40 protein-coding genes and 1 tRNA gene (1 of these 41 cut by a window edge) are annotated in these 57,671 nt (G+C 38.8%); 21 read left to right on the top strand and 20 right to left on the bottom strand.

The features are described 5' to 3' along the window. A protein-coding gene (locus ACW6NC_RS05915) for a sulfatase family protein (protein ID WP_457864339.1) crosses the window boundary here: on the bottom strand, positions 1-226 show its 5' portion. The gene continues 1,463 nt to the left of window position 1, outside the view; the window shows 226 of its 1,689 coding nt (coding positions 1-226); the start codon lies at positions 224-226; the stop codon falls past the left edge of the window. 113 nt (positions 227-339) lie between these two features. Here ACW6NC_RS05915 and ACW6NC_RS05910 point away from each other — a divergent pair, with 113 nt between their 5' ends. The 10 genes from ACW6NC_RS05910 to ACW6NC_RS05865 all read left to right on the top strand — a co-directional run bounded on the left by ACW6NC_RS05910 (position 340) and on the right by ACW6NC_RS05865 (position 20,184). Continuing rightward, the gene (locus ACW6NC_RS05910; RefSeq protein WP_457864337.1) at positions 340-3,078 is read left to right on the top strand and encodes a LuxR C-terminal-related transcriptional regulator; all 2,739 of its coding nucleotides are present in this window, start codon (positions 340-342) and stop codon (positions 3,076-3,078) included. A gap of 203 nt (positions 3,079-3,281) precedes the next feature. Further along, complete coding sequence (locus tag ACW6NC_RS05905) at positions 3,282-6,284, top strand: SusC/RagA family TonB-linked outer membrane protein (RefSeq protein WP_457864335.1); 3,003 nt, start codon at positions 3,282-3,284, stop codon at positions 6,282-6,284. A gap of 10 nt (positions 6,285-6,294) precedes the next feature. Beyond that, complete coding sequence (locus ACW6NC_RS05900) at positions 6,295-7,860, top strand: RagB/SusD family nutrient uptake outer membrane protein (RefSeq protein ID WP_457864333.1); 1,566 nt, start codon at positions 6,295-6,297, stop codon at positions 7,858-7,860. A 2-nt stretch (positions 7,861-7,862) separates the two neighbouring features. Then, entirely contained in the window at positions 7,863-9,584 is a 1,722-nt protein-coding gene (locus ACW6NC_RS05895) for a LamG-like jellyroll fold domain-containing protein (RefSeq protein WP_457864332.1), read from the top strand. 172 nt (positions 9,585-9,756) lie between these two features. Next, positions 9,757-11,094, top strand: coding sequence for a glucoamylase family protein (locus tag ACW6NC_RS05890; RefSeq protein WP_457864331.1), 1,338 nt, complete (start codon positions 9,757-9,759; stop codon positions 11,092-11,094). A 22-nt stretch (positions 11,095-11,116) separates the two neighbouring features. Beyond that, the gene (locus ACW6NC_RS05885) at positions 11,117-12,490 is read left to right on the top strand and encodes a glucoamylase family protein (protein ID WP_457864329.1); all 1,374 of its coding nucleotides are present in this window, start codon (positions 11,117-11,119) and stop codon (positions 12,488-12,490) included. Then, a complete protein-coding gene (locus ACW6NC_RS05880) occupies positions 12,483-14,222 on the top strand; it encodes a metallophosphoesterase (RefSeq protein ID WP_457864327.1) in 1,740 nt (579 codons plus the stop codon). Before ACW6NC_RS05885 ends, ACW6NC_RS05880 begins: the two co-directional genes overlap by 8 nt. A 21-nt stretch (positions 14,223-14,243) precedes the next feature. Then, entirely contained in the window at positions 14,244-16,049 is a 1,806-nt protein-coding gene (locus ACW6NC_RS05875) for a family 43 glycosylhydrolase (RefSeq protein WP_457864325.1), read from the top strand. A gap of 31 nt (positions 16,050-16,080) precedes the next feature. Further along, entirely contained in the window at positions 16,081-18,351 is a 2,271-nt protein-coding gene (gene bglX / locus ACW6NC_RS05870; RefSeq protein WP_457864323.1) for a beta-glucosidase BglX, read from the top strand. A gap of 198 nt (positions 18,352-18,549) precedes the next feature. Further along, complete coding sequence (locus ACW6NC_RS05865; RefSeq protein WP_457864322.1) at positions 18,550-20,184, top strand: sulfatase-like hydrolase/transferase; 1,635 nt, start codon at positions 18,550-18,552, stop codon at positions 20,182-20,184. A 109-nt stretch (positions 20,185-20,293) separates the two neighbouring features. Here ACW6NC_RS05865 and ACW6NC_RS05860 read toward each other — a convergent pair whose 3' ends face one another. Together ACW6NC_RS05860 and ACW6NC_RS05855 are read right to left on the bottom strand one after the other, a co-directional pair. Beyond that, the gene (locus ACW6NC_RS05860) at positions 20,294-22,885 is read right to left on the bottom strand and encodes a glycoside hydrolase family 2 TIM barrel-domain containing protein (protein WP_457864320.1); all 2,592 of its coding nucleotides are present in this window, start codon (positions 22,883-22,885) and stop codon (positions 20,294-20,296) included. A 55-nt stretch (positions 22,886-22,940) separates the two neighbouring features. After that, positions 22,941-23,840 (bottom strand): alpha/beta hydrolase, encoded by a 900-nt coding sequence (locus ACW6NC_RS05855; protein WP_457864318.1) that lies wholly within the window; start codon positions 23,838-23,840, stop codon positions 22,941-22,943. A 132-nt stretch (positions 23,841-23,972) separates the two neighbouring features. Here ACW6NC_RS05855 and ACW6NC_RS05850 point away from each other — a divergent pair, with 132 nt between their 5' ends. The 5 genes from ACW6NC_RS05850 to ACW6NC_RS05830 all read left to right on the top strand — a co-directional run bounded on the left by ACW6NC_RS05850 (position 23,973) and on the right by ACW6NC_RS05830 (position 29,904). Beyond that, a complete protein-coding gene (locus tag ACW6NC_RS05850; RefSeq protein ID WP_457864316.1) occupies positions 23,973-24,425 on the top strand; it encodes a GatB/YqeY domain-containing protein in 453 nt (150 codons plus the stop codon). A gap of 59 nt (positions 24,426-24,484) precedes the next feature. Beyond that, positions 24,485-24,558, top strand: a tRNA-Arg gene (locus tag ACW6NC_RS05845). A 678-nt stretch (positions 24,559-25,236) separates the two neighbouring features. Next, positions 25,237-26,190, top strand: a complete 954-nt coding sequence (locus ACW6NC_RS05840) for an alpha/beta fold hydrolase (protein WP_457864315.1) — start codon at positions 25,237-25,239, stop codon at positions 26,188-26,190. Positions 26,191-26,656: 466 nt separating this feature from the next. After that, positions 26,657-28,549, top strand: coding sequence for an NADP-dependent phosphogluconate dehydrogenase (gndA, locus tag ACW6NC_RS05835; protein WP_457864314.1), 1,893 nt, complete (start codon positions 26,657-26,659; stop codon positions 28,547-28,549). An 11-nt stretch (positions 28,550-28,560) separates the two neighbouring features. Then, on the top strand, positions 28,561-29,904 hold the full coding sequence (locus tag ACW6NC_RS05830) for a GntP family permease (protein WP_457864312.1): 1,344 nt from the start codon (positions 28,561-28,563) through the stop codon (positions 29,902-29,904). A gap of 91 nt (positions 29,905-29,995) precedes the next feature. Here ACW6NC_RS05830 and arsB read toward each other — a convergent pair whose 3' ends face one another. Genes arsB through ACW6NC_RS05810 form a run of 4 tightly spaced genes read right to left on the bottom strand, consistent with a single transcriptional unit; the run spans position 29,996 to position 32,471 of the window. Beyond that, positions 29,996-31,027, bottom strand: coding sequence for an ACR3 family arsenite efflux transporter (gene arsB / locus ACW6NC_RS05825; protein ID WP_457864311.1), 1,032 nt, complete (start codon positions 31,025-31,027; stop codon positions 29,996-29,998). Further along, positions 31,014-31,640 carry an arsenate-mycothiol transferase ArsC gene (locus ACW6NC_RS05820; protein ID WP_457864310.1) on the bottom strand — a complete coding sequence of 209 codons (627 nt, stop codon included), beginning with the start codon at positions 31,638-31,640 and terminating at the stop codon, positions 31,014-31,016. Before ACW6NC_RS05820 ends, arsB begins: the two co-directional genes overlap by 14 nt. Positions 31,641-31,649: 9 nt before the next feature. Beyond that, positions 31,650-31,985: an ArsR/SmtB family transcription factor gene (locus ACW6NC_RS05815; RefSeq protein WP_457864309.1), complete on the bottom strand. Its 336-nt coding sequence runs from the start codon at positions 31,983-31,985 to the stop codon at positions 31,650-31,652. Positions 31,986-32,003: 18 nt separating this feature from the next. Then, positions 32,004-32,471 carry a DUF6428 family protein gene (locus ACW6NC_RS05810; RefSeq protein ID WP_457864307.1) on the bottom strand — a complete coding sequence of 156 codons (468 nt, stop codon included), beginning with the start codon at positions 32,469-32,471 and terminating at the stop codon, positions 32,004-32,006. Positions 32,472-32,820: 349 nt separating this feature from the next. On the opposite strand from ACW6NC_RS05810, the gene ACW6NC_RS05805 reads away from it, so the two are divergent. Together ACW6NC_RS05805 and ACW6NC_RS05800 are read left to right on the top strand one after the other, a co-directional pair. Next, positions 32,821-33,186: a hypothetical protein gene (locus ACW6NC_RS05805; protein WP_457864306.1), complete on the top strand. Its 366-nt coding sequence runs from the start codon at positions 32,821-32,823 to the stop codon at positions 33,184-33,186. A 68-nt stretch (positions 33,187-33,254) separates the two neighbouring features. Beyond that, positions 33,255-33,605, top strand: coding sequence for a DUF488 domain-containing protein (locus ACW6NC_RS05800; protein ID WP_457864304.1), 351 nt, complete (start codon positions 33,255-33,257; stop codon positions 33,603-33,605). A gap of 1 nt (position 33,606) precedes the next feature. Here the strand turns inward: ACW6NC_RS05800 and ACW6NC_RS05795 are convergent, their stop codons facing one another. From ACW6NC_RS05795 to tamL, 8 genes are all read right to left on the bottom strand, one after another. Continuing rightward, positions 33,607-34,593, bottom strand: a complete 987-nt coding sequence (locus ACW6NC_RS05795; protein WP_457864303.1) for a YpdA family putative bacillithiol disulfide reductase — start codon at positions 34,591-34,593, stop codon at positions 33,607-33,609. Continuing rightward, entirely contained in the window at positions 34,580-35,242 is a 663-nt protein-coding gene (gene rpe, locus ACW6NC_RS05790) for a ribulose-phosphate 3-epimerase (protein WP_457864302.1), read from the bottom strand. Before rpe ends, ACW6NC_RS05795 begins: the two co-directional genes overlap by 14 nt. A gap of 284 nt (positions 35,243-35,526) precedes the next feature. Further along, entirely contained in the window at positions 35,527-36,390 is an 864-nt protein-coding gene (locus ACW6NC_RS05785; protein ID WP_011708302.1) for a sigma-70 family RNA polymerase sigma factor, read from the bottom strand. A gap of 249 nt (positions 36,391-36,639) precedes the next feature. Beyond that, positions 36,640-38,889: a polyribonucleotide nucleotidyltransferase gene (locus tag ACW6NC_RS05780; RefSeq protein ID WP_457864300.1), complete on the bottom strand. Its 2,250-nt coding sequence runs from the start codon at positions 38,887-38,889 to the stop codon at positions 36,640-36,642. A gap of 217 nt (positions 38,890-39,106) precedes the next feature. Next, positions 39,107-39,376 (bottom strand): 30S ribosomal protein S15, encoded by a 270-nt coding sequence (gene rpsO / locus ACW6NC_RS05775; RefSeq protein WP_093406577.1) that lies wholly within the window; start codon positions 39,374-39,376, stop codon positions 39,107-39,109. 97 nt (positions 39,377-39,473) lie between these two features. After that, positions 39,474-40,331 (bottom strand): acetyl-CoA carboxylase, carboxyltransferase subunit beta, encoded by an 858-nt coding sequence (gene accD, locus ACW6NC_RS05770; protein WP_457864298.1) that lies wholly within the window; start codon positions 40,329-40,331, stop codon positions 39,474-39,476. A 112-nt stretch (positions 40,332-40,443) separates the two neighbouring features. Continuing rightward, positions 40,444-41,511 (bottom strand): class II fructose-bisphosphate aldolase, encoded by a 1,068-nt coding sequence (gene fbaA / locus ACW6NC_RS05765; protein WP_457864296.1) that lies wholly within the window; start codon positions 41,509-41,511, stop codon positions 40,444-40,446. A 44-nt stretch (positions 41,512-41,555) separates the two neighbouring features. Continuing rightward, a complete protein-coding gene (tamL, locus tag ACW6NC_RS05760; RefSeq protein ID WP_457864295.1) occupies positions 41,556-44,126 on the bottom strand; it encodes a translocation and assembly module lipoprotein TamL in 2,571 nt (856 codons plus the stop codon). A 37-nt stretch (positions 44,127-44,163) separates the two neighbouring features. Between tamL and ACW6NC_RS05755 the strand changes: the two genes are divergently transcribed. Next, entirely contained in the window at positions 44,164-44,904 is a 741-nt protein-coding gene (locus ACW6NC_RS05755) for a TrmH family RNA methyltransferase (protein ID WP_457864294.1), read from the top strand. Here the strand turns inward: ACW6NC_RS05755 and porT are convergent. Next, positions 44,891-45,598 carry a type IX secretion/gliding motility protein PorT/SprT gene (gene porT, locus ACW6NC_RS05750; RefSeq protein ID WP_457864292.1) on the bottom strand — a complete coding sequence of 236 codons (708 nt, stop codon included), beginning with the start codon at positions 45,596-45,598 and terminating at the stop codon, positions 44,891-44,893. The two genes, ACW6NC_RS05755 and porT, sit on opposite strands and share 14 nt — an antisense overlap. A gap of 4 nt (positions 45,599-45,602) precedes the next feature. Then, complete coding sequence (ubiE, locus tag ACW6NC_RS05745; RefSeq protein WP_457864291.1) at positions 45,603-46,331, bottom strand: bifunctional demethylmenaquinone methyltransferase/2-methoxy-6-polyprenyl-1,4-benzoquinol methylase UbiE; 729 nt, start codon at positions 46,329-46,331, stop codon at positions 45,603-45,605. A gap of 136 nt (positions 46,332-46,467) precedes the next feature. Between ubiE and trkA the strand changes: the two genes are divergently transcribed. Then, positions 46,468-47,817 (top strand): Trk system potassium transporter TrkA, encoded by a 1,350-nt coding sequence (trkA, locus tag ACW6NC_RS05740; protein WP_457864289.1) that lies wholly within the window; start codon positions 46,468-46,470, stop codon positions 47,815-47,817. Continuing rightward, on the top strand, positions 47,817-49,313 hold the full coding sequence (locus tag ACW6NC_RS05735; RefSeq protein WP_457864288.1) for a TrkH family potassium uptake protein: 1,497 nt from the start codon (positions 47,817-47,819) through the stop codon (positions 49,311-49,313). The genes trkA and ACW6NC_RS05735 overlap by 1 nt, the downstream gene beginning before the upstream one ends. Positions 49,314-49,371: 58 nt before the next feature. On the opposite strand, the gene ACW6NC_RS05730 is transcribed toward ACW6NC_RS05735, so the two are convergent. Then, positions 49,372-50,565, bottom strand: coding sequence for a pyridoxal phosphate-dependent aminotransferase (locus ACW6NC_RS05730; protein ID WP_457864287.1), 1,194 nt, complete (start codon positions 50,563-50,565; stop codon positions 49,372-49,374). Between the two features lie 19 nt (positions 50,566-50,584). Continuing rightward, positions 50,585-51,691: a fatty acid desaturase family protein gene (locus ACW6NC_RS05725; RefSeq protein ID WP_457864285.1), complete on the bottom strand. Its 1,107-nt coding sequence runs from the start codon at positions 51,689-51,691 to the stop codon at positions 50,585-50,587. Between the two features lie 121 nt (positions 51,692-51,812). Between ACW6NC_RS05725 and rsmG the strand changes: the two genes are divergently transcribed. Further along, positions 51,813-52,442, top strand: coding sequence for a 16S rRNA (guanine(527)-N(7))-methyltransferase RsmG (gene rsmG / locus ACW6NC_RS05720; RefSeq protein ID WP_457864283.1), 630 nt, complete (start codon positions 51,813-51,815; stop codon positions 52,440-52,442). Positions 52,443-52,446: 4 nt separating this feature from the next. Here the strand turns inward: rsmG and ACW6NC_RS05715 are convergent. Continuing rightward, positions 52,447-57,671 (bottom strand): LamG-like jellyroll fold domain-containing protein (locus tag ACW6NC_RS05715; RefSeq protein WP_457864282.1); only part of this gene is annotated, 5,225 nt, incomplete at its 5' end.

Here is a 57,671-nt window from a genome sequence, read left to right as displayed (position 1 = left end):
CGTTTTGTGCAATGCGGTCAATATTTGGAGTAGGGGCAAGTTTACTTATTGGATGGCCGTATGCACTTATGGCCTGGGCTGCATGATCATCAGTCATGATAAAGACAATATTGGGCCTTGCAGGATTTTCCTCTTTCGATTGATTTACCTTTTGTTTGCAAGAGGAAAAAAAACAACCCACCATGAGAAGACTCAGCGATTGAAATATTAATTTTTTGGTTAGCATTCCGAGAATTTTAGTCGTTTATTTAAGGGTGAATTTTGATCAAAAATACAAAAAGCTTGTATTTTTGATCAAATAATGACTACAACAAAAACTGCACAAAAAGTTTTACATCAATGAAATTTAAGTTAGTAAATAGTTTATTAATGGTGCTTTTAATGGTTTCTTTGGGATTCTCACAAGGACTCACCCCACCTATACAAAACTATTCTTCGCGCGATTATGAAGCTGCAAGCCAGAATTGGGACCTGGATATAGATGAACAAGGAATTATTTATGTGGCTAATAACCAGGGATTATTAAGTTATGACGGGCAACGCTGGAAACTTCATAGCCTTAAGTCAGGTTCCATTGTGCGATCGGTATACACGCATAACAACCGAATTTATACGGGGTCATATAAGGAATTTGGATACTGGTCCAGAGATAGCACGGGGAGTTTAGAATATCATTCATTAATGCATTTGATGGATGAAGAGCAGTTGCATAGTGACGAATTCTGGGAAATTCTCTCTTACCAGAATGCAATTTACTTTCGGTCTTTTGGCGCTATTTATAAATATGAAAATAATGACATTTCCCTGGTAAAAAACGAGGTCACTAATAAAATGACCGTTTTTAAAGATCGCCTCCTGGTCGCTGTTGTTAATTCCGGCCTTTATTTTTTAAAAAAGAATGGGGAACTGGAAGCTTTGCCTAATCAGGATATTTTAGAGGGGGAAACCATTATTGATGTAGAAGTAAATGGAGAAAGCTTGCTAATAGGCACAAGGGATGCTCTTTATGAGTTCAAAAACGGCAAAGTCAACCTGTTTAAAGACAGTGAATTAAATGCCGAATTACGAAGCTCCGAATTAAACCATATTCTCACTGTTAATAAAGGAGAAATTGTTCTGGGAACTGTAAAGAATGGAATTATTCATTACGATTTGGCTCATGGGGAATATAGTATATACAACAGGCATAATGGTTTGCAAAACAACACTGTTTTGCGCATGGTGGAAAAAAATGGGAATATCTGGTTGAGCCTCGATAACGGGGTAGATATGGTTAAACTTCATTCACCGGTAGAGTATTATACGGATGATTCTGGTGAACTGGGCGCAGTTTACGACCTTACTTTTTTCAATAATAATCTATACCTTGGGAGTAATACTGGGGTCTATCGTTTTGTGGATAATCAGCAAGAACTCGTTGAGGGTTCAGAGGGGCATACCTGGAATCTTGAAATACTTAATAATGAACTATATGCAAATCATAATACGGGGACCTTTAAAATAAAAGGAAATAAATTTCTACCACTAGAAGAGCGCACTGGAAGTTTTCGTATCCTCAATTTACCACAAGTAGAAAATAGCAAACTAATCGCAACATATACAGGCCTAACACTCATTGACGGTGGGTTAATTCAAACGGTAACTGGGGTCAATTTTCCCATTCGTGAACTTTTGTTTCAGGCTCCAGAAACTTTTATGGCAGCCCATCCTTACGAGGGTATTTATAGGATTGAGTTAAAGGCTGATTTAACCAGTGCTCTTTCCGTAGAGAAACTTAAAGATATAGACGGAAACGGCCACTACAATGCCGATATTTATCGCATTAATGAACAAATTGCTGTTTTTAATGGTGGAAAGTGGTATAGGTATAATCATTTTTCTGATAGTCTAGAGGTCTTTAAAGAGCTAAAGGATTATGAAGATCATAAGTTGCTCTATTATGATAACTTGGGATTTTGGTTTACCGACACCCAAAATAATTCTTTGATCTTCACTGATTTAAAGAATTCTGAAATTAAAGTAGCTTTTCCAAAGGTACGGGAGAGACTCGTCAAGAAATACGAGAAACTTATAAAGACCAGGGATTCTATTTATTATGTTGCCTTAAATGATGGTTTTGCAAAAATCAATCTCCCGGAATTGATACGAAGCAGGAAGAACGAGATGCTTAGTAAGCCTATCATTCGCGGGTTTTCTGATGTCGAACAGCGGTATGATCTTTCTTCTATGCCAGAGGTGCCTTACAATAAAGCAAGGGAGATCCTGGTGCAAGCTGCCTTGCCTGTAAGCGATGCCTCTTCGATGTATTATGAGCTTGTAGGAAAAGATACTTTGCGAGGGAATGTGGAAAACGGATATTTGAACTTTCAAAATCTAAGGCATGGAGATTATGAATTGAATCTTTTTGCCGTAAGTCAGCAAAAAGAAACCCCAATTCGTACTTCCTTTTCTTTCCGTGTGAATCCTCCCTGGTATCTGTCAGGTCTAATGAAATTTGTGTATATCCTTTTATTTCTTGCACTGATAGGATTAATTTATTGGTTTAATCAGCTTAAACTTAGGAAACAACAGTTATTACTTGAGCAAAAATTTGAGAAAGAACATGAAGAACGACTGAACCAGCTTGAGAAGGAAAGACTTATGAATGAGATTACCTTAAAAAGAAAAGAATTGGCCAATACCACTATGGTAGCTGCTAAGAAGAACGAGGTATTGATGGAGATCCAAGGCGAGTTAAACAAGGATAAAAGTAAATTCTCCAACCAGTTCAGATTAAAACATATAATGAATAAAATCAACAGGGCTATAAAGAACAAAGATGAATGGCAGGTCTTTGAGACTAATTTCAATGAAGTTCACGAAGACTTTTTTAAAGACCTCCTAGAAACCTACCCCCAGCTCACCAATAAGGATCTTAAGCTTTGCTCGTACTTAAAAATGAATTTAACTTCTAAGGAAATAGCTCCTTTAATGGGAATTTCGGTTCGAGGAGTGGAAGTGCATCGTTATAGATTGCGTAAAAAAATGGGGCTTGATAAAAAGGAAAATTTAACAAATTTTCTTATCAAAAACTTCTAATAGCTAGCCTTACGTACTACATCATTACTACATCAAGTACTTAAATTTTCTTTAAAATTTTACTTCAGCTCTACTATAAATCATTAAAAATCAATATATTAAGATGTTAATTTTTATGATGTAGTTGTTGTGTACTATAACGTTTGCGTGAAAATGGGCTAAGGACGTATCTTTCAATGAAATTCAGTTAAAAAACCTACCGTATGAAATTAAAATTATTTACTTTTTTAGTTTCCATTTTTACTCTTACAGGGTATGCACAGGATACTAAAACGATAAGTGGGGTAATTGTCGACCCTAATGAAATGCCTCTTCCCGGAGCTGAGGTTAAAGTTGTTGGTAAGAACATTTATTCTATTACCGACTTTGATGGAAATTTCACATTGGAAGATGTGGAAGTGGGAGATGTATTTAGAGTTACTTTTTTGGGATTTAAACCTCAAGAGATTACCGTCTCATCACAGAACCAATATAATGTAACTCTTGAGGAAGATGCCGGGCAGCTAGAAGAAGTTCTTGTTGTAGGTTATGGAAGCCAGAAAAAACGAGATCTTACCGGTTCTATTGCCAATATTGATGCTGAAGAAATTGAAAAAACGCCCACAGCCAATGTGATGCAATCTTTACAGGGTAAAGTCTCCGGAGTACAGATTGTGAACTCTGGATCCCCTGGGGAATCTCCGACGGTTCGGATTAGAGGTGTAGGAACTTTTGGAGACGCCACAAATGTTTTATATGTAGTCGATGGTGCTTTGTATGATAATATCGACTTTTTAAACACCAAGGATATCAAATCGGTGAATGTTTTAAAAGATGCTTCTTCCTCTGCTATTTACGGGGTAAGAGCTGCTAACGGGGTAGTAATCATCGAAACCAAATCAGGTAGGAAAAACCAGAAAGTTCAATTTGAATATGATGGCTATACCGGTATTCAGCGTGCCCAAAATGTTGTTAAACTTGCTAATACAGAGCAATTTTATACGATGGCCCAGGAATCAGGATCTCAGGCTGATGTGAATTTCATTGAAAATGCTATTCAGCGGTATGGGCGAAGTCGAATCAATCCTAATGTCCCAGCAGTTAATACGGATTGGTATAAAGAAATTCTTCGGGATGGGCTGATTCAAAACCATAGTATCTCTGCTTCTGGTGGTGGTGAGAAGGTTGCCTATGCTGTAGGGGCAAACTATACAGAGCAGGAAGGAATTCTTGATATGAAGAATGATTACGAACGGTTCAACATTAGATCTAAAGTGGATGTTGATATTAGTGATCGGTTGAGTGCGGGTGTTAATACTATCTTTAGTAACGCGACAAAATATGCTCCTGAAAACGGCGCATGGTTCAGAGCCTATTTTGCCGTTCCAGTGATGCCAGTGATCGATGAACTTAACACCGAGGCCGGACCAATTCCATATTCCAATGCCCAACTACTTGGTTATAGAGGTACACAGAATCCTTTCCAGGATCTTACCTATAACCAAAATAGACTTAAAATAAGAAAATTGCTTGCGACAATGTTTCTGCAATACGAGCTAATAGAAGATAAGTTAGATTTTAAGACTACCTATAGTCATGATTTTTCCAGTTTGGAAAACAGGGAAGTAAATCTACCATATACCTTAGGAAATAATTTTGAAAGAAGATCTAGTATTAAAAGAGAAAATAACAACTATTCCAATCAGTACTGGGATAATGTGCTTACCTATGAAGATAGTTTTGAAGATCACGATCTAACTGTAATGCTTGGTGCATCTTTTAGAGATGAAGCTAGTAATGAATTTGAAGCCACAGGATATGATATTGCTGGAATAGGGCTTGAAACTAGCTGGTATCTAGATTTTGCTGATCAGGACTCCTTTAGCAATAATGTAAGCGAAATAGGGACCAGATTTTATGGAATATCCTACTTCGGAAGGATAGCCTATGACTATAAAGACAAATATTTATTATATGCAACTCTCAGAGCTGATGGATCTTCAAAATTCACATTAGATCCCTGGGGATATTTCCCTTCCGTCGGTCTGGGCTGGGTAGCATCTGATGAGGACTTTCTTGCCGATAGCGAGGTGTTTGATTTCTTAAAATTCAGGGCAAGTTGGGGAAAGTTAGGAAATGATAATGTTGCTGCCAGTGCGGGTTCCAATACCATCGAAGTTATTACTACTCCAATTGGTGACCAACCACGTACAGGGTTAACTTCCACCAGTGTGTTCTCGAACAATACCTGGGAAGTGATCGAGGAAAAAAACTTCGGTTTAAATCTTCAGACTTTTGATAGTAGGTTATCTGTTGATGCGGATTATTATATACGTGATACCCATGATGCAATCCTACCGGTTTATATTCCTATTGTAAACAGAAGTGTAGATAGAAACTCAGGAGTAATTCGAAATGAAGGTCTGGAATTAAGCGCGAATTGGAATCACCAGGTGTCTGATGATTTCAGTTATAGGATAGGGGCCAATTTCACAACACTAAAGAACGAAGCAATACAGATTGAAGATGAAAGGGGATATATTGATTCTGGCTCTGCTGAATTTAGGCAACGAACTTTACTAGGTGGACCTTTATTAGGATTTTACGGGTATGAAAGAACTGGGGTTTATCAGAATCAGGAACAAATTGAAAATGACCCAATAGCACTCGAAAATAACCTGGAGCCTGGAGATCTTATTTACAGAGATCAGAACGGGGATGGAGTAATTGATGATGCGGACCGCGTTATCCTGGGTTCCTTCCTGCCAGAATATACTTTTGGAGCTAGTCTTGGAGTAAACTATAAGGCCTTTGAGTTCTCCATGGATGTCTATGGGCAAACGGGTAATAAGATCCTCAACAGAAAAAGAGGAGAAATTATTTTTACCCAGGATACCAATATGGATGCCGATCTTGCCATTAACAGATGGCACGGCGAAGGAACTAGTAATACCTATCCATCTTCGGCCGGACTACGAAAGGCCTGGAATCAGAAATTAAGCGATTTCTGGGTTGAAGACGGTGACTTTTTCCGGATACAGAATGTTCAGGTTGCCTATAATATTGAAGCCGAAGGATTACCGCAAACCAGAATTTATTTTACAGCGGAAAAACCACTTTCAATTTTTGATTATAACGGATTTAATCCAGAAGTCCCTAATGGGGTTGACAGGCAAACCTATCCGGTTCCAGCGATTTATACCCTGGGAGTTAATTTGAAATTCTAAAAAGATTAATATGAAAAGATATAATTCAACAAAAATATTACTTCTGTGCTTTTTTATGGGAGTAGGTCTAAGTTCCTGCCATGATAAACTCGATGTGCGGGAAGGCCAATTAAATACTGGCGATCTTGACTATACCGATGCCAGTAACATGGTTCAACCATTAATTGGAGCTTATCATGAACTTGCTACGCGGGGATGGGAAGAACCTCTTTTGCTTGGAGTCAGAGGAGATGATGTAAATGCCGGTGGTTTAGGCGATCAGCAGCCCTTTGCTGATACTGATAAGTATATATATGATAAGGATTACTGGATGTATAATTCCTTGTGGAATGTGCATTATAATGATATTATCAATATGAATACGGCTATTTTACAACTTGAGAATTTCAGGGAATACGCCAATGAAGCGGATGCAGCCAGGGCTGATCAGTATATAGCTGAAATTATGGTTATGAGAGCCTGGCTCCATTTTAACCTGGCCAGGGTCTGGGAAGATGTGTTTATCATTACCTCCAACCAACCAGAAGAAGAATTGGAGCAAGGTGTTTCCTCCAAAGCCGAGGTTATGCAATTTATTTCTGACCAGATGGACATGGCAATTCAGGAACTTCCCGAAGTAAGGCCGAATGAAAGAACTGATATCCAGGGCGGGGTTACTAGGTATACTGCTTATGCGATGAAGGCCCTGGCCCATCAGGAGCTTGGAAATTATCAGGAAGTAGCTGATGCCACAGGAATTATTATTAGTTCTGGTAAATTTTCACTTTATCCCGATTTCTATCAACTTTTTAAAAAGCCAGGTGAATTGAGCAATGAAAGTCTGTTGGAACTTCAGTATTCAGATTATGGAACACCCTCTGGAGATGCATTGTATCATTTATACGCGCCATTCGGTCCTCAAAACTGGACTCCAGCAAGAGAAAACGCCCAAAGTGGTTGGGGTTTTTATGAGCCAAGTCTGAAATTCATTGAAATTATGCTGGATAGAGATGAAGAGGTAAGGTTACAAACCAGTGTGTTGTTTACCGATCGTGGAATTGCCGAATTGGAAGCTGATGGTTACACCGATCTTCCGGATTTTGTAAATAATACCACCCCCTCAGGAGATGTGATCAATGATTTTGAAAGAGCTTTATTCTCAAGTGGGAAGCATTATTTACCTTCTGAGCAATTAACCGATGGAAGAAATAATTACAGTGCAGGTAAAAATATGATTGTAATTCGTTATGCTGAAATTCTACTAATGTATGCCGAAGCTTTAACTCTCGGGGCTAATGGAACAAGCATTTCAGCTGATGAAGCTGTAAACCTGGTAAGGAATCGTGCCGGTTTAGAGGAATTAGACGGGGTGACTCACGAACAGGTGCTAGATGAGAAATTTGCGGAATTTGCTATGGAATGGGGGATTAGGTATTTCGATATGATTCGCCACGATATGTATGGGGAATTGAGTTATGAAGGACGGAACTTTTCTGCCGACAAGGAATATTTACCTTATCCACAAGCTCAAATAGATGCATTACCTCTGGAAGCTAATGCGGTAATGAATTCAATGTTAAACCAGCAAAACAAATAGGTATGAAAAATTATATAAAAACTTCCTTTGGGCTTTTGCTATTAGTAATTGGTCTTGCTTCCTGTGAGTATGATGGAATAGATCCACTTACTCAAGTGGATCCAGGACCTGATGCAGGGGCTCCAGAAATTAATATTCAGTATCCCAATGATGGAACTACCATCCAGGTGCCTGAACCGGTAGCCTCCATCAATATTCGCTTTGAGGTGATAGACGATATTGAAGTAGATAATGTTGAGGTGCTGGTAAATGGAAATCAGGTCGCTACATTTAATGACTTTCTTGATTACAGGATTGTAAAGGAGGAAGTTTCTTTTGATCAGGTAACCAACGGAGAACATACCCTTACAATAAAAGCCACTGATATAGCCGGAAATACAACCAGCAAATCAGTTAATTTCAGCAAAGAGCCACCTTATACCCCGAGATATGCCGGGGAGTTTTTCTATATGCCGTTTAATGCTGATTTTAGTGAATTAGTGAATATATATATGGGTGAAGAAATAGGGAGTCCTGGGATTACTTCTAACGCCTATTTAGGAACAGGTGCATTTACCGGCGCTGATGAATCTTATGTATCTGTACCTCTTGACCAAGAAGAATTGGGCAATGAGTTTTCCGCAGCATTCTGGTATAAATTAGATACAAGTAATGATAAAGCTGGAATTTTAACAGCAACTGATGATGAAGATCGCAATCAAGGGTTTAGGTTTTTCAGAGAACCAGATAATAAGAATCCTGAATATCAAAGATTCAAACTAAATATTGGAACTGGTGACGGTGAAGTTTGGAATGATGGTGGTAAGATTCATAAGGATGATAATCAATGGATACATATAGCTTTCAGTTTTACATCTGAAGAAACTGTTGTTTATTTAAATGGAAACCCTGTGACAATTACGGAACCAACCAATGCTCAGTATGATTGGACTGGAGTTGAAGATTTGATGGTTGGATCTGGATTAAATTTTAGTGGATGGGGACATAACTCGGATACCAGCATAATTGATGAATTGAGATTATTCAATAGAGCCTTATCTTATGAAGAAGTTGCGGCTATGATAGACGACAGTGCTGTAACCTTGTATATGCCCTTTGAAGGAAATTATAATGATTTAATAGCAAATCGTAAAGTTACTGTAGAAGGTGAGCCAGGTTTTACAACCGAGGCTGCTGAAGGAGAGAATGCCTATTCGGGAGCTGAAGATGCTTATTTAAACATGCCTTCTAGTGGTTTATTAAGTGAGGAATTTAGTACTACTTTTTGGTACAAGGTAAATGCTGAACCCGACCGTGCCGGTATTATAACTATTGGACCTGAGGATGAAGAAAATCCAGATTCCCAAAATAATAGAATTAGTGGATTCAGACTTTTCAGAGAAGGAAATGCTGATGAGCAACGGATCAAAGCCAATGTAGGAAATGGATCGGCTGACAGCTGGAACGAGGGGGGAGTAATTGACGTAAGCGCCGGAGAATGGGTGCATGTGGCTTTTACCATTTCTGACTCTGAAAGTAAAATTTATTTGAATGGAGTATTAGAGAAAACTGGAACGGTTTCCGGTGGAGTTGACTGGACTGGAACTGATATCGTTTCCATTATGTCTGGTGCTCCGAGATTTACCGGATGGAATCACCTTTCAGACCAAAGTTATATGGATGAGCTGCGTTTTTATAACAAAGTGCTAACTCAGGAAGAGATCCAGGCAGACATGAATCAGTAGATCAAAATATTAGATAAGATTTCCGGTAAACCATGTGGTTGCCGGAAATTTTAAAAATTTCTGTTGATTAGAAACCTCGGGAAAAGCCTTGAATCTAAATTTCTAAATATTGTTTTTATTGGTTTCCCCTTCAATTTTTTCTTGTAGAAAAAGTAATTTTAAAGATCAGGTAATGTTGAAAGTTTTTTATGTACTGGGTATTTTAATGATCTTTTCGTCTTGTAGTAATGATTCTGGCCCAGGATTCCAGGAGCCTTATATCCCTGGAGAAGAGAAAGAAGAAGATAGGAATCAGAGTTTAAGCGATGATGAATTATTGGAAAAAGTACAGGAAACAACTTTTAAATATTTTTGGGATTTTGCCGGTAGTAATTCTGGTTTGGCAAAAGAAAGATCCCAGCCAGATGCCTATGGGGGACAGGGAGATAATATTGTAACAATGGGGGGTTCAGGGTTTGGTATTGCCGCTTTTCCAGTGGCTGTAGAACGTGGTTGGATAAGTCGTAGTGAGGCTATACAGCGTCTGGAAAAAATTCTTGATTTCCTTGAAACTGTCCCTACTTATCACGGCGCTTTTTCTCATTGGTATTTTGATGATTCAGCTCAAACCCGACCCTTTAGCCAGAAGGATAATGGAGGGGACCTGGTGGAAACTGCATTTTTAATGCAAGGGTTATTAATTGCCCGGGCGTATTTTTCAGGCCAGACGGCAATCACAGACCGAATTACTGCTCTATGGGAAGCTGTAGAATGGGATTGGTACACCCAGGGAGAAAACGTCCTTTATTGGCATTGGTCTCCTAATTATGGTTTTGAGATGAACCTGCCAATAAAAGGTTGGAACGAGACACTTATGACCTATGTGCTTGCTGCCGCTTCTCCAACACATCCCATTGAACCTGAAGTTTATCATCAAGGTTATGCTTCAAATGGGAATATAATAAATAACCGCCAGCATTATGGCATCAATCTTCCTTTAGGTCCTGCCTTTGGTGGGCCATTGTTTTTTGCCCATTATTCTTTTATAGGTCTAGACCCGCGCAATTTGAGTGATAATTATGCGAATTATTGGGAACAAAATACCGCACATAGTCTTATACATTATAACTATGCAATAGATAACCCAAAGAATTTTGAGGGTTATGGGGAGCATAGTTGGGGCTTCACCGCCAGCGATAATTATGAGGGTTACTCCGCTCATAGCCCAGCTAATGATTTGGGGGTTATTACTCCTACTGCTGCCTTATCATCTTTTCCTTATACTCCTGAAGAATCAATGAAAGCTTTGCGCTATTTCTATGATGTAATGGGGGATGATCTTTGGGGGCCTTATGGTTTTTATGATGCCTTTTCTGAAGAGCATAACTGGGTGGCAAATGGCTATCTGGCCATAGATCAGGGGCCGATAATTTCTATGATAGAAAATTACAGAACCGGCCTGGTGTGGAATTTATTTATGGCTGATGAGGAAATTCAGGAGGGATTAAACAAATTAAGTTTCAATTTTTAATATATCCGAAAATCTATTTTATATGACCAAGTTTAGAATTAGCTTCCTACTCTTACTTTTGATTGCAGGGATCAGTTGTAAAAACGATAAGAAGTCCCAGACTGATAAGGAATCGGTAGGTCCCATAAGTGATGAAGCTTTACTGGACACAGTACAAAAACAGACTTTGAAATATTTCTGGGATCATGCCGAGCCCAACTCAGGGATGGCTCGTGAACGCTGGCATCCCGATGGGGAATACCCTAAAGATGATGCCCATGTAGTTACCACCGGTGGTTCTGGTTTTGGCCTTATGGCTATAGTTGTGGGAATAGAAAGAGAGTTTATTGAAAGGGATTCAGCGGTAGCCCGATTGGATAAAATAGCCAATTTTTTAGAAAATGCTCCCAGATTTCACGGGGTATGGCCACATTGGTTAAATGGAGAAACTGGCGATGTGCAGGCTTTTAGCGAGAAAGATAATGGAGGCGACATTGTGGAGACTTCCTTTATGGCCCAGGGATTTCTTGTGGTTCGCGAATATCTAAAAGATGGAACCCCACAGGAACAAGCCGTTGCTCAGAAATATGACCAGCTGTGGAAAAGTATCGAATGGAACTGGTACACTAACAATAAAAACGGAATATACTGGCATTGGTCTCCCGAGTATGAATGGGAGATGGACTTTATGATTGAAGGCTATAACGAATGTTTAATTACTTATGTGATGGCCGCTGCTTCACCAGACCATGCCATAAATCTTGAAGCCTATCATAAAGGGTGGGCCCGGAATGGGGAAATTGTAACCGATACAGAAGCTTACGGTTTACCGTTGATTTTAAAACATAATACTCGTGGCGATAAGGGCGGCCCATTGTTCTGGGCCCACTATTCTTATCTGGGACTTAACCCGAGAGGCCTTGAAGATAAGTACGCGAATTACTGGGATCTTAATGTCAATCACAGTTTAATCAATTACAACTACTGTGTAGAGAACCCAAAAGACTTTGAAACTTACAACGAAAAATCCTGGGGTCTAACGGCGAGTTACTCCCGTAACGAGGATGGTAGTATTGGTTATACGGCCCATTCTCCCGACGATGATAAAGGAGTCGTGTCTCCTACAGCGGCGATTAGTTCAATTCCCTATACGCCTAAAGAATCCCTTCGGGCTATGCGCTATTTCTTTGAAGAGCAAAATGAATTACTTTGGGGACCGGCCGGCTTTTATGATGCCTATAGTTTAGAAGGAGAAGATTGGGCAGCGCAGCGTTACCTGGCTATAGACCAGGGACCACAGGTGGTGATGATAGAGAATTATCGATCAGGACTGATTTGGAATTTGTTTATGCAGGCTCCAGAGATTCAGGATGGTTTGGACAGATTAGGATTTAATATTTCAGAACAAGATGAATAGACCATTTTTAACTTTAATAGCTTTTATTTTCCTGATGTTTCCAATCTCCTTATTGGCACAGGAAAAGTCTTTTGAAATCGTGGTATTGCCGGATACACAAACCTATATGGAGGAATATCCTGAAATCTACTTAAATCAGATGCAATGGTTGGCCGATAATTCCGAAAGATTTTCTTTCGTTATGCACGTAGGTGATATTACTCAGAATAATAGTAGAGAGGAATGGGAAGTCGCCAAAAAAGGATTTGAGCTCCTCGATGAAAAAATTCCATATGCTTTTGCTTTGGGAAATCACGATATGGGGAGTGAAGCAGGGAAATTTGCGGATACTCGGAATACTAGTATGGCCAATAAATTCTTTGCTACTTCGGATATAGAAAACCTTGTGGCAACTTTTCCGGAAGGATCGGTAGACAACTTACTTAGTGAATTCAAAGCCGGAGGTGAGCAATGGATGGTTTTATCCCTGGAATTTGGTCCCAGAAATAAAACCCTTGTTTGGGCTGATAAAATGATTGCTAAATATCCTCATCATAATTTTATTGTAGTAACCCACGCACACCTTTATGAAGATAATACCCACCATGATGGCGAAGATTGGTGGTTACCCGAAAATTATGGAATCGGAAAAAGTACTGGTGAGGAAGCTCCAAACAATGGTGGTCAGGTATGGAAAAAATTGCTCAAAAAACATCACAATGTGAAAATGGTTTTTTCGGGACATATTCTTAAATCGGGAGAGGGGACTTTGGTGAGTGAAGGTGAACAAGCTAACCAGGTGTACCAGATGCTGGCGAATTACCAGAAAGGGGTTGACGGCTCGGAGAAAGGAGGAAATGGTTTTTTACGTATAATAAAAATCTTTCCCGAATCAGGAAAGATTCAGGTGAGGACTTACTCTCCATTATTAAATGAGTTTAAAAAAGAAAAGGAACATCAATTCAGTTTTGAAAATGCTCGTTTTTCTAATACAGTAGAACAGAAGCTGACGCGTTATAAAAAGAAGCAATTTATCAAGGACGCTGATACTTTAAATTACCGTGTTTTATTTCCTAAGAATTTTACCATGGAAAAAGAATATCCTGTTGTTTTATTTCTCCATGGAGCAGGGGAGCGCGGTAATGATAATCAGGCCCAACTTACTCACGGAAGCAAACTATTTTTAGCGAATCAGGATGAATTTCCAGCCATCGTGATTTTTCCGCAGGCGCCAAAGGAAGATTATTGGGCTAAAGTAGAAGTGAACCGGGATAGTATACCTTTTGAGTTCAGTTTCATGAATGAAAAACCCGCCACCAAATCCTTACAGCTTGTAATGGATTTGATGGAAGAAATGACCTCAAAGGACTTTGTGAATAAAGACCGAATTTATTTAGGAGGCCTTTCAATGGGGGGAATGGGAACTTTTGAACTTATTTATAAAAGACCTGAAATGTTCGCGTCTGCCTTTGCAATATGTGGAGGTGCCAATCCTGAAATTGCAAAAGATTATCCCAAAGGCTTTAATATCTGGATTTTTCATGGAAAAAAAGACGATGTAGTAATACCAAAATATTCTGAAGCAATGGCTCGTGCCATTAATCATTATGGTGGAAATGCTAAACTTTCGCTGTATCCCGATGATAATCATAATAGCTGGGACTCAGCATTTGCAGAACCCTATTTACTGCCTTGGTTGTTCTCACATGAGAGAAATAAGGAACGAAAGAAAAAAGAATTTGATAATCCATAATCTGGTTCAGAAAGTAAAAAGATGAAAAGTTTTAGAAAATTACTTATAACATTAGCTTTATTATTTGGGTTTAGTTTATATGCACAGGAAGTTGTTCCGGAAACTTATATAAATCCTCTGGACATTGATTATACCTATATGGTATATAATTCAAGTAAGAATATTTCTTATCGTTCTGGCGCAGATCCCGCTGTAATTGAATTTCGTGGAGAATACTACATGTTTGTCACACGGTCTTTTGGCTATTGGCATTCTAAAGATTTGATCAATTGGGAATTTATTAGACCCAAGCAATGGTTTTTTGAAGGTTCTAATGCACCTACGGCTTTCAATTATAAAGATTCACTTGTATATTTTGCAGGGGACCCGGCAGGTTATGGGAGTATTCTCTATACCGATGACCCAAAAAGTGGGGAGTGGACCCCCACAGCATCTATTACCAGTAATATTCAGGATTCCGAATTATTTATTGATGATGATGGAAAAACCTATTTGTATTGGGGTTCATCAAATGTTCATCCCCTTCGTGTAAAAATGCTCGATAAAGACGATCGATTTCTTGAAACGGGTGTTGAAAAAGAGCTTATTAACCTGGTTGAAGAAGAACACGGGTGGGAACGTTTTGGTGAGAATAATTATCACCCAACCTTAAAGGAAGGTTATATGGAAGGTGCTTCCATGACTAAGCATGAAGGTAAATACTATTTACAGTATGCGGCACCTGGGACACAATTTAATGTGTATGCCGACGCTGCCTATGTTGGTGAAACCCCGCTTGGCCCTTTTAAATACATGAAAAATAATCCAATGAGTTTAAAACCGGGCGGTTTCGCCAATGGTGCAGGCCATGGGATTACTATGAAACAGACCAATGGGCAGTACTGGCATTTTGCTACTATGGCGCTGGCTTCCAATTCTCATTGGGAACGCAGGCTTTGTATGTTTCCTACTTATTTTGATGAGGAAGGTTTAATGTATACGGATACAAGCTATGGCGACTATCCCTTATACGGGCCAGATCATCCAACAAAAGCCGGGGAGCATAGTGGCTGGATGTTGCTTTCCTACAAAGGTAAGGCAACGGTTTCATCCTCCCGGATGCAGGTAAGGAAAAGTACTGCTACAGATGGTGATTATGATATTACCGAAATGCCTTTGGAAAAAAATAGTGAGGGGGAAATAATTTCAAAGTTGTTAACTGATGAAAGTCCTAAATCCTTTTGGGTTGCTGAGGCTAATGATGATAAGCAATGGGTTAAGATCGAAATGCCTTCACCTGGGAAAATTTATGCTTTTCAATTGAATTTTCATGATCAGGAGTCCGGGATCTATACCCGTAAAGATGGACTGCGCCATCGGTTTACGCTGGAAGTTTCAAAGGATGGAAAAAACTGGCAAAGGATTGTAGATCGCAGCGATAGTTATAAGGATACGCCAAATGCTTACATTACCCTTAATAATCCTGTAGAGGGTAAATATATACGTTACAATAATGTTGAGGTTCCAGGTGAAAATCTGGCATTATCTGAAATCAGAGTATTTGGTAAAGGCCAAGGTGAAAAACCAGTAAAGGTTAAAAACTTTAGCGTGAAACGTGAGCAAGATCGAAGAGATGCCTCACTGACCTGGGAGCCGGTTAAAGATGCCCAGGGGTATAATATCCGATGGGGCATTGCACCTGATAAATTATACCATTCCTGGTTGATTTATGATGTAAATGAGCATTTTATGCGCAGCCTTGATCGTGATACGCCATATTATTTTAGTGTAGAAGCCTTTAATGAGAATGGAATTTCGGAACCTTCCGAAATTATATATGTAGAATAAAAAAAATTGTTGATTAATAAACCAAATGAAAATGAGAAAATTTTATCTGTCAATGGGTATTCTTCTTCTTGCTGGCAGCTTTGCGCTTCAGGCTCAAAGCCGTATAGCCCAAGTAGAAGAAATACTGGAAAAAATGACACTGGAAGAAAAAATAGGCCAGCTTAATCTTTTGACCCCGGGTGGCGGAGTAGCTACAGGATCAGTGGTAAGTGAAGATGTGGAGACCAAAATCAAAGCGGGAAATGTCGGAGGTGTTTTTGGTGTTTCAAGTCCTGCGAAGGTAAGGCAGGCGCAAGAGCTTGCGGTAAAGAACTCCAGATTGGGGATTCCCTTGCTTATCGGTTCCGATGTGATTCATGGATACAAAACAACCTTCCCTATTCCGTTGGGACTTTCAGCGAGCTGGGATATGGAATTGATTAAAGAAACAGCACAGGTTGCAGCTAAGGAAGCTACTGCCGATGGGATTAACTGGAATTTTTCGCCAATGGTGGATATTGCACGTGACCCTCGATGGGGGCGTGTGGCCGAGGGCGCCGGAGAAGATCCTTTTCTTGGTTCCCAGATAGCCAAAGCCATGGTAGAAGGTTATCAAGGTGAGGACCTAACTCAGCCTCAGACTATGCTTTCTACTGTAAAACATATGGCTCTTTATGGTGCTGTTGAAGGTGGTCGGGACTATAATAGTGTAGATATGAGTAAGTTGCGAATGTATAATGAATACTTGCCTCCATATAAAGCAGCGGTTGAAGCGGGAGTTTCAAGTGTGATGACCTCTTTTAACGACATCCATGGGGTACCAGCATCAGGAAACCAATGGTTGCTTACGGATTTGCTTCGAGAGGAGTGGGGTTTTGATGGTTTTGTAGTTTCTGATTATACTTCTGTAAATGAAATGATCGCTCACGGCCTTGGCGATCTTCAGGCGGTATCGGCCTTGGCTATAAATGCAGGTCTGGATATGGATATGGTAGGAGAAGGTTTTCTAACTACTCTTAAGAGGTCGGTTGACGAAGGAAAGGTTTCTGAGGAAACCATAACAACTGCGGCCAGAAGAATTCTGGAAGCTAAGTATAAGTTAGGCCTATTGGATGATCCATATCGCTATTCCGATGAGAGCAGACCTGAAAAGGATATTCTTTCAGATGAAAACCGCGCTTTAGCAAGAAAGGCTGCTACCAAAGCGGCAGTGTTACTGAAAAAAGATGCGGAGGTACTTCCACTTAAAAAAGAAGCGAATATTGCCTTAATTGGTCCTTTGGCCAATGATCAGAATAATATGTTGGGAACCTGGGCACCAACCGGGGATTTTAAACTATCTGTCCCGGTGTTGAAAGGGATTAGAAATGTGATTCCTGAAGCTAAGGTAACTTACGCTAAGGGAGCCAATATTAGCGATGATGCTCAGTTTACTGAGAATGTGAACGCCTTAGGACCAAAAATCATTGTTTCTGATGAATCTCCTGAAGAATTGCTAGAAGAAGCACTTAAAGTTGCCGAAGCTGCCGAAGTGATCGTAGCCGTGGTGGGAGAAGCTAGTGAAATGAGCGGAGAATCTTCCAATAGAACCGATATTCGAATTCCTGACAGTCAAAAGAAGCTTATCCGAGAATTGGCCGCTACAGGAAAACCAATGGTACTAGTGCTAATGAGCGGTCGTCCCCTGGATATTTCAGAGGAGATGGAATTGCCAGTTGATATTTTACAGGTTTGGCATCCTGGAGTTGAAGCCGGTAATGCCGTAGCTGATTTACTTTTCGGAAATTATAATCCCTCCGGAAAACTTACGATGAGCTGGCCTCATAATGTCGGGCAGATTCCGGTTTACTATAGTAGGAAAATCACGGGAAGGCCGGGGCCTACGCCAAGTGAATTTCAAAAATTCAAATCAAATTATCTCGATGCTCCAAATTCGGCGCTTTTACCATTTGGATATGGGCTTAGTTATACCGAATTTGAATATTCTGATGTAAGCATTGATAAAAACAAGATCTCAGGAAAAGAAAACCTAACGATTTCTGTAAAAGTCAGCAATACCGGTAACTACGATGGTGAAGAAACGGTGCAGCTATACACACATGATAAAGTACGAAGCATTACCCCACCCGGAAAAGAATTAAAAGCATTTAAGAAAATTTTTCTTAAGAAAGGAGAAAGCAAAGTTGTTGATTTTGAAATTAGCCGGGAAGACCTGAAATTTTATAATGCAGAACTTAACCATGTAGTGGAGCCTGGTGAATTTGAATTCTTCGTGGCGGGAAGTTCGGATCATGAATTCACCGGAAGTTTCACCGTGGAATAATGCTGCAGATTTTTAAGATGAATATGGCATTTACTTTGTTATTAAGCGTAGTTTCTTTATTCGATCAACGGAATTAAAGAACCTGATGTAACCCTAAAGCTAATGACTACCCTTATGTTTTATTTCCAAGTAGAGGCTTTTAATGAAAATGGAATTTATCAAAGGACATCATCATAATATGGAGAAAAAAATATAATTATGAATTTAGTCAGTTCTAGAACGATCTTTCTTCTATGCTTCTTGCTAGCGTGGAACAATAGCCTTTTTAGTCAAGATTTGAATGTTTCCCAAACACCAAATGTGGTTTTTATACTTGCCGACGATGTGGGATATGGTGATATTGGGATTTATGGCGGAAAGGTGCCTACCCCAAATATTGACAAGTTAGCTGAACAGGGGATGCGATTTACCGATGCCCATTCTCCTGCTGCACTGTGCGCTCCTTCAAGATTCAGTCTGCTAACGGGTAGTTATCCTTATAGAAATGGACGCCCGGGAGGTAGCTGGGATGTAAATAATAGTTCGGCCTTTAGTGTGAATGGTGATCGCACCAAGGCGGGGAGACATATTACGGTGGGTGAAATCATGCAAAATGCAGGATATACCACAGCCTTCTTTGGTAAAATGCATTTGGGAGGCTCGGTTTATAATAAAAATGGAGAGGTTATTAGGGAAAAGCAAAAACTTAACTCAATGGATTATAGCCGGGGTGTTGATGATGCTTTAAATGAGCATGGATTTGATTATTGGTATGGTCTGTTAAGTGGAATTCAGCATGAACCTTATGCCTATTTTGAAAATGGAAAATATGTACCCATAAATCCAGAGAATCCCGCTGATAATTCAAGTACCCGGCTTTTAACCAACGGTTTTTATAAAGTTAGTACAAACGGTCTTTCGGAGATTGTAGAAGCGGGTAAAATCCCAGCAAGGGGTGATGAGGATTATGATTCCAGCCAGGCAGGTATTCTCTTAACAAATAAAGCAGTAGACTTTATTGATCGCCATCAAAGGAAAAATAGAGAGGCAAAAGAAAACACACCCTTTTTACTTTATTTTTCCTCCCAGGCAATTCATGTGCCCCACACTCCACCTTTTGATTTTGACGGAGATCCATCTACTGTAGATGAGCAGGTTTATGGTGTTACTGGAGCAATGACCTCTGATGTCTTATATGAATTAGATCTCCAAGTAGGAAAAATATTGAATAAATTGGAAGAGGAGGGAATTGCTGATAACACTATTGTGATCTTTACCAGTGATAACGGGGCTTTATGGCCTAATATCACACATTATGGAGATTCAGAACATGATAATAATGGAAAATTACGAGATTACAAAGCTTCGATTTATGAAGGAGGACATAGAGTGCCTTTTATTGCCAAATGGGGAGATGGTACAGCTGAAAATTCAATCATACCTCCTGGAAGTGTTTCTCATGAAGTGATTATGGGACAGGATTGGGTGGCAACAATGTATGAGCTAACTCAACAGAATATGGCTGAAGATCAGGCAAAAGATAGTGCTTCTCTTATGCAGATTTTAAAAGGAGAGAATTTAAAATCGCCTTTACACGATTTTGTCCTTTACCAGGCAGGTTTTGCTTTCGATGGGGCTATTAGAGAGGGCGAGTTGGTTTTAGTTGTGGACAGGAACAATGAGGCCACTGAATTGTATGATCTTGCGAATGACCTAGCACAGGAGCATAATTTAATAGAAGATGAGAATTATCAGGAAACCATCGAGCGACTACATCAGAAATTTCTTACCTATAACGACCACGATACTGAGACTGTTGAACCCAGAACCACCAAGACCTTCAAAGTGGAGTGAAGCTTTGGTCGAGCTTGAATAAAATTTATTTTTCCATGGTGTAAAAACCGTTAAGATGCTATACATTTTAACGGTTTTTTTTATTTTATTCTATAACCAGGAAACCTGGTTATAATTTTTCGAGTTTTATTCCGGAAAGTAAGGGTTGTCCTGCATTCTTTTGGAATTCTACCGTTACACCATTATTCGCTTTGATATCATAGAAAATTTCAACTGCTTGTAATCTTCCGTAATCCCTGGCAAGGTTTAAATCTGCAGTGAGAGTTTTTCCATTAATTATCACATCAAAACTTCTTAAATCTGAAATATTCTCCACTTCGGTTGCACCCAAGTTATAGATATTCTCCCGGGAAGCATGGAATTGGGGTTCGGTAAAAAGCAGGGTAACTCGGTATCTTCCTTCATTTACATCAAATTTATAGGCTTCCATTCCTTCCCGCATAGTTTGAAAAAGCGGGTCGTTTGCGGTACCCTGAATGTCGGATGCTGTTCCCTGAAATTTACTTTTGTTTTTCTGATAGTGGCTTCCTCCTATATATCCAAAACTACCTTCTTCATACTCCTGATCACTCATCCAGATTTCTTCGGTTACCGGGTCGATATAATTTGCACTTGCACCTGTATTTAAGAGGATAGGAGCGCTTTCAATAGAAGTCAGCATATGCTTTCTTAATTTTATCTGGATTTCCCTTCTACGTTCCAGTTTTTCGGTTTTTGCTATCACTTGGTGTTTCCCTTCCGGAAGGTGAAGGTTGAAAATTGCGAGGCCATCCTCAACAGGTTCAGAGAATTCCTTTTGGTTGACTTTTAATTCCACATGTGAAGCATTGGAAAAAACAATGATGCTAATTTTTTCATTTTCATCTTCAGGAAACCGAGTCTCATTATTTTTACCAGCGATATATAACACCGGATCCTTAAGAAGTCGCGCCTGATAGTAATAATACACATCTTTTTTACTGCGATCCATATTTACCAGGCCTTTTTGATTAATATAAGGGGCAGCGTCCTGGCGAAAGGAAGAACCGAAATCAGCAAAATTCCAGGCGGTCATTCCGAAGACAAAATCCCTTTTTTCGACCTGGTTTAAATAACTTTTATGTAATTTTAATTGATAAGCTTCGGAGTAATCCCAGGGCAATGGGGTATTGGTTTGTATACGTACATCAGCTCCAGGACCATACTCCGATATAAAAATCGGTCTATTTGGAAAACTTTGGTGCTGGTCATCTAGAAAATCCCCAAAATTATCAAGACCAGGAGAATACCATCCAAAATAAAGGTTCCAGCCAATGGCATCAGGAATATCTGCGATACCGGATTCATTATATAATTCGTTCTCATGTAGTGCCATAACACTGATCCGATCAGGATCCAGTCTTTTGGTCTCTTCTTCGAGTTTTTGGGCCAACGCCACGGAAGTCTTGACCTTGGCCTTTTTTTCTTCTTCTGTAATTTGATTGTTGAATACTAACCTAATAAAGATTTCATTCATATATCCCCACATAACAATCGATGGATGATTGAATAGTTGGCGTATTTGTTCCCGTTGCATTTTAAGTGATATTTCATGATATTCCTTTGTATCTGTCACATCATTAATCACGGGTATTTCGGTCCAAACCAGCAATCCGAGTTCATCACAAATTTTGTAAACCTCTGGATCCTGTGGATAATGAGCTGTTCGAATAACATTGGCACCCATTTCTTTGATCATTTTATAATCCTTACGATGCAGACTATTGGGTAGAGCATTGCCAAGGTCTTTATAATCCTGGTGGCGGTTAGCACCAATTAATTTAAGAGGTTCTCCATTAAGAAAGAAACCTTTTTTTGCATCAACTTTAAACCAGCGTAAGCCGAATTTAGAATAAAATTCGTCCAACAGTACCCCAGAAGTCTGATCTACCAACCTGGCTTCTAATTTATAAAGTTGTGGATTGTCGGGCGACCATAATTGCGGGTTTGGAAGTTCGTCCTTTATATTTATTTTATTGCTATCCCGGGATCCTATATTGAGTTCTTCGGTGATGGTATGAATGTGCTTGTCATTGGGATCCCAGATATCCATCTCGACATTTATTTTCCGCTTTTGATCACTATCGTTTATTATACGAGCTTCAAAATCGATTTTCGCCTTTTCAGCTGAAACTTTTGGAGTTCGGATAAGTAGATTTCCTGCTGCTTCATTTTGCATTTCAAAGTGAACGGGATCTGTGAGGATCAATTTAAGATCCCGGTATACTCCGCCATAGAAATTAAAATCCGCGTCCAGAGGAGGGATATCGGTATTGTGAGCATTATCAACCTCTATCCTTAATTCGTTAGCTTGGTTATAATCCAGTGCCTCGGATATATCAAAAACGAAGCTGGTGTATCCACCACGGTGTTCCCCAATTTTTTCCCCATTTACAAATAGCACGGTTATCTGGTTACTGCCTTCAAATTTTAAATATGCTCTTTTATTTTTCCACCTATTGGGGGCGAATAGGGTTTTCTGGTAGATGCCCTTTCCCCGGAAATATTCTTTTCCATTTATAAAGGCATCCTTAGCATTCCAAGTGTGAGGGATATTTACAATTTCACTTTCGTTTGATTTTTCTAGGCTAAACTCCCAGGCTGAATTAAGGCTTTGTATCAAACGTTGGGAAAATAACGGTGTTACAAAGAGTAGGAAGATAAACAGAATTGACTTTTTCATGATAAGTAGGATAAGAACGATTCAAAGGTTTATAACTGTAATGATAGGACAACAATTATTTTAAAATTTCGATTTGCTGATTTTCATTATTTAGAAAAACCTGGTGGAAAAATTTAAAAATTTCAGGGAAATACTCAAAAGGCATTCCTGCGTGTTCATGTTTACCACCTTCAAAGCTATAAAGCATATACGAAGTACCAAAGTCCTTTAATTTCTGCGTGATGGTTCGTGATCCATCTAATACAATATATCCAGGGCTGTTGCGATCACACTGATGATGCGGGGCGGTAGCATATGGCACCAGGTGGTCTTTTGTCCCGTGAAAAAATACACCGGGAATGGCATTAATATGAGTAATATATCTGGCATCGACAATAGCTCCAGCCAGGGAGAATACTCCGGCAAATTTAAAATTATCATAACTCCCCAGGTCTTTAAACATTAAGCGTTCATTATAAACTGAATTGAGTATGGCCTCGGCACCGGCACTGCTGCCACCAACAATAATTTTTTTCGGATCTATCCTAAGGTTTTCTTTTTCTGATACTAAAAAATTTACAGCATCCAAAAAATCTTCGGCGGCCAGCCTGAAAGTTTGTATTTTACCATCTGCCTCGAAATCACAGCCAAAAGACTTGTCTTTTCGTGTTAGTCGATAGGAAATTTGTACCGCTACATATCCTTTTCTCGCGGCAATTTTTGCGAATTCAACTTCATTGGGGTTAGTACGGCTTCCCCCTGAAAATCCTCCCCCGTGCATGAAAATGATAAGTGGTCTTTTTTGCATTGTATCATTTTCAGGTTGATAGATATCCAGCTTTAATGCTTCACCATCTTTTTTTGCGTAGATTTTTGTTTTAGGAGATTCAACCCGGAATGAATCATCTATAAATCGCTGTTGCGCTGAAATTGAAAAACTTAACAGCAAAATGCCAATAAAAAACAAATCTTTCATACTGGAAATATTTTAAAATGCCTTCAAGATACTTAATTTTGCAGGGAGAATAAGTAGCGATTTTAATTTTAATATTTTATATTCGCTGCTCAAATAAGATTTCCGCCTTTGCGGAAATGAGATTAATTGGCTATGAGTTTACAGGAGAAAGTAATGGCAGAGATGAAAGCTGCTATGAAAGCTAAAGATAGTGAGAAACTGGAGGCTTTAAGATCGGTAAAAAGTGCTATTTTATTGGCCAGTACGGAAAGCTCTGCAAAAAATGGTTTAACCGAAGAGGAAGAATTAAAACTTTTGCAAAAACTTGTAAAACAACGTAAAGAAAGTGCTGCAATTTACAGGGAGCAAAATAGGCCAGATTTAGCAGAACCTGAAGAAAAACAGGCTGCTGTTATCGAATCATTTTTGCCAGAGCAGTTAAGTGAAGCAGAAATTGAAGCCAAGGTAGATGAAATCATTGCAAAAACCGGTGCCAGTGGAATGCAGGATATGGGCAAGGTAATGGGAATGGCAAGCCAGGAATTAGCCGGAAAGGCTGATGGTAGAACGATCTCTACTATTGTAAAAAATAAATTGAGTAAGTAAGAATAAATTCCTCACAGAACCTAGATACCTATCTAGAATATAAAAGTGAGAAAATCAATGGCCCCGTGGCGCAACTGAATAGCGCATCAGATTTCGGCTCTGAGGGTTGCAGGTTTGAATCCTGCCGGGGTCACTTTTTAGAATTCAAATTAAATCAAATCCCTGTAAATACTATGATTTACAGGGATTTATGTTTTTAGAGATTTTTATTTGAGAGACTTTTATTATATATTTTGTCCTATATCATCAACATAATTTTATTCTGTCGACACATTTACAGTTTGATTATCAATGACTAAACATTGGATTGGTTTAGCTTTCGTTTTCAAATGAAAAAAAATTAAAGACGATACTAATCCGTACTTCACAAACATTTTTCATCTTTTTCTGGGTGTATTCTTTCAGGACAAAAAACAATCAAAAACAGCCTTTAAGTAAACGGTCACTCCTGGTAACCACAAAGTAAATATAAGCGTAAAATCTCTTATTTTGGAAGAAAAAGGCCAGGCAATTATTTATCCATTGTTTTGGATGAGAAGCTTGTATTGAAAACAAAACAATTTCATCAAACCATCATCAAAATTAAAATGATGCTGAATCTTTAATTGTGGCAAAAATGATAATAATAGAAATATCCAAAAGCTGATGATTGTTTCCCCGAATACCAGCTGGTTAAAGGGTTCAGTTTAATGGGGGAAGGTCTTAGTCCGTTCATAAACTGAAAATAACCCCGGATTCTCTTAAGTTTGGCCCCCATAAAAAATCAATGTAATATCACCAGAAATATGTCGTCTTTAAATAAAAACAATCGATGAAAACCTTTACACTTTTTATTCTTGTTGTATTACAGTCTACTTTTTTGTTTGCCCAGGACCAAAATTATGCAGAGTGGTATCTACATAGAGAAGATGTTGAAATTTTTGTAAAAGAAATTGGCGCGGAAAAAGATACAGTAATTGTAATCCATGGTGGTTTTGGTGCAAATCACAATTATATGATGGATGCCATTAAGGGTTTAGAAAATAAATTTCATTTCGTTTTGTATGACCAAAGAGGTTCTTTATTATCTCCTACAAAGAAAGAAAATCTCACTTTTCAAAAAAATGTGGGTGACCTATATGCATTAATAAAGGCATTAGAATTGAGAAAAGTCAAACTTTTCTGTCACTCTATGGGAACTTTAATTGGCATGGAATTTACCAAGCAACATCCAAATTTAGTGACAAATTTAGTTCTTGCAGGAGCCCTTATTCCGAGTTCTGATAGTTTACAAAGCGTTTTTTCCGATAGACAGAATAACCAGGTTAACTTTTTAAACTCAAGAAAAGAAGTTCAAAAATTTACTCAGCCCTATAAAGATAAAGGGATTGACAGTATAAAATCGATTCAGGACATTGGAAAGTCAATGTTGACGCATAAAGACTTAACGGATTATTGGAGATTGAGATTTGCCGCAGTCAACATCTATGACTTAACGAAAAGTAATCTGTTAAAAGGAGGCAGGGCATATTATAACCCAGATGCCTCTGTGATGTCAGAGACGTTTAATTGGGATTACGATTACAGAAGCGTTATGAACGAAAAAACTAAAACTACAGTCATAAACGGAGCATTCGATTTTTTTGATTTCGATGGTAAAACATATAGAACTCTTATTGAAGGATATCCGAACATTCACCTGAATATTATACCTGATGCAGGTCACAATGCTTGGATAGATAAGCCAAAGTTATTTGAAAAATACTTAATACAAGGCTTAGAATAAGAAGCTCGCCAGGCAGCATCAACATACGAAGGAGGTGGAAGATGCTGAAAAGTTAGACGAGAGGAATAAGTAAACTTTTCAACCCTGAAAATGCAGAACTTTGAAATCCGGGATGACACACAGCCAATACAAGCCCATTAAATATTATATCAAACCTTACAGTCGCTATTGGTGTGCTCTTTATTAGAAGAACCAACCTTGCAATTATCCCCAACTATTTCAGCTTTTTGAATTTTTTATCAGCCATCTTAAACTTTAATTAGCTTGACTGGCCTTATAAAAAGGTACAAGATTTCACTGTTTATCAGAATAAATAGCAATGCTCATCAAAGAATAATTGATGTCAACTGTGAAGGGTACAATTTTTTTGAATGCTTTTTTAGACTACCTGGAAGGGGAATAGAGCAATAATAAAGTTGGATTTAGGCTCAGAAGATTGTAAGTTTCAGTCTTAAATTTACTATCAATGGCAGTATACATCGTTATGGGGGTTTCTGGAGTTGGGAAGACCACAGTCGGAAAATTAATAGCCCAGCAGATGAATCTTCCTTTTTACGATGCTGATGATTACCATACCTCTGCGAATGTGATAAAAATGCAAGCAGGGACACCCTTGGAGGACAAAGATCGGGAAGAGTGGTTGAATATTCTTGCCAGAAGAATAAAAATGTGGCACCAAGAGGGTGGTTGTATTCTTGCCTGCTCGGCCTTGAAAGAAATTTACAGAAAACGACTTCAATCTATTCCTCAGGAGAAACTAGTCTGGATATATTTATTTTCTCCTTTTGAAGTAATAAAAGAGCGACTCATTCTTCGGAAAGGTCATTTTTTTAAGCCTGAATTACTTACTTCCCAATTCGAGACCTTAGAACCCCCCAATTATGGGATACATATTGATGCCGAGGCTCCTTTGGATAAAATTATACAACAAATTATGGGAAAATTAAATAATGAAACCTTACGGATTGGGGTTTATGGACTTGGCGTGATGGGCAAAAGCCTTGCTTTGAACTTGGCTTCAAGGAAGGTTAAAGTATCGGTTTTTAATCGGCATTTAAAAGGTTTGGAAGAGAATGTTGCAAAAGATTTTGCGGCCGGACATATTAAGGATTATACCTTTGAAGGATTTGATGACCCTGAAAAGTTCGTTGCTTCTTTGCCACGCCCTCGTAATATTATCCTGATGGTAAATGCTGGAAAAATTGTAGATATCGTTATAGAGAATCTTCTTCCCTATCTGGAAAAGGAGGATTTAATTATTGATGGAGGGAACTCTCATTTTAAAGATAGCGAGAGACGTGAAAAACTTTTAAAGGAAAAAGGCATCCTGTTTTTGGGAACAGGGATTTCCGGTGGTGAGCAAGGTGCTTTAAAGGGGCCTTCCATAATGCCTGGAGGTGAAGCTAAAGCTTATAATCGAATTGGGGGAATTTTGGAAATGATTGCGGCGAAGGATAAAAATGGTAAACCTTGTTGTACTTATATTGGTCCGGGGGGAGCTGGTCATTTTGTAAAAATGATCCATAACGGAATTGAATATGCTGAAATGCAGTTTATTGCTGAATTGTATCATTTTATGAAATTTTCCCTTCAACTGGATCAGGAAAGAATTGCTGATATCTTTGATAATTGGAATAAAGATATGCGATCTTACTTGTTGGAAATTTCCATTGGAATTTTAAGGCAAAAAGAGAATGATGAATTTCTTCTGGACAAAATTTTAGATGCAGCAAAACAAAAAGGAACAGGGGGATGGTCCACTGAGGCAGCATTGGATTTAGGCGTGTCTTTGGACACAATAACCGCTTCAGTGATGGCTAGAATAATTTCGAGTAAAAAGGATCAACGAGTGGTTGCATCGAGTGTGTATAAAACAGCCCCAGATAATGAGGAATTTGAAAAAATTGAAACTAATCTTTACCAAGCTTTTAAAGCTGAACAAATAATCAATCATGCTATAGGTTTTGAAATGCTCAAAACAGCCTCTGAGGAATACTCCTGGAACCTTAATCTTTCTGAGATTTCCCGCATTTGGACCAACGGATGTATTATCAGATCTGGTTTAATGGAAGATTTAATAATATCTTTTCGTGAAAATGAAGAAGCACATTTGCTACTTCATCCAAAAATTGTCGATTTCATGAAAAATGCCCGGCATGAATTGATCCTTGTTACCACTCAGGCATTAAAAGCAGGAGTTCCGATGCCGGGAATGTCTGCTGCACTCAATTATTTTTTAAGTTTTACCTCTGCACAAAGCTCAGCCAATATGATTCAGGCACAGCGGGATTATTTCGGGGCTCACACCTACGAGCGTTTGGACAAAGCCAGAGGAGAATTTTTTCATACTAAATGGTAAAAATTTAATTAATGGATATACAATTACTCCTGGCGGTTTTCATAGGTATCGCACTTCTACTTTTTTTAATTTTAAAATTAAAGATCCAGGCATTTCTGGCATTGCTCTTAGTTTGTTTAGCTGTTGGAATTATTGCTGGTATGCCAGCTTCAGATATTTTAAGTAGTATTCAGGAGGGAATGGGGAGTACCTTAGGCTTTGTAGCAACTGTGGTTGGTCTAGGTGCTTTATTTGGAGCTATTCTTGAGCATTCTGGTGGAGCCCAATCTCTTGCTGCTTATATGCTGAAGAAAACCGGAGATAAGAAGTCCCCCTGGGCTATGATGCTAACCGGATTTGTAGTGGCTATTCCAGTGTTTTTTGATGTGGCATTTATTATCCTGGTACCGGTAACATATGCCCTTAGCAGGCGAACCGGAAAGTCCTTATTGTTATATGCTTTACCATTACTGGCAGGTCTTGCTATAACTCATGCTTTTATTCCGCCTACCCCGGGACCCATCGCCGTGGCCGATATTCTGGGGGTGGAGCTGGGTTGGGTAATTGTTTTTGGAATCCTTACAGGAATTCCTACCGCAATAATTAGCGGACCTTTATTTGCTAGGTTTATTGCAAGAAAAATTCATGTAGAAGCGAAAGTTTTTGACGAAAAGAAAGGGGAAATATCTAATGTGCCTTCGCCAGGAATGATTTTGTGGATTATTATAACGCCAATTTTACTCATTGTACTAAACACTTTGGTGAATAGCCCTTTCTTTGGTGAATCTGCTATTCCAGATCTTATTTTATATATTATCGAATTGGTTGGGCATCCCTTCTCAGCTTTAATTATTGCAAATCTTATAGCTTGGTATTTCCTAGGGGTGAATAGGGGGATGACAAGGCACTATCTTTTAAAAATTTCTACCAGATCCTTTCAGGCAGCAGGGGTCATAATTCTCTTAACGGGTGCTGGTGGGGCATTTAAACAGGTACTAGTTGATACAGGGGCTGGAGAAATGATTGCAGAAGCTTTAAATAATACATTTTTTAATCCATTGGTTTTTGGCTTTGTGGTTTCAGCTCTAATACGAATCTTACAGGGATCTTCAACGGTAGCCATGATAACTGCAGCCGGGATCACGGCACCTGTTTTGGTAGGTGCAGATTTATCGCAAGCTCAAATTGCTCTTTTGGTAATCGCTATTGCCTCTGGTGCAAGTATTCTTTCTCATGTAAATGACAGTGGATTTTGGCTGGTAGGTCAGTATCTTGGTTTAACTGAAAAGCAGACCTTTAAGTCCTGGACTGTCATGACTAGTTTAATTGCAATTACCGGATTCGTTACTTCCCTTTGTTTTTGGTATTTAATATAAATCGTGAAGGGCGTTTTATGTTCCTAAAACCTGGTATATTTAGCTACTCATTCTATAAACGGCGAAGTAATAAATATAAATCGTTGAAAGTCTAATATCTCCATTTGTTGGCTAATGCTACCAGGCTTAGCATGACTGGTACTTCCACCAGAACACCAACCACTGTTACCAGAGCTGCCGGACTTTGAAGTCCGAATAAAGCGATGGCGACTGCGACAGCCAATTCGAAAAAATTACTTGTTCCTATCATAGAGGCGGGAGAGCATATGGCATGAGGTAATTTTAGCTTTCTGCCACTAAACCAAGTAAGAAAAAATATAAAATAGGATTGGATTATAAGCGGAATAGCAATGAGTAAGATGATTATTGGATTATTTAAAATATTAGGACCCTGAAAAGCAAATAGTAAAACCAGGGTTAGCAAAAGTGCCAATATACTCACAGGTTTTAATTTCGGTAAAAAATAATTTTTAAACCATTCATCGCCATGTTTTCTTATGAGTTTTTTATTGGTAAAAACCCCTGCTATCAGGGGAATTACAACAAAAATTAAAATAGAGGCCAACAAGGTATTATAGGGAATTTCGACATCGGTTATCCCTAATAAGAGTCCTACCAGGGGTACAAATGCTATTAAAATAATCAAATCGTTAACCGATACCTGCACCAAGGTATAATTGGGATCTCCATCTGTTAAATAAGACCAGACAAAAACCATGGCTGTACAGGGCGCGACACCCAGGAGAATTGCTCCTGCAATATATTCTCCAGCCATTTCGGGTTCAATCCAGGCAGAATACAGGTGTTCAAAGAATATCCAGGCAAAAAAGGCCATAGTAAATGGTTTGATCAACCAATTAACTATTAAGGTTAGGATTAGGCCTTTTGGAGCTTTACTAACATCTTTGATACTGCTAAAATCAATTTGAAGCATCATTGGGTAGATCATTAACCAGATGAGGATGGCGATTGGAATATTTACATTGTAAAGCTCCACATCAGCTAAAACCTGCATCTTGTCGCCTAATAGATGGCCAATTAATATTCCGGTCCCAATACAAAGGGCAACCCACAGGCTTAGGTAGCGCTCAAAGAAAGGGATTTGTTTTTTAGTTTGAGGCATCTTCTTTAATTTTTGAAAAGACATAGAATAATTCAGTAGCAATTTGAAGGCTGCGCTCTCGGTATTTATCTTTTTCTTGCGGGGTGCCGTCAAAAGATTTAGGATCCTCATAGGTAATCGGAACCCGTTTTTCTGCTCCAGGAATAAAGGGACAGCCTTTATCAGCTTGGGAGCAGGTCATGATTGCTGCAAAATAGGAAACTGGATTAAAATTATGATCATATGTTTTCGAAAAACCGATTACTGGATGGGAATTGGGAGCGAATTTAATTGCATAAACTGGATTCTTCTCCAGAGAAATCTGAGAAATGCTAAACCCTTGTTCTGCCAGGGTCTGACAAACGCCCGGAAACATAGCGGTAGCTTCGGTTCCGCCAGAGTAGCAGCTTAGCCTCTCAATATTAAAATAACTACCCATTACCTGGGCCCATATTTGAGTTAAATGGCTTCTTCTGGAATTATGTGTGCAGATAAAATTTAATCGAATTTCCTCATTGTTTTTGGTTTTACAATCTATGAATTCAATAAGGGGAGCTAATTCTGCTTTTCTGGAATATGGAATTGTTTTTAAATCCAATGATTCTATTGTGTCTCTGATTTTTCTGAAAATCATAATATATATTTATTTGCAAGAGAAGAAACTGTTAGGATCATAGCTGTCAAAAAATTGTGTGAACTTATCTTTGATTTGTTGCCATTTTTCCGGATTTATACAATAGTTAACCGAAACCCCTTCCACTGTTCCCCGAATGATTCCAAGGTTTTTCAATTCTTTTAGGTGCTGGCTGATGGTGGCTTGGGCCAAGCCTAATTCCTCCACCAGGTGTGTGTTACAGCAGGTATCGGCCCTCAGTAAATATTGGAGAATAGCTATACGTGCCGGATGTGCGAATACTTTGGCATAGGTAGCTAATTCATTTTGAGTGGTGGAAAATAAATCTGATTTTGTAACTCCCATATCAATTATGATTATTTTTTAACAGCAATTACTTTGCGGAGCACAGCAGTTGGAATTGGTAGTTTCATTGAAGGTATTAACTAACTTCTCGGCAGGTATTCCGCAGTTATCTTTAGCCAGACAATCGGTTTGCTTTGTTGTGAGTAAAAAGTTGGTGCCATTGAAATCCAAACTGAATTTTTCAATTGTCTGCCCCTGATATTCTACTTCAATTTCCAGGTCGTCTATATTTAATGTGCGTTGAGAAAGTTCAATAATATGCATTAATTTTTCTGGATGTAAGCGGTGGTCATAATCGTTGGCATTCCATAGTTGAAAATTCACCACTTCTTCTTTTCGGACGGTACCCCCACAATCAATAAAATGTTTGGTGATTTTTCCAACTTCGGTAACATGAAAGTGTTTTGGGACCAAATCTCCATTGGGTAGTTGAAATGCAATCTGTTCAAGGCTTTTCAGTGCTTGTTTTATTTGAGATAGTTTCATAAACAGGTCTTTAAGATTAAAATTTAATATTGCAATATTACGATTAATATTGAATTAATGAAAAATAAAATGGAAATTTTGAGAGTTTAATTTAGTACTAACCGCAATTCCAAATGATGGAAATAGAATATCCTCACTTAATGTTACGTTAAGACCTTGATATAGAATTTCCTTTGTTTATTCTGTTAAAGTAAGATAGATCAGGGTAAAAGTTTATTCATTCTTCAAAATTAAAGGGTATTAATTTGGAAATATTTAGAATTGTGCGTTAAACTCAGCATAAATTGTTTTTAACTTAGGCTTGAACCCATAATTTTACTTCTGAATTAACACCTAAAAAATTATAATTATGGCTTCCTATTTGAATGAGAATGAAATCAAAGCTTCCTTGAGGCAACTTGTAAAACAATACATTGAAGAGTGTGAAAATTGCGGGAGTCTTCCGGAAGAATTTATCAGCCTTATTAAACATAATTTCCTGGCGAAATATGTCTATTATAATAAGGAGAAAAAACATATTGAAATAGGTATTGATGAATCTTATTCTCCAGAGACTTATCCTGAAATAAAGGTTTATAAATTTCCTGTTCATAAGGCTTCGGAATGGCTGGATAAATCATTTAGGAATACACAGAGTGATATGGAGTTCTATGGAAAACTTTTAAACCGAAATGAGATTTTAAGCTCTTCGGAGGTCATTCTAATGAGTAGATAAGAACAATGCTGCCTAACAAAAAGCGATTTTAAACCCTACTTTGAAATCGCTTTTTTTATTTTTATTATATGAATATTGAAATTTCACGAATTTACCAAAACAAAGATATGTCAGGCGCTATTAGAATTTTGGTAGATAGACTGTGGCCACGAGGGATTTCAAAAGAAAAAGCCGATTTAGCTTTCTGGTTTAAGGAGTGGGCCCCTAGCAATAATTTGCGCAAAGAATTTCACCAGAAACAAATTTCCTGGAGTGAATTCAGGAAAAAATATGAGCATGAATTATCAGAGAAAAAGGAAATGATTCAGAAGGACCTTGAAGAATTAGATAAGCGAAAAACCTTTTTACTCTTATTCGGCGCTAAAGATGAAGAAAGGAATCATGCTGTTTTGCTCAAAGGGTATCTTGAAAATCTATAAACTAGGCTTTCTTTTTATTGACCAAATCTTCCATAATCATTTTAGCATGAACCCTTGAGTTTTCTATAAACCATTTATGGGTTTCTATTCCTCCACAAATAACACCAGCAAGGTAAATACCTTTCACATTGGTTTCCATAGTCAGGTCATTGTATTGAGGTATTTTTTTTTGGTCATCCGATAGTTTAATTCCCATTTTTCTCAGGAATTCAAAATTTGGTCTGTAGCCGGTTAATAGTAAGACAAAATCATTTTCAAGAGTAATTTCTCCATTAGGAGTGCTGATTACCACTTCCTTATCCTTAATTTCCATAAGCTGTGAGTTGTAAAAAGCCTTTATACTACCTTCATTAATCCGGTTGATGATATCTGGACGGACCCAGTATTTCACCCGTTCGCCAATATCTTTTTTTCGAATAATCATACTTACCTCACCTCCTTTACGGTAAATTTCTAAGGCAGCATCAACAGCCGAATTACTTGCTCCTACCACAACGGTTTTCTGAGTCGCGTAAAAGTGTGGATCTCGGTAATAATGCGCTACTTTTGGTAGGTTTTCCCCCGGAATGTGGAGGTAATTGGGAATGTCGTAGAAACCAGTAGCTACAACGACATTTCTCGCCTTGTAAGTCTGTTTTTCTGTATAGACAAAATGTGAATCCTCTTCGGGACTATCTACCGAAATCACTTTTTCAAACAGATTGATATGGAGTTTATTGGAGGTGGTAATTCGCCTATAATATTCTAGAGCTTCTGCTTTAACCGGTTTTGGATTATTACTGATAAAGGGAATATTGTCAAGCTCTAATTTTTCAGAGGTAGAAAAAAAAGTCATTTTGGTAGGGTAGTGGTAAAGTGAATTTACGAGGCATCCCTTTTCTAAAATTAGATAGGATAGCTTTTTTTTCTGGGCTTCAAGACCACAGGCAATCCCTATAGGGCCTCCGCCAATAATGATCACATCAAAAATTTCCTCAGGAGTTTGCAATTAATTTTAGATTTTTAATAGTTTCAATTTGATTTTTAGCCTTAAACACAAAACTTCCGGCAACCAAAACATCCGCTCCTGCTTCAATTAATCGTGCAGCATTTTTATCGGTTACACCGCCATCGATTTCAATAAGAGTGGTTGCGTTATGGGTGATGATTATTTCTTTTAATCGCTGGACCTTTTTATAGGTGTTTTCAATAAAGCTTTGTCCTCCAAATCCAGGATTAACACTCATCAAACAAACCAGATCTATGTCTTGGATCACATCCTGTAATAAATCTACACTGGTATGAGGATTGATGGCTACTCCCGCTTTCATTCCTTCTGCCTTAATGGCTTGAAGAGTTCGATGCAAATGTGTGCAGGCTTCATAATGTACAGTTAGGTTGTCGGCTCCCAGTTTTGCGAATTCACTGATGTAACGGTCTGGATCTACGATCATTAAATGAACATCGATAGTTTTCTGAGCGTGTTCGTTGATCGTTTTTAATACCGGCATTCCGTAGGAAATATTAGGAACGAAAACACCATCCATAATATCTATGTGAAACCAGTCGGCATCACTCTGGTTAACCATTTCAATGTCACGTTGAAGATTGCCAAAATCGGCTGCTAGAATAGATGGGGCGATAAGTTTTGTTGTCATAAGTGTTGTGCTGTAAATATGCCCACAAAAATAACAAGATTATACGTAATTGATGCCTTCTGTAAATTTATTTAGGTTGGACTTTTCTGAACTCTGATTGGAAAGTTTTCAAAGACTAATTTGTTCTGTAGGGTCAGGCCCCAATAGTAAACGGGATAATTCTCAGAATAAAATCATGGAAAAACCCCGGTTCATCAGGCCGGGGTCATTCATCAATCAAAAAACGAACAGTTATATTTGTAACCGGTAATCAGCCGGTATTAACTGTTGTCATCTTAAATATCTTATCCCAAATAAGTTTTCAGGATCTTACTTCTTGAGGTGTGTTTTAATCTTCTAATTGCCTTTTCTTTAATCTGTCTAACCCTCTCGCGTGTAAGATCAAAAGTTTCGCCAATTTCTTCGAGAGTCATTGGGTGTTGATCTCCCAATCCAAAGTATAGGCGAATAACATCAGCCTCACGAGGGGTAAGTGTCTCTAAAGCGCGCTCGATCTCTGTTCTTAATGATTCATGAAGAAGTTCTTTATCAGGATTTGGAGATTCCCCAGAACGTAAAACATCGTAGAGGTTAGAATCTTCACCCTCTACCAAAGGAGCATCCATAGAGACATGACGGCCAGAATTTTTCATTGACTCTTTAACGTCATTAATGGTCATGTCCAGCTCTTTTGCAATTTCCTCAGCACTTGGTGGGCGCTCATGAGATTGCTCTAAGAAAGCAAAAGTTTTGTTGATTTTGTTAATAGAACCAATTTTGTTCAGTGGTAAACGAACAATACGAGATTGTTCAGCCAGTGCCTGAAGAATAGACTGGCGAATCCACCAAACGGCATATGAAATAAATTTAAACCCCCGTGTTTCGTCAAAACGTTTCGCCGCTTTAATCAATCCTAAATTTCCTTCATTAATAAGGTCGGGTAGGGTTAGACCCTGATTTTGATATTGTTTTGCCACAGATACAACAAACCGAAGATTCGCTTTTGTTAATTTCTCCAAGGCACGGTCATCACCCGCTTTAATTCGTTGTGCTAATTCTACCTCTTCATCGGCAGTAATCAAATCAACTTTTCCAATTTCTTGCAAATACTTATCCAGCGAAGCAGTTTCACGATTTGTTACCTGCTTCGTAATCTTAAGTTGTCTCATCTATCGTCTCCTTGGATTTTAATTGTGAATAGCTCTTGTATTAGTTTATACGCAAAGGGTAGTCGAAATGTTACAAGGAACCTTAAATAATTAGATTGGATTTTTTAAATAGACCTTGGTTTAAGATTTCTTAAGGTATATAAATATCAATGGGAATGAGCTTTCCACGGCAATCTCAAAATAAATTAATATAAATATAAAACCCGAGAAATTACTTCCCGGGTTCCTAATAAAGTTTAATACTTAGTATTAGTCATTATCTCTACGATTTCTATTGTCTCTGCCGCGGCGATCATCGCGACCACGGTTATCTCTAGATCCGCGGTTATCACGACCTCTGTCGTTACGATCATTGTCTCTTGGTGGTCGTGACTGATAACCTTCGGGTTTTTCAAGTAAAGCCTTGCGAGAAACCTTTTCCTTTCTGGTCTTAGGGTCTACTCCGAAGTACTTAACATCTATTATATCACCAAGGTTTACAATATCTGTAACATTATCAGTTCGTTCCCAGGCCAATTCAGAAATATGAAGCAGTACTTCATTGCCCGGAGCGTCAAGGTATTCTACTACAGCTCCGAAATCAAGAACCTTGATTACCTTCACTTTATAAGTAGCTCCTTTTTCTGGCTTAAAGGTGATAGAATCTATTTTTGCCAGGACCTTATCGATGCCCTCTTGATCGGTTCCCAGAATTTCAACAATTCCTTCTTCAGTCTCAGGATCTTCGTTGATTACAATTTCCGTTCCGGTGGTTTTCTGAAGTTCCTGAATTACTTTTCCTCCAGGACCAATTAATCCACCAATAAATTCATTTGGAATTCTTCTGGTGATAATCTTTGGAGCATGTGCTTTAACATTTTCACTTGGAGCAGAAATGGTCTCAGTAAGTTTTTCGAGAATATGAAGTCTACCTGCCCGAGCTTGTTTTAGCGCTTTAACTAAAATTTCGTAGGGTAACCCTTTTACTTTAATATCCATCTGGCAGGCGGTGATTCCGTCAGCCGTTCCAGTTACTTTAAAGTCCATATCTCCCAGATGATCTTCATCACCAAGAATGTCTGAAAGAACAGCATGGCGTTCCCCATCTGATATGAGCCCCATGGCGATACCAGAAACTGGTTTTTTCATTTGAATACCAGCATCCATCATTGCCATTGTACCTGCGCAAACCGTAGCCATTGAAGAAGAACCATTAGATTCTAACACCTCAGAAACTATTCTTACAGTATATGGGTTATTTTCAGGAATCATTCCTTTTAAGGCACGTTGTGCCAGGTTTCCGTGTCCAATTTCTCTTCTGGAAGTCCCTCTTATAGGGTAGGCTTCACCAGTACAAAAAGGTGGAAAATTGTAATGCAGGTAGAATTTTTCTTCTCCCTGGTGTGTAGGCATATCAATTGTATTGGCTTCTCTGGAAGTTCCTAAAGTAACCGTTGCTAAGGCCTGGGTTTCCCCACGGGTGAAAATAGCCGAACCATGGACCGATGGTAAATAATCGATTTCACACCAAATAGGTCTGATTTCATCAGTTTTCCTTCCATCCAATCTTACACCTTCGGCAAGGGTAAGTTCTCTTACCGCTTCTTTCTCGGTTTTATTGAGATACTTTTTGATTAATTTCTCGTTCTCCTCCAATTCCTCTTCGGAAAATAAGGCCAAAACATCCTCCTTTAATGCTGAAAATGCCTCACTGCGCTCTTTTTTGCCATGACCGCCTTTAGCGATGTCATATATTTTCTGATAGGCGGCCTCATGGACCTTTTTCTCTATGTCTTCTTTTTCTTCAGCAGTAGCATATTCCCTAACTGGTTTTTTGCCAAAAGCTTCAGCTAAACGCAATTGTGCGTCTACTTGTTCTTTAATGTGTTCGTGAGCGAATTGGATGGCTTCTGCCATTTCTTCTTCTGAAATCTCTTTCATTTCTCCCTCAACCATCATCACAGAGTCTTTAGAAGCACCGATAATCATATCGATGTCTGATTCCAGTAACTGGCTGCGACTTGGGTTGATGACGAACTCACCGTTTATTCTTCCGACACGGGCTTCAGAGATAGCGGTTTCAAATGGAATATCTGAAAGTTGGATTGCTGCAGAAGCAGCAAGTCCTGCCAAGGCATCAGGCATAACTTCTTCGTCGTGGGACATCAGCTGAATCATCACCTGTGTCTCCGTTCTATAATCAGATGGAAATAAGGGCCGTAAAACACGGTCAACAATTCTCATTGTCAAAATTTCACCATCACTAGGTCTTGCTTCTCTTTTGAAAAAGCCTCCGGGATAACGTCCGGCAGCAGCAAATTTTTCACGGTAATCAACGGTTAGCGGAAAGAAATCCAGACTGCTTTCCTTATAAGAAGATACAACGGTACAAAGCAGCATCGCTTTTCCCATTTGCACAACAACAGAGCCGTGGGCTTGTTTAGCTAATTTTCCGGTTTCGATTGAGATCTCTCTGCCATCTCCAAGATCGATAACCTCTTTAAATGTTTGTGGAATCATAATAAAAATTTCAAATCAGGCCGTAGTCTTAAGGCCTGTGTTAAACAATGGTCTCCGTCTTTCAGGACGGTCTGGTTGTGTTGTTGTGTGTAGTTGTTGCAGACCAATGAAAAACTACCTTTCGTTCCCGACAAGGTTGGAACTACAGGGTGACAATTTAAGGCAATATACAAATTGCTTCTATATAAAAAGAGGGGGCGTGAAGCCCCCTCGAAATTTATTTTCTTAATCCTAATTCCTTAACGATAGCACGATATCTCATAATATCTTTCTTCATTAGGTAATCCAGCAGGCTTCTTCTCTTTCCTACTAACATTACAAGGGAACGCTCGGTATTATAATCCTGACGATTCTTCTTGAGGTGTTCTGAAAGGTGAGAAATTCTGTAAGTAAACAATGCAATCTGACCTTCAGTGGAACCGGTGTCATTCTTACCCTTTCCATACTTTTCGAAAATCTCCTGCTTTTTTTCTTTTGCTAAATACATTCCAATATTTATTTAAATGATTTTTATGTACTGACAGTTTTTCTGTCAAGCGGCAAATATACTATTTTCCTCAGATAAAGTGGATTAAAACTCCGTTTTATTTTCTTACTGGTTGATTTTGAATAAGATCAAGGTAAAGATTGACTTTGTTTTTTAGTTCTGAACGTTTGACAATGAAATCCAGGAAACCATGTTCTTTAACAAATTCAGCGGTTTGAAAATCATCTGGAAGGTCTTTACCCGTAGTATCTTTTACCACACGTGGACCAGCAAATCCTATAAGGGCACCTGGTTCAGATATATTAATATCACCGAGCATGGCGAAGGAGGCTGTGGTACCTCCAGTAGTCGGATCGGTACATAAGGAGATATATGGTATTTTAGCTTCAGCAAGTTGGGCTAGTTTTACCGAAGTTTTGGCAAGTTGCATTAAAGATAATGCTGCTTCCATCATTCGCGCACCTCCAGATTTGGAAATGATCATAAAAGGAATATTGTGCTTCAGGGAATATTCAGCTCCCCGGGCAATTTTTTCTCCTACAACCGAACCCATAGAACCGCCAATAAAACTAAAATCCATACAGGCTACTACCAATTCTTTGCCTTTTGATTTTCCCACTGCCGTTCGCACGGCATCTTTAAGCCCGGTTTTTTCTTCGGCAGCTTTTAATCTATCCGTATATTTTTTGGTATCCTTAAAATCCAGTGGATCTTTAGAAGATATATTCTTGTCGAGTTCCTTGAACTCATTATCATCAAAAAGTATTTTAAAATACTCCTTGCTCCCTATCCTAACATGGTAGCCGTCCTCTGGACTCACATAGAAATTGCTTTCCAATTGTTCGGCATCCACGATCTTTCCTGTTGGAGATTTGTACCATAAACCTTTAGGAACGTCTTTTTTATGTTCGGTAGGGGTTTGAATTCCTTTTTGTGTTCTTTTAAACCAAGCCATTTTTTTCAGGTTTCAGGGATTGAACTTTTCCGGAAACTACTCCGGAGACTGAGGTTTTATTTTAAATAAAAAACAGCTGGAATAAATGTTCCAGCTGTTTTTGCCTTTTAATCTAAAGGGTATTAACGTTATTAAGGTCTTCAAATGCCTTTTTAAGACGAGCTTTGAAGGTTAATTCACCTTCACGAAGCCATTTTCTTGGGTCATAATATTTTTTGTTTGGAACATCATCTCCCTCTGGATTACCTATTTGCGTGGCAAGGAAGTCTTTTTTGCTTCCCATATAATCCCGTATTCCTTCCAGATAAGCATATTGAAGATCGGTGTCGATATTCATTTTGATTACCCCATAGCCAATGGACTCCTTGATCTCTTCAACGGTAGAACCACTACCTCCGTGAAATACGAAATCAATGTGGTTTTCACCTAGGCCGTAATTTTTGGTAATATATTCCTGGGAGTTCTTAAGGATTTTGGGAGTAAGTTTGACATTGCCTGGTTTGTAAACCCCATGAACATTTCCAAAGGCAGCAGCCACTGTAAACTGATCACTCACTTTGCTTAGCTCTTCATATGCATAGGCTACCTCTTCAGGCTGGGTATAAAGTTTTGAAGAATCGACATCAGTATTGTCAACTCCGTCTTCCTCTCCACCAGTGATACCAAGCTCAATTTCCAGAGTCATTCCCATTTTACTCATTCTTTCAAGATACTTCTTGCTAATCTCCATATTCTCTTCCAGAGATTCTTCTGAAAGATCAATCATATGTGAGCTATATAATGGTTTTCCGAATTGTTCATAGTGTTTTTCACTGGCATCAAGAAGCCCGTCAATCCATGGAAGTAATTTCTTGGCGCAATGGTCGGTATGCATGATAACAGGTACTCCATATAATTCTGCCAGTTCATGAACATGTTTTGCTCCTGCCACTGCACCTGCGATGGCGGCCTTTTCATTTTCATTGGAAAGTCCTTTTCCTGCATTGAACTGTGCTCCTCCGTTTGAAAATTGGATGATAACGGGTGAATTTAATTCTGCGGCGGTTTCCAATACAGCATTAATACTGCTGGAACCTATAACATTTATAGCGGGAAGGGCAAATCCTTTTTCCTTAGCAAGTTTAAATATTTCCTGTACTTCTTTTCCTGTGGCTACGCCTGGTTTAATGTTGTGACTCATAATTTAATTGAATTTGGCTTACAAAAATAAGAAAATTAAATGGCTTAGAAAGGATAATTAATACCCACATTATAAACTGCATGGTTGAAGTTATAATCTTTAAACCAACGGTTTCCTAAATCGCGGGCGGGGTCGTAGGTTTTGAAACCTATGTCAAATCTTAAAACAAAAAAGTTAAAATCATACCTTAACCCAAAACCGGAGCCTACGGCAATATTCTTTAAATCGGAAAAAGAGGTAAAGGTAGCCTCGTCATTTTCAACGATGTCCAAAACATTCCAAATGTTTCCAACATCAATAAAAACAGCCGAATGTAAAGATCCGAAAAGATTGTATCGGTATTCGAGATTCAGTGCAAGCTTCATATTGGCCTCATTGAATTCATTGCGGCCACCGGTACTTCCCGGTCCTAGGTCATAAGCCTGCCACGCCCTGTTATCATTAGGTCCTCCTGCAAAGAAGCTTCGGGCGAATGGAATGCTGTTAGCATTTCCATAGGGAATGGCAATGCCCCCGAAGGCACGTAATGCAAAAATATTTTCTCTGCCAAGATCCCAGTGTTTTATAAAATCAATTTCTGTCTTGGCATATTGAGAGAAGTTTACTCCGAGAATTTTGTAATTTCCGTTTTCGTTTTCATCCAGCCCTGCCAGATTAGAGAAAAGGGATAAAAAATTGCCCGCAGTTTCTATTTTAAACCTGAACCTGGTAAACTCCTGATCGTATAGATTTTCTTTGGTATTCCATAGATAAGTAAAATTAGTCGCGAAAATCAGGTTGTTTTCTGTTAGCCGATTTTTTCGCTCTTTTACATAATTCGCTACCTGGCGTTGATCTTCGTTTAATCCTGTAGTTGGCCCATCCTCTGACTCGATATCCTCAAGAAAATTTTCTGCCCCCTGAGGTATGGTTAGACGGCCCTCATCATCCAGATAATCAGGACTTGTTACCACATTAGGTGCCTGAACAATGTCATTAAGTTCACTATAGGAGTTTCTGTAGACATTAAAATAATTATCAGTATTCAAATTTCTTACATATTGAATATTAACCAGGTCGAGCCTATTGGATAATTGGCGCGATGGCGTCCAACGATACTCCATGGCCCCTGATAGATTTCTTTTGTCCAACCCAATATTAGATTGTGTACTTACCCCTAGGCTTAGGGTGGTAAAGGGGGACATGTACTTGGGAATAATCTTTTCGGTATCTACTGGAAGAAAAATCCGAGGGAAACTTAAATTGAGGTCAGCTCCGATTTCAGATATATCAAAGAAGCGGTCCTTATCACTACTTGCTGCGGCATCGGTGGATGAACCAATACTTCCTCTTCCTGAGATTTCCAGGTTTTCAGCTCCTCGAAAGATGTTTCTTATTAAAAGCGAACCACCAAATCCAATCCCGAATTCCTGGATGTTACTTTGTGAAATTTCAAAATCAAATCCCAAAGAATACTTCTGTTGCGGAGTAAGAAAGATATTTGCTACCAGATCGGTTCGGGTGCTATCCTCCGGATCTTCTGTGTATCTGATCGTAGGATATTTAAAATTCCGCAGTGAATTAATCCTGTTATAGGTTCGTGTACGCGCAATGTCACTATAGGTATTTCCAGGTCTTATAAAGATGGCATCGGTAATAGCCTCAGGTTTATAGCGTTGCTTTTCAAAGCTGTATATGTTATATCCTTCGTGTTGAATGCTGTCTGTAACCGGTTTAGATCTATTATCATAAGTATAGTCAGTAAAGACATTAACTTTGGTTACATCGTGAATTTTAAATGGTACCCTGGAAGTGGTGTCGTTCTCATTTGCTGGCCTGTTTTTTATAATAACCGCCGTATTAACCTTATAATTTGTGCCTACCGTATCAGCTTCAAAGCTTATGAACTCCTGGTCAAAATTGTAAACCCCGCTATTTCGAAAAAGGCGGGTGAGTCTGTCTCTTTCATCGTTGTAATCAAGAGTTCTGTATTGTACGTCCTCCTTTATGTGGGAATCTTGAACGTTAGCATCGTAAAGCGAATCCAGGACATGCGATGCTATTCGTTTGCTTATAGAATCAACTATATAGGGCGTTTGAGTCTTGACATAGTATTCCACACTTGCCCTTTTCTTTTTATCCTCCGAGGGAACAATCCGATAATCCGTTTCAACATTAAACCAACCATGATTCCAATACCAGGAGTCCAAACGCCGGACCGATTTTTCAGTTTCTTCTTTGCTTACTATTACAGGAGCCTCTCCGGTATTCTTTATCCATTCATTGAAATTCTTCCTGGAATGCAGAAACTTTTCAAACTGTTTGTAAGAAAGCAAATCTATGAGAAACTTTTTCTTTTTGGGATTGTTTAAATATTTTCGAGTGAGCACGGAATCTATATCCGGGCGCGCAAGATTGTAAAAATGAAGCCGTATTGGAATGCCTAATAACTTGGTATTAGGCTCTTGGTAGAGCTGATTATAGATTTGGGTTTCATTTATCTTCTCTCCATCAAGGTACACAATGTTCTCTGTTAACAAAGCCTGATCACTCTCTACGTGTTTAACAGCGTTACAGGAAATTAATAAAGACAGGAATAAGAAAAATAATGATATTTTTGCGAGAAACCGGTTCAAACAGTCGTTTTTAAGAAATCAAAAATACATTTTTTGTATGGTTAGTAAAAGCCAAATTAAGTTAATAAGAAGTCTTGCTCAAAAAAAGTATCGTCTTAAAAATGCGATGTTTATTGTTGAAGGAGAAAAAAGTATAGAAGAGTTTCTTTCTTCCCGGTTTGAGTTAGTAAGACTCTATACCACTACAGATTGTTTTGAAGAGGATGAGCTGAAAACAGAAATTATTTCGGAGGCAGAGCTTGGAAAGATAAGTCAATTAAAAAACCCTCAAACTGCATTAGCCATTTTTAAAATCCCAAAACAGGAAAGATGTAGGACCAAAGACCTGGTTCTTGCCTTGGACGGGGTCAGAGATCCCGGTAACCTGGGAACAATAATTCGTTTATGTGATTGGTTCGGAATCCAAAATCTAGTTTGTTCTAATGATACAGCAGATGCTTTTAACCCTAAGGTAGTGCAAGCCAGTATGGGCTCACTTACCCGGGTAAATGTGTGCTACAGGGATTTGAATGAATTCATCAACGAAAATACCAGTCTTTCCGTCTTTGGAGCTTTTATGGATGGAAAAAGTGTTTATCACAAAAGGCTTCCCTCTGAAGGAATATTAGTTATGGGCAATGAAGCCAATGGAATTTCCAAAAAAATTGAAAAATTGATTAACCAGAGGATTGGAATTCCTAGATTTGGCCCTACCCGAAAAACCGAAAGTCTGAATGTTGCCTCTGCCACGGCAATACTGCTGAGTGAGTTTAAACGAAAATCACTTACTGGAATGTAAAATTCAGAAATACAGCCCTTGTAGACATCTTTTCAATATTGTCCGTGTATACGCTATTCGAAGTATTATCTCTAATGAGCTCGTCATTAATAGCAAATACTCCTCTTATGGATGGTGAAAATTTAAAATAATATAAGTACAGATCAATCCCAAATCCAATTTCATAATAATATGAATTTGTGGTCATCCTGAATTGTCCAGCATAATTATCATCTGGATTGTTTTCATTGCTCGAGAGGTTTATTGAAGTTGAAACTCCTCCCACAACGAAGGGTTTGAAATTGTTGACCCGGTCAGTGGAGAATTTAAGTAAAAGGGGAATGTGAACATAAGTTGAGTTTATTTCCCTGTAAGTGTCCGGATCGGCTTTAGTAACCTGGAATCCCCTGGTATTGAAACTAACTCCCGGTTCAAGACGAAGGTCCAGGTTGTTTGAAAGCCTAAGATTCCCAACTAAGCCTACATTAAATCCCATATTGGTTTCTATGAGCCGATCTTTACCCGATGTTGGGCTTGGATCATATTCCTCATATTTAAATTTAAAATCATAGGAATTCAGCCCCAGGAAATATCCCCATGACCAACGTTGCCGATCAAAATTTTCATTATTAATAATCTTTTCCCCTGAAAATAACTGGGCGTGGGAAAGTGAAAAAGACAGCATGAAAAAGGCTAGCAGAAAAAATCTTCTCATAGTTTTATTTTGAACCCTTATAAATGGTTGCCACCCCGAAAGTTTGAGGCTGGTGTTCTACATTAGTAAACCCTATTTTCTTCAAAATATTGTTGAAGTTTTTTCCATAAGGGAATGATGCGGCGCTTTCGCTCAGATAGGAATAGGCATCCTTGTCTTTAGAAAAGGCCTTTCCTATTAGAGGTAGCACGTAAGCTGAATAAAATTTATATCCTTGTTTAAAAGGGAATTTTGTGGGCACCGATGTTTCGAGTACCACAAATATACCGCCTGGTTTTAGGACTCGGTAAATTTCAGCGAGTCCTTTATCGAGGGTTTCAAAATTTCTTACTCCAAAGGCAACGGTTATAGCATCAAAAGTATTATCCTCAAAAGGAAGTGCTTCACTGTCACCCTGAATCATCTCTATTCTGTGGTCCAGGTCTTTATCGCTGATTTTTTTTCGACCCACTTTTAACATGCCCTCGGAAAGGTCTAAGCCTACTATTCTCTCAGCTTTAATAGGAGCCATTTGTATGGCAAGGTCTCCTGTTCCGGTAGCAATATCAAGAATGCTTTTAGGATTTTGGGATGCCACCAGCGCGATGACTTTTTTTCTCCACTTTACATCGGTACCAAATGAAATCACGCGGTTTAGGCCATCGTAGTTCCCAGAGATGTTATCGAACATCTGTTCAACCTGCTTTTTCTTATTGAGTTTTGAATCACGATATGGTGTAACCTTTTTGCCCATTCAAATAATTTTTTCCAAAGATAAGTCTTATCAGCAAACTGCGTCTTACAGATTCTCAATTTGTTGAAGCCAAAGAGATTTTTGGATTGTGGAAAATAACGTACATTTGCTTTTCCTTACAATTTCAAGCAGTTATATGAAGATAATTATCGCCGGAGCGGGAGAAGTTGGCTTTCATTTGGCAAAATTACTTTCCTTTGAATCCCAGGATATTACCTTAATTGATACCAACCGGGATAATTTGATTTATGCTGACACTCATCTTGATATTAGAACTATAAAGGGGGATGCGACTTCAATTGCAATTTTAAAGGAGGCCCATGTCAAACATGTGGATATGCTTATTGGAGTTACTTCCAGTGAAGCCACCAATATAACTGCCTGTGTATTAGCAAAACAGTTAGGGGCGAAACGAACTATAGCCCGTATTTCCAATACCGAATTTCTTCATAATAAAGAAGAAATTGGTTTTTCTAAACTAGGAATTGATGAATTAATTTCTCCTGAGGCCATTGCAGCACGCGAGATCGAATTGCTCTTAAATCAGTCAGCTTTTAATGATAGTTATGAGTTTGAAGGCGGCGCACTTACAATGATAGGACTTAGCCTGTCCCGTCAGGCGCTTTTTGTAGGGAAAACGGTGAAAGAAGCAGCTGCAATTTTTCCTGAGTTAAACTTCGTACCTATTGCCATTCAACGGCTAGGTACTCAATACACTTTGATCCCGCGTGGAGATACAGAATTTAGAGAAGGAGATCAGGTGAATTTTGTCACCCTTAAAAAAGGAGTAGAAAACCTTTATAAACTAGCAGGAAAGGTAAAGCAGGATATCAAAAATGTAATGATATTGGGTGGAAGTAAGATTGGAAAAAAAACGGCTCGGGACCTATGTAACCAGAACTTCAATGTTAAGTTGATTGAACAGAATAAGACCAAGGCATATGATCTGGCCGATGAACTTCCCAAGGCCCTGGTGATTTATGGTGATGGTCGCAATGTGGAGTTACTTGAAGAAGAAAACATCTATGATATGGATGCTTTTATTGCCGTCACGGGTAATTCTGAAACCAATATCATGTCTTGTTTAGTAGCCAAATCTAAAATGGTAAAGAAAACCATCTCCCTGGTTGAAAATATGGATTACTATCAGCTAAGCCATTCTATAGGAATCGACACTCTAATTAATAAAAAACTTCTGGCTGCCAATAATATATTTCGCTATATCCGAAAAGGGGAAGTAGTGGCAATGACTAAGATAAACAACATGAATGCCGAACTCCTTGAGTTCATTGTAAAGCCTAACTCCCAGGTTTGTGATAAAAGAATAAAAAATCTCGACTTTCCCCGATCAGCCATTATTGGAGGGATCATTAGAAACGGAGAAGGAATTATTGCCCTGGGGGATTTTATGATTAAGGCCGGGGACCGCATCGTTGTATGTTGCCTTCCACGATCTATTAAAAAAGTTGAAAAACTCTTTTTATAATGCCAAGGCTTAATTACCAGATCATTTTTCACGTGATGGGGCTATTGCTTTTATGTAATGGAGCCTTCATGTTGCTAGCGGTATTGATAAGTTGGTTTTATCAAGATGGCGTTACTCTTGAGATTTCTTTGGCTGCCCTAATTACGTTGTTTGTTGGAGTTCTTTTAATGTTTAGTACTAAAGGCCACCGGAAGGAAGTCAAAAAACGGGAAGGGTATATCATTGTCACTTTCGGCTGGGTTTTTATGGCTCTTAGTGGAACCCTTCCATATTTAATAAGTGAGGCAATTCCCCAATTTCATAATGCATTCTTCGAAACGATGTCTGGCTATACCACAACGGGAGCGTCTATTTTGAATGACATCGAATCTATTCCGGATGGTATTTTATTTTGGAGGAGTTTAACCCATTGGATAGGTGGGATGGGGATCATAGTGCTTGCTATTGCAATACTCCCGCTATTAGGTATTGGAGGAATGCAGCTTTTTGCGGCTGAAGCCCCTGGTCCTAATGCTGACAAGCTAAAACCTCGAATTACCGATACTGCTAAACGCCTTTGGTTAATCTATGTGTCATACACAGTGGCTGAAACTATCCTGCTAAGACTTGCTGGGATGAGTTTCTTTGATGCAATTAATCATTCTTTAAGTACACTCTCCACGGGAGGGTTTTCCACAAAAAATATTAGCGTGGCTTATTGGAATGATCAGCCTTTAATTCAGTATATCATAATATTATTCATGATCCTGGCAGGTAGTAATTTCGTGCTCAGTTATTTTAGTTTTAAAGGCCGCATTCAAAAAGTTCTACATGATGATGAGTTCAAATGGTATATTCTTTTTATTGCTGTATTTACCTTACTTGCATCTGTTCTAATATATTTTGAAGCAGATATCACCCTTTCGCAGATAGATCATCCAATGGTATGGGGTGAAGCCGAAAGCGCTTTTAGACATGCCTTGTTCCAGGTCATTGCCATAATAACTACTACAGGATTCGTGACTGCGGATTATACGATGTGGACACCATTTTTAACAGTGGTATTTTTTGGTTTATTCTTTCTTGGGGGTTCTGCAGGGTCTACATCCGGCGGAGTGAAGGTGATGCGTCACATTATAATGATACGAAATGGCATGACTGAATTTAAACGTAGCCTTCATCCAAATGCGGTATTACCTGTCCGCTTTAATGGAAAGTCTGTTAGCCATGATATTGTTTTTAATATCCTTGGTTTCTTCATTCTCTATATGCTTGCTTTTATAATTGGATCAGTTGTTTTTGGTGGAATGGGTCTGGATTTTGCAACAGCTATTGGAGGTGCTGCTTCTTCTCTTGGTAATATAGGTCCGGCATTAGGAGCCTTAGGACCCGTTAACAATTTCGATATCTTGCCGATATTTGGAAAATATTGGAGTGCCTTTTTGATGTTAATTGGACGTCTAGAACTCTTTACAGTGCTGATAATCTTAACACCGTATTTCTGGCGTAATCATTAAAAAACCGGCTTGAAAATTCAAACCGGTTTAAAATTTATTCTGAAGATTTTAAAGTAGGCTAGGCCTCAACCAACACATTCTTAATGCGTTTTAAAGCTTCTTCGATCTGAGGTTCACTGGCGGCATAAGAAATTCTTATACAATCAGGGTTTCCAAATGCATCACCGGTAACAGTAGCAACTAAAGCCTCTTCTAGTAGGAACATTGAGAAATCAGTAGCATTTTCGATTTTATGTCCTTTTATCGTTTTTCCAAAGAAGTGAGAAATATTAGGGAAGACATAAAACGCTCCTTCCGGTTCGGTAGTCTTAAATCCTTCTATATCATTAAGTAAATCAATGATGATTTTTCTTCTTTTCTTGAAAGTATCTACCATATAATCAATTTTGCTCACTGGAGCTTCCAGCGCCGTGATCACTGCGCGTTGTGCAATACAATTCGCTCCGCTGGTTATTTGGCCCTGCATTTTATTACAGGCACGGGCTATCCATGCTGGTGCTCCAATGTAACCAATTCTCCATCCCGTCATAGCAAAGGCTTTTGAAACACCGTTAACGGTGATTACACGGTCATACATATCTTCAAATTGGGCCATGGAAGCATGATCACCGACGAAATTAATATGCTCGTATATTTCGTCACTAACTACAATTATATTAGGATGTTTAACCAGTACATCGGCAAGAGCTCTTAATTCATCTTTGCTGTAAACCATCCCGCTCGGATTGCATGGTGAGCTGTACCAAATCATTTTGGTTTTTGGAGTAATTGCTGCTTCCAGTTGTTCCGGTGTCATTTTGAAATTTGTGTCAACCGATGTTGCAACTTCAACCGGTACAGCTTCAGCAAGCTTAACGATTTCAGCATAGCTCACCCAATAAGGACAGGGTAGGATAACCTCGTCACCAGGATTAAGAAGTACCATGGCTGCATTAGCTAGGGATTGTTTTGCCCCGGTTGAAACTACGATCTGAGACCTATCATAAGTAAGATCGTTATCTCTTTTAAATTTCTGAATAATGGCATCTTTCAATTCCACATAACCATCTACAGGAGAGTAGCTGTTGTAATTGTCATTTATTGCTTGGATTGCTGCCTCTTTAATGAAATCGGGGGTGTTGAAATCCGGTTCTCCAAGGCTTAGTCCAATAATGTCTTTTCCTTCGGCTTTTAATTCACGCGCTTTTGCTGCCATTGCCAAAGTTTGAGAGGTTGCCAGGTTTTTAATCCTGTCGGAAAGTTGTTCTTGCATTTTTAAAAGGTTAAATTGATTATACTGAAATTGCAGGTTTAGCTCCCATTTCTTTTAAATGTGTAAAATGGGCGATTATTGCTGCGCGTGTGGTTTTGTATTCGTTGTATGGTAGACTGCATTCCTTAGCAGTTTCTCTTACTATTTTTGATATACTGGAATAATGAATATGGCTTATATTCGGAAAAATATGGTGTTCGACCTGATGATTAAGACCTCCTGTGAACCAATTTATGATCTTGTTCTTGGTAGAAAAGTTAACTGTGGTAAAAAGTTGATGGATCGCCCAAGTATTTTTCATCGTACCGGTTTTATCAGGCAGGGGCATTTGAGTTTCTTTAACTACATGAGCGAGTTGAAAAACTATACTTAAGATCAAACCGGCGGTATAATGCATTACAAAAAAACCGATAAGGATCTTCCACCAGGAAATTGAAAGAATAAGCATGGGAATAACTATCCAAATAGCTACGTAAATAACTTTGGTGATCACTACTATGCTCCACTGTTTAACCGGATTGGGTAATTTACCGTAAGCTAGCTTACGTTTTAGATAGTTTCTTGTTTGTTTGAAATCTGTGGTCAGAGCCCAGTTGAAAGTTAATAAACCATAAAGGAAAATAGAATAATAATGTTGAAATTTATGGAACCATCTCCACTGTGCATGTTCAGAAAAACGTATTATTCGTCCGGCATCCAGGTCCTCATCGTGCCCGTGGATATTGGTGTATGTATGGTGAAGGACATTATGTTGCACTTGCCAGTTATAAACGTTTCCGGCTAGTACATAAATAGTTCCTCCCATAAACTTATTGACCCATTTCTTGGTAGAATACGATCCGTGATTTCCATCGTGCATGATGTTCATTCCCACACCAGCCATTCCTGCACCCATCAATACGGTGAGTAATAGCATCCACCATTGGGAAATATCGAGAGTGAGAATTAAAAAGTAAGGCGTCAGGAACATTGAAAACATCACGATGGCTTTTATATGAAGCTTCCAATTTCCTGTTTTTTTAAGGTTATTCTCTTTGAAATAATTATTCACTCTTTTATTGAGAATTCTGAAGAATTTTGCAGAATCGATCCTGGAGAATTTAATTTGATTTTGTTTGTTTTCCATGTAATTTTTTGTAAACGGTAAAGGTAAAATTTTTATATAGTTAATCTATAATCAATACCGTATTAATCTACTCTGCAATTTCAGCACCAAATTATGTATTTTTGTGGCAAATTAGAAAACTTTGAAATTAATAAAAAAATACTTTCCTAATTTAACCGAAGACCAGCTTTTAAAATTCGCCAAGTTGGAAGAATTATACAGGGATTGGAACCTGAAAATTAACGTCGTCTCTCGAAAGGATATAGACGAACTTTATCTTAGGCATGTCTTACATTCATTGGGCACAGCTAAAGTACAGGGTTTTAAACCTGGAGCTAAAGTTCTCGATGTTGGAACTGGGGGAGGCTTTCCCGGGGTTCCATTAGCTATTCTTTTTCCACAGACCAACTTTCACTTAGTAGACTCTATCGGCAAAAAAATAAAAGTTGTGGAAGAGGTAGTGGCCGGTCTCGATCTTGGAAATGTAAAGGTTACAAATGCCAGGGTAGAAGAAATCTCTGGGGAATATGATTTTATTGTAAGCAGAGCGGTTGCAGCTATGCCTACTTTTGTTCATTGGGTAAAAGGCAAAATCGCTAAAAAAAGTAATCATGAATTAAAAAACGGGATTCTTTATTTGAAAGGTGGAGATCTAACCGTTGAACTTCGTGAGTTTCCGAAAGCCACCATCTACGAATTGTCGGATTATTTTGAGGAAGAGTTCTTCCTAACCAAAAAAGTAGTTCACCTTCCTTTAAAATATAGGAAATAGGTCTTTATTGTTTTATAATAACCTGAGTTGCAATAACTCCTTTATTGGTGTAAGCTCTTACTACATACACTGCCGAGCTTAGTGGTTTGTCAAGTTCCAAGGTGATTATTTTCTCCCTGGGCACTTCCACAAAGTTATGTACCTCCTGACCAGAAATACTATAAATGACCAATTTATGTATTTCTAGCATTTCTGGGTTTTCGATATGTAGTTCTCTGCTGTTATAGGAGTATCCGATAGAAAGCTCTGAACCCTCGACATCTGTAATATCATCCTCAGGTTCCTTTCCTTTATGAAAAACGATCTCATACCTGTCGTTATGAATTTCGGGGCTAAGACTTGTTTTGTATTCCGCCTCGGTTAGATCGAAATAAGAGTCTTCGGTTTTATCCTTAAGATAAATGTTCATGCTTTCCGGAATATTCTCTAACTCCTTGACTTTAATGCTGAACTGGCTTTCCTCAGCAATTTTCAATCCTAATGGGAGTACCTGGTCAATATTGAAATGAGGTACTGCCTGGATAACAAATTCGTTATCATTTATCATCCAGTACATATCCTCACTTGCATTATCCAATAGAGGGGCATCATAACCAAGATCATAATCCTGAGTGGAATTGCGATCTGCAGTTACCAGGATTTCTCGAATATATCCAGTTGGAGAATTAAACTGGAGTCGTATTTTATACCTGTTATCCTTTTGCATTTTATTGGCTTGCGTGGAGCTAGCTTTTTGTTTGGATGGATTTTCCGGATTTAGGAAATGACTAAGAGAAGTGTTTGCTTCTGATGCAAAAACCCTATATTGATTTTTGAATTTTACCGTTCCTCCTGTAATATTCGTATTTGTTTGCGCATCTGAATCCCCGGATGCGGTATTTATAAAAAACCCTTGTCCCACTGGGATATATGGCCCTGGGGTCTTTGTTCCCTCTTCCTCAGTTTCATGATTAATCCGAGTGTCATTTGAAAGAGCTCTAAGACCTCCAGAAAGGTTAAAGGCCGCATATCCACCAATATATTTCTCTAAGTAGTGTGTTTGTCCAGAATAGTGATCCCAGTAATAGATTGTTCCATTAAAAACATTTCCGCCAAGGTTCGAGTTAGTACTTGTTAGGTGACCTTTAATGAATTCAATGGCATCTACAGCAGAAGCATATGGATTTCCTATAAGATAATTCTGGTCCGGACTGATCCCTGTCAATTCAATATCGCCATTGTTTGGAAAACCTTTAAAGGTGTAATTTTGAAGTTTATTTTCTTTAACTGAAACCCAATAAGTTCCTTTCATCGTATAGCCTTCTCCCGGTTTGAGATAATCTTCCGGATTACCAGGATTACTGCCAATTCTTTCCCATTGGCTGTATTGATTAGCTGGCTTTTTTCTAAAAGCGTTAATCCAATAATTACTTATTTTAATAGGGGAGCTTAATGGTCCGTCGGCATGGGCGTACCTATCTCCGAAATTGATGTCTTTAAAGGTACCAGTACCTGTTGTGGTTCCATCGAACATAACTCCTGCGATTGAATAAGTAGCGGTGTTATTAGAAGCGAGAACCGGAGAGCTCCAGTAGTTGTAATTAAAGCTGCTGGCAGTTCCTTGCTGATCGCGTTCAATATACCCTGAACCTAATACCTCACTCCCTTCTGACTGGATCAGTTGTGACTCTCCATTAAGGTCCAGCACTCCGTCTAATTGGAAATAACGAGTAATAGTTATTCCATTTCCGGAGTTGTTATTAACCCCTTGCATATTTAAAGTGCCGCCATCATCGAGAAGACCTAATAAATCTATACTCTTTGAGTTATTAGTTGTAGCAGGATTAAAGACTTGTTGGTTGTTTAATTTTACAATGTTCCAGGCAATGGTATCTCCGGTTAATCCTGGGCTACTTGGTGGATCCCAAACTACTGGCTCTTTCCAGGTGTTTTCATCCCACCAATCCCCGGTATTTCCAGCTACATAGGGAAGGGGAGCAGTTTTGTCCTGGGGTGTAGTAATATTTTTAAGTTTTCCTGTAACACCAATGTTTTTACTACCATCATTATATGGGTTAACATTCCCACATGAAATATCGTCCATCCTATAATAACCGATAAGATCTTCCCAATTAAGGTTAGTTATATTCCTCGGGATAATTTCACCGTCTATTTGGGTTCCACTGCCTTTTTTTATTCGTTGATTCATCATTTGATGTAACTGGTCCTGTGTTAGAGCTACCTTCCAAATTCTTAATTCTTCCATCCATCCGTTAAAATAATTTAATGGGGCATCAGAACCTTCCATCGCTCCTAAAATCGCCTTATAGTTGTTTTCACCTGGAGCTCCCCCTCCAACAACCTTTAGAAGTTGACCATCAATATATAATCTATATTCCCCGGAAGATAAATGCGTTAAGGCTATGTGGTACCAGCGATCTGTATCGATGGTATAGGGTGAAGAATTTAGTGTTCCTGATTTATCCCAATTAAATGAAACTTCTCCATTTTCAATTCTTAGGTCATAACCCTCTGCAGTATCAGAGAAATTTCCATCTCTTTTAGATATTATGGTTTGGGTGCCAGTAACAGATTCAGGTTTAACCCACACTTCCAGACTAAAAGCACCGTTTAAATCATAATTATCACTGAAATCAATATGATCATTTGTGCCATCAAAGTCTATTTGTTTACAATCGGAAATAGTTACCGTTAAATCATTTGAACATCCATTGACAGTCCAGGTCAACGTATAAGTGCCAGGTCCTGCAGTAAAGATTGCGTTGGGATCGTTTACATCTGAGAAAGATGCCGGTGTACAAGAGGGTGTCTCTCCAGACCAAGACCATTCTCCTATGTCCCCGGTGCCCGGCGCATCACATGATTTGCAACCTGAGGGAGGAGCGGTAAATGCTCCTTTAGCAATGTTTTCATTGGCTGTAATTGTGTTGTCATATGCATTCAACTGTATTTCATTTTGTCCACATTCTGCCTCTGTATGAATAATATCTTCACCAGCATAAGAATAGGAGACACGAACCTCGGTTAAATCTGTTCCTTCTTCATTGTATGTTCTGCAACTATTAACCAAAGCTGTTCCCCCATACTCGTGGACCCCCGGGATTTCAGGAATAAATGAAATTGGGACTTCAGTTCGACCAGTTTCAATTGGCTCTTCCTCCGGATCGCCAATTCCTTCTGTCCATTCTAATTCAGTCTCAACTAAAACCTTTTTATTTACAAAAATATTATCCATAGCCCAGACACTTTGATCACTGGTGCCGGTAAATGACCATCTGATTCTAACATTACTTTCTCCTAAGTAAGCGTCAAGAGAAATAGAGGTATTATCAGTATTAAAATAATACTGGGTGGGACTCGATCCTTCAACAGATTCAGCAGTTCCTGCTGTATACCAGTCTTTATCGCCACTTCCAGAAGCGTGCATCACTCTAAGAGAAGAATAAGTCGTTCCACCATCCAAGGATATTTCAATAACGGCAACATCATTATTGGAAAAATAATATGCCTGATCAAAGTCGAGGCTTGCTTCTTCTGCATTTGATAGGTCCATAATTGGACTTTCTAATGTGGTGGGATTTTCTCCATTATATGCATTGGAGCTGTAATCACCATAGGCTATTGTAAATTTTTTATCTTGACTATCATACTCAATTCCGCCAAATGAATGATTATTGGTTCCAGACCAATTTCTTGGTTTTCTTGCGTTTCCACCAGCTGTGAATCCACCTGGGTCGCCGTCCACAAGCCAGGAGTCAGGATCCTGGGTGTTTAATTGACCTTCATTAAAATCTCCCGGTGCTTTATCTGAGGGTATTGCATCTTGTGTTGCTAGATAATTACTTTTGGCCAATAGGTTTACTTCCTCTCCCAGGCAATATAGGTTATCAGGGTCTTCATTGCTAACCGTGGGAGCCGCTCCAGGAGGTAGTGCTCTAATGTAAAAACTATCCGAATATTCTGTACAGGTTCCAGCTTGAATTAAAACTCTATAATAGGTTGAAACCAAAGCCCCTACTGCAAAGGATGCCGTATATGTATTGTTATTATTATTGATTACTTCCCAAGTGCCTTTATTTACTGAATATTTTTCCCAATGAACAATATTTCCTATTTTACCTGACAACTGTAACTCTACGGCAATCGGGTCTCCACATGAAGTAATATCAATTTGATCTTCAAAAAATGTAGATTCAAACGTTCCATTTATAGCTCCCCCATTGATGTCTTCTGGAATAAGTTCTATTTCTTGAACCTGGGTCGAAGTGTTACCTTGGCTATCAATAAATTCCCATATGATAGGTTTAGTTCCAGAAAAAGAATATGGAAATTCAAAATCTTCGCTAAGTGTTCCGTTAATTGTCCCTTCACAAGCATCTGTCGCAGTTGGTATTGTTAAATCAGATAAACTTGAAATTTGGCAACCATTAATGGTTTGTTTTGGTAGATTCCCTTCAATATCTGGTTCAGGGGCCACTGTATTATTAATTATAACTTTTTGCTCAATGGGTCCGATTGAATTTCCAGCGGCATCTGTAAATATCCAATAAACTGATCCTGAGGCATCAAATGTCAAATCTGTTATTCCGGTTGTACCTGTTATAGTACCATCACAATTGTCTGTAGTAGTAGCAGGAGTAACTGTCAAAGGACATTCACTAATTAGATCTGGTAAATCTGGTATTGCCGGATCAGTAGTATCGTCTACGGTAATAGTTTGAGTTACTTCAATGGCATTTCCAGCTTCATCGGTCACACTATAGGTTCTTGTGATGACCTCGGGATTGCTATTATTGTCACTCACATCGGAGACAAAAGCCACTGTTGGAGCGGTAGTACAGTTGTCAGCCTCATCGGTGACCACAGCAGGATCTGCTGCCGGGACCTCCGCCGCGCATTGCACGTTTAGGGGAGCCGGGTTGCTTGCCGTTGGATCAGTAGTATCGTCTACGGTAATAGTTTGAGTTACTTCGATGGCATTTCCAGCTTCATCGGTCACACTATAGGTTCTTGTGATGACCTCGGGATTGCTGTTATTATCACTCACATCGGAGACAAAAGCCACCGTTGGAGCGGTAGTACAGTTGTCGGCCTCATCGGTGACCACAGCAGGATCTGCTGCCGGGACCTCCGCCGCACATTGCACGTTTATGGGAGCCGGGTTGCTTGCCGTTGGATCAGTAGTATCGTCTACGGTAATAGTTTGAGTTACTTCGATGGCATTTCCAG

The organism is Salegentibacter profundi (genome assembly GCF_054121475.1).
This window is presented reverse-complemented; position numbering and strand designations above follow the sequence as displayed.

Bases quoted from the DNA above. Each gene is read 5' to 3' on its own strand.
- ACW6NC_RS05880 (WP_457864327.1), top strand. From the start codon at position 12,483: ATGAATAGACCATTTTTAACTTTAATAGCTTTTATTTTCCTGATGTTT.
- ACW6NC_RS05730 (WP_457864287.1), bottom strand. From the start codon at position 50,565: ATGCAAGAACAACTTTCCGACAGGATTAAAAACCTGGCAACCTCTCAA.
- ACW6NC_RS05815 (WP_457864309.1), bottom strand. From the start codon at position 31,985: ATGGGAGTTACAAAATCAGATTTATTTTCCACCACTCAAAATGAATTA.
- ACW6NC_RS05780 (WP_457864300.1), bottom strand. From the start codon at position 38,889: ATGATTCCACAAACATTTAAAGAGGTTATCGATCTTGGAGATGGCAGA.
- fbaA (WP_457864296.1), bottom strand. From the start codon at position 41,511: ATGAGTCACAACATTAAACCAGGCGTAGCCACAGGAAAAGAAGTACAG.
- ACW6NC_RS05840 (WP_457864315.1), top strand. From the start codon at position 25,237: ATGAAAACCTTTACACTTTTTATTCTTGTTGTATTACAGTCTACTTTT.
- ACW6NC_RS05735 (WP_457864288.1), top strand. From the start codon at position 47,817: ATGCCAAGGCTTAATTACCAGATCATTTTTCACGTGATGGGGCTATTG.
- ACW6NC_RS05800 (WP_457864304.1), top strand. From the start codon at position 33,255: ATGAATATTGAAATTTCACGAATTTACCAAAACAAAGATATGTCAGGC.
- ubiE (WP_457864291.1), bottom strand. From the start codon at position 46,331: ATGGGCAAAAAGGTTACACCATATCGTGATTCAAAACTCAATAAGAAA.
- arsB (WP_457864311.1), bottom strand. From the start codon at position 31,027: ATGCCTCAAACTAAAAAACAAATCCCTTTCTTTGAGCGCTACCTAAGC.
- ACW6NC_RS05830 (WP_457864312.1), top strand. From the start codon at position 28,561: ATGGATATACAATTACTCCTGGCGGTTTTCATAGGTATCGCACTTCTA.
- ACW6NC_RS05865 (WP_457864322.1), top strand. From the start codon at position 18,550: ATGAATTTAGTCAGTTCTAGAACGATCTTTCTTCTATGCTTCTTGCTA.
- bglX (WP_457864323.1), top strand. From the start codon at position 16,081: ATGAGAAAATTTTATCTGTCAATGGGTATTCTTCTTCTTGCTGGCAGC.
- ACW6NC_RS05755 (WP_457864294.1), top strand. From the start codon at position 44,164: ATGGTTAGTAAAAGCCAAATTAAGTTAATAAGAAGTCTTGCTCAAAAA.
- ACW6NC_RS05885 (WP_457864329.1), top strand. From the start codon at position 11,117: ATGACCAAGTTTAGAATTAGCTTCCTACTCTTACTTTTGATTGCAGGG.
- gndA (WP_457864314.1), top strand. From the start codon at position 26,657: ATGGCAGTATACATCGTTATGGGGGTTTCTGGAGTTGGGAAGACCACA.
- accD (WP_457864298.1), bottom strand. From the start codon at position 40,331: ATGGCTTGGTTTAAAAGAACACAAAAAGGAATTCAAACCCCTACCGAA.
- ACW6NC_RS05725 (WP_457864285.1), bottom strand. From the start codon at position 51,691: ATGGAAAACAAACAAAATCAAATTAAATTCTCCAGGATCGATTCTGCA.
- ACW6NC_RS05900 (WP_457864333.1), top strand. From the start codon at position 6,295: ATGAAAAGATATAATTCAACAAAAATATTACTTCTGTGCTTTTTTATG.
- ACW6NC_RS05785 (WP_011708302.1), bottom strand. From the start codon at position 36,390: ATGAGACAACTTAAGATTACGAAGCAGGTAACAAATCGTGAAACTGCT.
- ACW6NC_RS05910 (WP_457864337.1), top strand. From the start codon at position 340: ATGAAATTTAAGTTAGTAAATAGTTTATTAATGGTGCTTTTAATGGTT.
- ACW6NC_RS05860 (WP_457864320.1), bottom strand. From the start codon at position 22,885: ATGAAAAAGTCAATTCTGTTTATCTTCCTACTCTTTGTAACACCGTTA.
- ACW6NC_RS05820 (WP_457864310.1), bottom strand. From the start codon at position 31,640: ATGATTTTCAGAAAAATCAGAGACACAATAGAATCATTGGATTTAAAA.
- porT (WP_457864292.1), bottom strand. From the start codon at position 45,598: ATGAGAAGATTTTTTCTGCTAGCCTTTTTCATGCTGTCTTTTTCACTT.
- ACW6NC_RS05810 (WP_457864307.1), bottom strand. From the start codon at position 32,471: ATGAAACTATCTCAAATAAAACAAGCACTGAAAAGCCTTGAACAGATT.
- ACW6NC_RS05855 (WP_457864318.1), bottom strand. From the start codon at position 23,840: ATGAAAGATTTGTTTTTTATTGGCATTTTGCTGTTAAGTTTTTCAATT.
- rpe (WP_457864302.1), bottom strand. From the start codon at position 35,242: ATGACAACAAAACTTATCGCCCCATCTATTCTAGCAGCCGATTTTGGC.
- ACW6NC_RS05805 (WP_457864306.1), top strand. From the start codon at position 32,821: ATGGCTTCCTATTTGAATGAGAATGAAATCAAAGCTTCCTTGAGGCAA.
- rpsO (WP_093406577.1), bottom strand. From the start codon at position 39,376: ATGTATTTAGCAAAAGAAAAAAAGCAGGAGATTTTCGAAAAGTATGGA.
- trkA (WP_457864289.1), top strand. From the start codon at position 46,468: ATGAAGATAATTATCGCCGGAGCGGGAGAAGTTGGCTTTCATTTGGCA.
- ACW6NC_RS05905 (WP_457864335.1), top strand. From the start codon at position 3,282: ATGAAATTAAAATTATTTACTTTTTTAGTTTCCATTTTTACTCTTACA.
- ACW6NC_RS05875 (WP_457864325.1), top strand. From the start codon at position 14,244: ATGAAAAGTTTTAGAAAATTACTTATAACATTAGCTTTATTATTTGGG.
- ACW6NC_RS05850 (WP_457864316.1), top strand. From the start codon at position 23,973: ATGAGTTTACAGGAGAAAGTAATGGCAGAGATGAAAGCTGCTATGAAA.
- ACW6NC_RS05890 (WP_457864331.1), top strand. From the start codon at position 9,757: ATGTTGAAAGTTTTTTATGTACTGGGTATTTTAATGATCTTTTCGTCT.
- ACW6NC_RS05895 (WP_457864332.1), top strand. From the start codon at position 7,863: ATGAAAAATTATATAAAAACTTCCTTTGGGCTTTTGCTATTAGTAATT.